The 55,646-nt window shown below is 74.5% G+C and carries 49 protein-coding genes (2 of these 49 cut by a window edge); 19 read left to right on the forward strand and 30 right to left on the reverse strand.

The window, feature by feature from the left end; translation table 11 throughout:
• Positions 1–407: the 3' end of a 3-oxosteroid 1-dehydrogenase gene (gene kstD, locus ACFWU6_RS00790; RefSeq protein WP_383977124.1), read on the forward strand. Its footprint begins 1,387 nt before the window's first position; 407 of the gene's 1,794 nt are visible here — the last part of the coding sequence; the start codon falls outside the window, past its left edge; it ends in the stop codon at positions 405–407.
• Between the two features lie 39 nt (positions 408–446).
• Here kstD and ACFWU6_RS00795 read toward each other — a convergent pair whose 3' ends face one another.
• The 7 genes from ACFWU6_RS00795 to ACFWU6_RS00825 all read right to left on the reverse strand — a co-directional run bounded on the left by ACFWU6_RS00795 (position 447) and on the right by ACFWU6_RS00825 (position 9,274).
• The gene (locus tag ACFWU6_RS00795) at positions 447–947 is read right to left on the reverse strand and encodes a hypothetical protein (protein WP_150520950.1); all 501 of its coding nucleotides are present in this window, start codon (positions 945–947) and stop codon (positions 447–449) included.
• 618 nt (positions 948–1,565) lie between these two features.
• Positions 1,566–4,418 (reverse strand): ATP-binding protein, encoded by a 2,853-nt coding sequence (locus ACFWU6_RS00800; RefSeq protein WP_383977127.1) that lies wholly within the window; start codon positions 4,416–4,418, stop codon positions 1,566–1,568.
• A gap of 255 nt (positions 4,419–4,673) precedes the next feature.
• Positions 4,674–4,901, reverse strand: coding sequence for a DUF397 domain-containing protein (locus ACFWU6_RS00805; protein WP_383811652.1), 228 nt, complete (start codon positions 4,899–4,901; stop codon positions 4,674–4,676).
• A gap of 133 nt (positions 4,902–5,034) precedes the next feature.
• Positions 5,035–6,210 carry a thiolase domain-containing protein gene (locus ACFWU6_RS00810; protein WP_383977130.1) on the reverse strand — a complete coding sequence of 392 codons (1,176 nt, stop codon included), beginning with the start codon at positions 6,208–6,210 and terminating at the stop codon, positions 5,035–5,037.
• Entirely contained in the window at positions 6,207–7,274 is a 1,068-nt protein-coding gene (locus ACFWU6_RS00815) for a thiolase domain-containing protein (protein WP_383811649.1), read from the reverse strand. The genes ACFWU6_RS00810 and ACFWU6_RS00815 overlap by 4 nt, the downstream gene beginning before the upstream one ends.
• Positions 7,274–8,248 (reverse strand): OB-fold domain-containing protein, encoded by a 975-nt coding sequence (locus tag ACFWU6_RS00820; protein WP_383977263.1) that lies wholly within the window; start codon positions 8,246–8,248, stop codon positions 7,274–7,276. Before ACFWU6_RS00820 ends, ACFWU6_RS00815 begins: the two co-directional genes overlap by 1 nt.
• Before the next feature lie 225 nt (positions 8,249–8,473).
• On the reverse strand, positions 8,474–9,274 hold the full coding sequence (locus ACFWU6_RS00825) for a crotonase/enoyl-CoA hydratase family protein (protein ID WP_383977132.1): 801 nt from the start codon (positions 9,272–9,274) through the stop codon (positions 8,474–8,476).
• 187 nt (positions 9,275–9,461) lie between these two features.
• Here ACFWU6_RS00825 and ACFWU6_RS00830 point away from each other — a divergent pair, with 187 nt between their 5' ends.
• The 4 genes from ACFWU6_RS00830 (at position 9,462) to ACFWU6_RS00845 (ending at position 14,241) form a co-directional block, all read left to right on the forward strand.
• A complete protein-coding gene (locus ACFWU6_RS00830) occupies positions 9,462–11,096 on the forward strand; it encodes an acyl-CoA synthetase (RefSeq protein WP_383977135.1) in 1,635 nt (544 codons plus the stop codon).
• Positions 11,097–11,224: 128 nt separating this feature from the next.
• Positions 11,225–11,731 (forward strand): DinB family protein, encoded by a 507-nt coding sequence (locus ACFWU6_RS00835; RefSeq protein WP_383977137.1) that lies wholly within the window; start codon positions 11,225–11,227, stop codon positions 11,729–11,731.
• A gap of 198 nt (positions 11,732–11,929) precedes the next feature.
• Complete coding sequence (gene paaK, locus ACFWU6_RS00840; protein WP_383977140.1) at positions 11,930–13,261, forward strand: phenylacetate--CoA ligase PaaK; 1,332 nt, start codon at positions 11,930–11,932, stop codon at positions 13,259–13,261.
• Between the two features lie 116 nt (positions 13,262–13,377).
• A complete protein-coding gene (locus tag ACFWU6_RS00845) occupies positions 13,378–14,241 on the forward strand; it encodes a YhjD/YihY/BrkB family envelope integrity protein (RefSeq protein WP_383977142.1) in 864 nt (287 codons plus the stop codon).
• A gap of 130 nt (positions 14,242–14,371) precedes the next feature.
• Here ACFWU6_RS00845 and ACFWU6_RS00850 read toward each other — a convergent pair whose 3' ends face one another.
• Entirely contained in the window at positions 14,372–15,904 is a 1,533-nt protein-coding gene (locus ACFWU6_RS00850; protein WP_383977145.1) for a fatty acyl-CoA synthetase, read from the reverse strand.
• A gap of 168 nt (positions 15,905–16,072) precedes the next feature.
• On the opposite strand from ACFWU6_RS00850, the gene ACFWU6_RS00855 reads away from it, so the two are divergent.
• On the forward strand, positions 16,073–18,544 hold the full coding sequence (locus tag ACFWU6_RS00855; protein ID WP_383977147.1) for a penicillin acylase family protein: 2,472 nt from the start codon (positions 16,073–16,075) through the stop codon (positions 18,542–18,544).
• 67 nt (positions 18,545–18,611) lie between these two features.
• Here ACFWU6_RS00855 and ACFWU6_RS00860 read toward each other — a convergent pair whose 3' ends face one another.
• The 3 genes from ACFWU6_RS00860 to ACFWU6_RS00870 all read right to left on the reverse strand — a co-directional run bounded on the left by ACFWU6_RS00860 (position 18,612) and on the right by ACFWU6_RS00870 (position 22,763).
• Positions 18,612–19,751: a calcium:proton antiporter gene (locus ACFWU6_RS00860; RefSeq protein WP_383977150.1), complete on the reverse strand. Its 1,140-nt coding sequence runs from the start codon at positions 19,749–19,751 to the stop codon at positions 18,612–18,614.
• 312 nt (positions 19,752–20,063) lie between these two features.
• A complete protein-coding gene (locus ACFWU6_RS00865; protein ID WP_383977153.1) occupies positions 20,064–21,620 on the reverse strand; it encodes an acyl-CoA synthetase in 1,557 nt (518 codons plus the stop codon).
• Positions 21,621–21,656: 36 nt separating this feature from the next.
• Positions 21,657–22,763, reverse strand: a complete 1,107-nt coding sequence (locus ACFWU6_RS00870; protein ID WP_383977156.1) for a nitronate monooxygenase — start codon at positions 22,761–22,763, stop codon at positions 21,657–21,659.
• 592 nt (positions 22,764–23,355) lie between these two features.
• Between ACFWU6_RS00870 and ACFWU6_RS00875 the strand changes: the two genes are divergently transcribed.
• Positions 23,356–25,323, forward strand: a complete 1,968-nt coding sequence (locus ACFWU6_RS00875) for a serine hydrolase (protein WP_383977159.1) — start codon at positions 23,356–23,358, stop codon at positions 25,321–25,323.
• Between the two features lie 190 nt (positions 25,324–25,513).
• On the opposite strand, the gene ACFWU6_RS00880 is transcribed toward ACFWU6_RS00875, so the two are convergent.
• Positions 25,514–26,119 carry a TetR/AcrR family transcriptional regulator gene (locus ACFWU6_RS00880; protein ID WP_383977162.1) on the reverse strand — a complete coding sequence of 202 codons (606 nt, stop codon included), beginning with the start codon at positions 26,117–26,119 and terminating at the stop codon, positions 25,514–25,516.
• A gap of 86 nt (positions 26,120–26,205) precedes the next feature.
• Here ACFWU6_RS00880 and ACFWU6_RS00885 point away from each other — a divergent pair, with 86 nt between their 5' ends.
• Both ACFWU6_RS00885 and ACFWU6_RS00890 read left to right on the forward strand, forming a co-directional pair.
• Entirely contained in the window at positions 26,206–27,471 is a 1,266-nt protein-coding gene (locus ACFWU6_RS00885) for an FAD-dependent monooxygenase (protein ID WP_383977165.1), read from the forward strand.
• 118 nt (positions 27,472–27,589) lie between these two features.
• Complete coding sequence (locus tag ACFWU6_RS00890) at positions 27,590–28,039, forward strand: nitroreductase family deazaflavin-dependent oxidoreductase (protein ID WP_383977168.1); 450 nt, start codon at positions 27,590–27,592, stop codon at positions 28,037–28,039.
• Between the two features lie 128 nt (positions 28,040–28,167).
• Here the strand turns inward: ACFWU6_RS00890 and ACFWU6_RS00895 are convergent, their stop codons facing one another.
• From ACFWU6_RS00895 to ACFWU6_RS00920, 6 genes are all read right to left on the reverse strand, one after another.
• Positions 28,168–29,784, reverse strand: coding sequence for a phytoene desaturase family protein (locus ACFWU6_RS00895; RefSeq protein WP_383977171.1), 1,617 nt, complete (start codon positions 29,782–29,784; stop codon positions 28,168–28,170).
• Complete coding sequence (locus ACFWU6_RS00900) at positions 29,781–32,312, reverse strand: tetratricopeptide repeat protein (protein WP_383977174.1); 2,532 nt, start codon at positions 32,310–32,312, stop codon at positions 29,781–29,783. Before ACFWU6_RS00900 ends, ACFWU6_RS00895 begins: the two co-directional genes overlap by 4 nt.
• Complete coding sequence (locus ACFWU6_RS00905; protein WP_383977177.1) at positions 32,294–33,235, reverse strand: oxygenase MpaB family protein; 942 nt, start codon at positions 33,233–33,235, stop codon at positions 32,294–32,296. The genes ACFWU6_RS00900 and ACFWU6_RS00905 overlap by 19 nt, the downstream gene beginning before the upstream one ends.
• Positions 33,236–33,444: 209 nt before the next feature.
• Complete coding sequence (locus ACFWU6_RS00910; RefSeq protein WP_383977179.1) at positions 33,445–34,332, reverse strand: anti-sigma factor; 888 nt, start codon at positions 34,330–34,332, stop codon at positions 33,445–33,447.
• On the reverse strand, positions 34,329–34,979 hold the full coding sequence (sigK, locus tag ACFWU6_RS00915; RefSeq protein WP_383977182.1) for an ECF RNA polymerase sigma factor SigK: 651 nt from the start codon (positions 34,977–34,979) through the stop codon (positions 34,329–34,331). Before sigK ends, ACFWU6_RS00910 begins: the two co-directional genes overlap by 4 nt.
• Positions 34,980–35,129: 150 nt before the next feature.
• Positions 35,130–35,594, reverse strand: coding sequence for a hypothetical protein (locus tag ACFWU6_RS00920; RefSeq protein WP_383977185.1), 465 nt, complete (start codon positions 35,592–35,594; stop codon positions 35,130–35,132).
• A 241-nt stretch (positions 35,595–35,835) separates the two neighbouring features.
• On the opposite strand from ACFWU6_RS00920, the gene ACFWU6_RS00925 reads away from it, so the two are divergent.
• The gene (locus ACFWU6_RS00925) at positions 35,836–36,183 is read left to right on the forward strand and encodes a hypothetical protein (RefSeq protein ID WP_383977188.1); all 348 of its coding nucleotides are present in this window, start codon (positions 35,836–35,838) and stop codon (positions 36,181–36,183) included.
• A 55-nt stretch (positions 36,184–36,238) separates the two neighbouring features.
• Here ACFWU6_RS00925 and ACFWU6_RS00930 read toward each other — a convergent pair whose 3' ends face one another.
• The gene (locus ACFWU6_RS00930) at positions 36,239–36,658 is read right to left on the reverse strand and encodes an arsenate reductase ArsC (protein ID WP_383803362.1); all 420 of its coding nucleotides are present in this window, start codon (positions 36,656–36,658) and stop codon (positions 36,239–36,241) included.
• A gap of 231 nt (positions 36,659–36,889) precedes the next feature.
• Here ACFWU6_RS00930 and ACFWU6_RS00935 point away from each other — a divergent pair, with 231 nt between their 5' ends.
• The 3 genes from ACFWU6_RS00935 (at position 36,890) to ACFWU6_RS00945 (ending at position 39,004) form a co-directional block, all read left to right on the forward strand.
• On the forward strand, positions 36,890–37,204 hold the full coding sequence (locus ACFWU6_RS00935) for an ArsR/SmtB family transcription factor (RefSeq protein WP_383803364.1): 315 nt from the start codon (positions 36,890–36,892) through the stop codon (positions 37,202–37,204).
• Positions 37,205–37,304: 100 nt separating this feature from the next.
• Entirely contained in the window at positions 37,305–38,141 is an 837-nt protein-coding gene (locus ACFWU6_RS00940; protein WP_383977191.1) for an aquaporin, read from the forward strand.
• Positions 38,138–39,004 carry a sulfite exporter TauE/SafE family protein gene (locus tag ACFWU6_RS00945; protein ID WP_383803367.1) on the forward strand — a complete coding sequence of 289 codons (867 nt, stop codon included), beginning with the start codon at positions 38,138–38,140 and terminating at the stop codon, positions 39,002–39,004. The genes ACFWU6_RS00940 and ACFWU6_RS00945 overlap by 4 nt, the downstream gene beginning before the upstream one ends.
• 32 nt (positions 39,005–39,036) lie before the next feature.
• Here the strand turns inward: ACFWU6_RS00945 and ACFWU6_RS00950 are convergent, their stop codons facing one another.
• Together ACFWU6_RS00950 and ACFWU6_RS00955 are read right to left on the reverse strand one after the other, a co-directional pair.
• Positions 39,037–39,189 carry a hypothetical protein gene (locus ACFWU6_RS00950; protein ID WP_383803369.1) on the reverse strand — a complete coding sequence of 51 codons (153 nt, stop codon included), beginning with the start codon at positions 39,187–39,189 and terminating at the stop codon, positions 39,037–39,039.
• The gene (locus tag ACFWU6_RS00955; RefSeq protein ID WP_383977194.1) at positions 39,186–39,557 is read right to left on the reverse strand and encodes an ArsR/SmtB family transcription factor; all 372 of its coding nucleotides are present in this window, start codon (positions 39,555–39,557) and stop codon (positions 39,186–39,188) included. Before ACFWU6_RS00955 ends, ACFWU6_RS00950 begins: the two co-directional genes overlap by 4 nt.
• Before the next feature lie 135 nt (positions 39,558–39,692).
• On the opposite strand from ACFWU6_RS00955, the gene ACFWU6_RS00960 reads away from it, so the two are divergent.
• On the forward strand, positions 39,693–41,060 hold the full coding sequence (locus ACFWU6_RS00960) for an NAD(P)-binding domain-containing protein (RefSeq protein WP_383977197.1): 1,368 nt from the start codon (positions 39,693–39,695) through the stop codon (positions 41,058–41,060).
• 123 nt (positions 41,061–41,183) lie between these two features.
• Here the strand turns inward: ACFWU6_RS00960 and ACFWU6_RS00965 are convergent, their stop codons facing one another.
• Positions 41,184–42,374, reverse strand: a complete 1,191-nt coding sequence (locus tag ACFWU6_RS00965) for an acyl-CoA dehydrogenase family protein (RefSeq protein ID WP_383977200.1) — start codon at positions 42,372–42,374, stop codon at positions 41,184–41,186.
• A gap of 149 nt (positions 42,375–42,523) precedes the next feature.
• Positions 42,524–42,979: an NUDIX domain-containing protein gene (locus tag ACFWU6_RS00970; protein ID WP_383803377.1), complete on the reverse strand. Its 456-nt coding sequence runs from the start codon at positions 42,977–42,979 to the stop codon at positions 42,524–42,526.
• A gap of 260 nt (positions 42,980–43,239) precedes the next feature.
• Between ACFWU6_RS00970 and ACFWU6_RS00975 the strand changes: the two genes are divergently transcribed.
• Together ACFWU6_RS00975 and ACFWU6_RS00980 are read left to right on the forward strand one after the other, a co-directional pair.
• Positions 43,240–43,740 (forward strand): STAS domain-containing protein, encoded by a 501-nt coding sequence (locus tag ACFWU6_RS00975; RefSeq protein ID WP_383977203.1) that lies wholly within the window; start codon positions 43,240–43,242, stop codon positions 43,738–43,740.
• 167 nt (positions 43,741–43,907) lie between these two features.
• Complete coding sequence (locus ACFWU6_RS00980; protein ID WP_383977206.1) at positions 43,908–44,486, forward strand: YrhB domain-containing protein; 579 nt, start codon at positions 43,908–43,910, stop codon at positions 44,484–44,486.
• A gap of 65 nt (positions 44,487–44,551) precedes the next feature.
• Here ACFWU6_RS00980 and ACFWU6_RS00985 read toward each other — a convergent pair whose 3' ends face one another.
• From ACFWU6_RS00985 to ACFWU6_RS00995, 3 genes are read right to left on the reverse strand one after another with little or no spacing between them, the layout of a single operon-like run.
• On the reverse strand, positions 44,552–45,088 hold the full coding sequence (locus ACFWU6_RS00985) for a hypothetical protein (protein ID WP_383977209.1): 537 nt from the start codon (positions 45,086–45,088) through the stop codon (positions 44,552–44,554).
• A gap of 17 nt (positions 45,089–45,105) precedes the next feature.
• Complete coding sequence (locus ACFWU6_RS00990) at positions 45,106–45,942, reverse strand: class II fructose-bisphosphate aldolase (protein WP_383803384.1); 837 nt, start codon at positions 45,940–45,942, stop codon at positions 45,106–45,108.
• The gene (locus ACFWU6_RS00995; protein ID WP_383977211.1) at positions 45,939–46,841 is read right to left on the reverse strand and encodes an SIS domain-containing protein; all 903 of its coding nucleotides are present in this window, start codon (positions 46,839–46,841) and stop codon (positions 45,939–45,941) included. The genes ACFWU6_RS00990 and ACFWU6_RS00995 overlap by 4 nt, the downstream gene beginning before the upstream one ends.
• 156 nt (positions 46,842–46,997) lie before the next feature.
• On the opposite strand from ACFWU6_RS00995, the gene ACFWU6_RS01000 reads away from it, so the two are divergent.
• Positions 46,998–47,777, forward strand: a complete 780-nt coding sequence (locus tag ACFWU6_RS01000) for a DeoR/GlpR family DNA-binding transcription regulator (RefSeq protein ID WP_383803387.1) — start codon at positions 46,998–47,000, stop codon at positions 47,775–47,777.
• A gap of 190 nt (positions 47,778–47,967) precedes the next feature.
• On the opposite strand, the gene ACFWU6_RS01005 is transcribed toward ACFWU6_RS01000, so the two are convergent.
• The 3 genes from ACFWU6_RS01005 to tdh all read right to left on the reverse strand — a co-directional run bounded on the left by ACFWU6_RS01005 (position 47,968) and on the right by tdh (position 51,436).
• Positions 47,968–48,882 (reverse strand): LysR substrate-binding domain-containing protein, encoded by a 915-nt coding sequence (locus ACFWU6_RS01005; RefSeq protein ID WP_383803388.1) that lies wholly within the window; start codon positions 48,880–48,882, stop codon positions 47,968–47,970.
• 12 nt (positions 48,883–48,894) lie between these two features.
• Positions 48,895–50,097, reverse strand: a complete 1,203-nt coding sequence (locus ACFWU6_RS01010; RefSeq protein WP_383803390.1) for a glycine C-acetyltransferase — start codon at positions 50,095–50,097, stop codon at positions 48,895–48,897.
• A gap of 310 nt (positions 50,098–50,407) precedes the next feature.
• A complete protein-coding gene (gene tdh, locus ACFWU6_RS01015) occupies positions 50,408–51,436 on the reverse strand; it encodes an L-threonine 3-dehydrogenase (RefSeq protein WP_383803392.1) in 1,029 nt (342 codons plus the stop codon).
• A gap of 200 nt (positions 51,437–51,636) precedes the next feature.
• On the opposite strand from tdh, the gene ACFWU6_RS01020 reads away from it, so the two are divergent.
• Positions 51,637–52,557 carry an alpha/beta hydrolase fold domain-containing protein gene (locus ACFWU6_RS01020; protein ID WP_383803394.1) on the forward strand — a complete coding sequence of 307 codons (921 nt, stop codon included), beginning with the start codon at positions 51,637–51,639 and terminating at the stop codon, positions 52,555–52,557.
• 120 nt (positions 52,558–52,677) lie between these two features.
• On the opposite strand, the gene ACFWU6_RS01025 is transcribed toward ACFWU6_RS01020, so the two are convergent.
• A complete protein-coding gene (locus tag ACFWU6_RS01025) occupies positions 52,678–53,415 on the reverse strand; it encodes a class I SAM-dependent methyltransferase (RefSeq protein WP_383803397.1) in 738 nt (245 codons plus the stop codon).
• A gap of 303 nt (positions 53,416–53,718) precedes the next feature.
• Here ACFWU6_RS01025 and ACFWU6_RS01030 point away from each other — a divergent pair, with 303 nt between their 5' ends.
• Positions 53,719–55,646, forward strand: partial view of a SpoIIE family protein phosphatase gene (locus ACFWU6_RS01030; protein WP_383977266.1) — the 5' portion only. The gene runs 124 nt beyond the window's last position; 1,928 of the gene's 2,052 nt are visible here — the first part of the coding sequence; it begins with the start codon at positions 53,719–53,721; its stop codon lies beyond the right edge, outside the window.

Here is a 55,646-nt window from a genome sequence, read left to right on the forward strand (position 1 = left end):
TCGCGGGCCAGATCGGGGTCCCGGCGGGTGCCCTGCGGGCGACGCTCAACCGCTTCAACGCGCAGGCGTGGACGGGGACCGACGCGGACTTCCACCGCGGGGACACGGCGTACGACCACTACTACACGGACCCGAACGTGCAGCCGAACTCGTGCCTGGCACCGGTCTGGGCGCCGCCGTTCCACGCGTTCAAGATCGTGCCGGGGGACCTGGGCACCAAGGGCGGCATCGTGACGGACGCGCGGGCCCGGGCGCTGCGCGCGGACGGCTCGGTGATCCGGGGCCTGTACGCGGCGGGCAACGCGAGTGCGGCGGTGATGGGCCACAGCTATGCGGGGGCCGGCTCGACGATCGGTCCCGCGATGACGTTCGGCTACGTGGCGGCGAACGACATCGCGGACGCCTGACGTGGTGACCCGGTGGCCCTGCGTCCCCCGGGTGACGGCCTAACCCTGCTGGAAGAGCTCGGCGGGGAGGGGCTTCAGGAGGGCGTAGAGGTCGTCGGTGATCGGGCGGTCCCAGCTGGCGATGGTGACCAGGACGTTGTCGCTGCGGTCGAACTGGACGCAGGAGATGCGCGACTCCGACAGCTTGATCTTCCGGACGATGAGCAGGTTGTCGCCCTGCATGACGGGGCAGTCCTCGGCACCGGTGACCTCGACGTCCTCGTCGTTCTCCAGTGCGTCGAGGAGCTGCGCCACCTCGAAGGGGACCTGGCCCTCGGAGAGGTCGCGGGCGGGCGATCCCTCGGGGAGGTTGCCGATGATCATCGCGGGGCCGCGTCCGCCGAACAGGTCGTAGCGGAGGAAGACACCCTGGCAGCTGCCGTCGGGCGCGGGCAGCAGCCCGGCCCCGAGATTGCCCGGCCAGTCCCCCGGGTCCATGGCCAGGACGTCGAAGTCCGGGCCGGCGGGTGTGGCGGCGCGGTGGCGGCGGAGGAAGGACATGCCGCCATGGTACGTGGCCGGAGGAGTTTTCCGGCCCCGGCCCCGGCCCCCGCATCCCGCCCGCCCGCAGCCCGTGCCGCGCCGGGTCCTCCGCCGCGGGGCGGCCGCTGCCCGCCGGGCGGTACCGGGCGGCGCGACGCGGGGGCGGACCGGATCGGCACACCGCAGCCGTCCCGGCAACCGGAACGCCCGCTCGGGCCGGTGGGAGCCGGGCACCGGCGGCCCCGCCCGCCCGCACCCCGGTTCAGCGGCCCGGTCTTTCCCGACGGCGACCGCGGCACGATCGGCGAAGGAGGCGAGGTGCGGTCGGCGAGCGAGCCCGCCGGCGCGGTCTCGTCCGGGCCGAGGTGGGGCGGATGCGCCGGCCCGTGACGTACAGCCGGTGCGCGGCCGGACGGGGGGCCCGGCTCGGCCGCGGCGCGGGGTAGCCCGGGGCGGCGGCGCGCGGTCAAGCGCGGGGTCGCCGCACGCGGTCAAGCGCGGGCGACGGTGCGCGGTCGGGCCGGGGCCGCGGCATGCGGTCAGGCCCTGAGCCGCCGCGCGCGGTCAAGCACACGCGACGGTGCGCGGTCGAGCCAGGACCGGGGTGCGCGGTCAGGCCAGAGCCGCGGTGCGCCGTCAGGCCGGGGCCGCGGTGCGCGCCCGGAGTGCGGAGCGCAGTCCGGGGCGGTCCGTGCCCAGCTTGCGGCAGGCCGCCGACAGCTCCGGGCCGGGCACCGGGGCCCGCTCCGGGCCGGGGGTCTCGTCCTGGCGGGCCGCGTGCTCGGCGGCGAGGAGTTCCTCCTCGGTCAGCTCGTCCTGCCAGGACGAGCCGCACGGCAGGGCGCCCCCCAGCGCGAGCAGGTGCTCGGTGGCCCGGCCCGCGAGGCCGTCCGCGCCGCAGTCCCTGGCCGTCACCACGGCCTGGGTCAGCAGGTCCCGGTCCTGCAGCTCCGTGCCCGACGCGGCCAGTGCGCACGCCAGTTCGTACCCGGCGGGAGAAGCGGACAGCAGGGCCACGGACTCCCGCAGGAGGGCTTCGCGCTCGCCCCGGTCGGCGACCTCGGCCGCGACCCGCAGGGCCTGGCCGATGCCCGAGGGGGCCCCGAAGGCCCGTGCCCGGGCGACCGCGTCGGCGGCCAGCTCCCGCGCCCGCCCGGGGTCGTCGGCGGCCACCGCGCGGGCCAGGTGGAGCTGCCACGGGCACCAGGCCGGGTTCTGGATGCCGCGCGGGGTCAGCCTCCGGTCCACCGCCTCCAGCTCGACGACGGCCGCCTTCGCGTCCCCGCGGGCCAGGAGCAGTTCGGCGTAGACGGTCTGGGAGTCGGGGAAGACGACGGCCGCCGGGAAGGGCTTGCCGTAGTCGTGCTCCCGCGCGAGCTCCCAGGCCTCGTCGACGCGGCCGCGCGCGAGCAGGGTGGTGATGAGGATGGCGATGGCGTACCAGTGCACGGGCGTGCGGCGGCCCACGCGCTCGGCGAGGCGCAGCCCGGCCCGGGCCAGCTCCTCCGCCTCCACCAGCCGTCCGCGCCGGTAGCGGATGTATGCGCGGAGACTGTGGGCGAAGGACAGGTGCGCCCCGCGCCAACCTTGGCGTTCGAATTCGGCGGTGCCCGCGTCGAAGAGCTCCTCCGCCTTCCAGGGCCGGTCGGCGTACAGGTGGACCATGGCCGTGAGGACCGGTACCTCGAAGCCGTGGTCGGCGTACGCCCAGCTGAAGGGTTCCCGCAGGACCCGCCCGGCGTGGTGCAGGACCACGTCCACGGGCTCGCCGCGCAGGCAGGCGTCCCAGGTGCGCAGTCCGATGACGTACCGCTCGGTGAGGTCGCGGCCGGTGAGCCGGTCGGCGAGCTTCGCCAGCCGCCGGGAGCGGGTCGGCGAGTCGGGTTCGGCGGCGTTGAAGGCGTCCCACATGAACTGCTCGGACTGCAGGCGCAGCCGGGCACGCGGGTCCTGGGTCCGCGGGATCTCCCGGGCGAGCAGGTCGGAGGCCTCGGAGAGGTGGTCGCTGTGGGACAGCACCTGGGCGAGGCGGATGACGATGCCCTGGCGCAGGGCGGTGTCGTCGACCGGCTCGGCGAGGGCGTCGCGCAGGTGGTTGACGGTGTTGGCCGGCTCCGTGAGCAGGGAGGCGCAGCCGAGTTCGTAGAGGACGGCGGCGCGCTCCCGGAAGCCCGGCGGTTCGAGGAGGGCGCGGGCGAGTTGGCGGCGGGCGGCTTCGGGGGCGCCCGCCCGGAGGTTCTCGGCGGCGGCCTCGCGCAGGGTGCGTACCACCCAGGGGTCGTTCTCGGGGCGGGTCTCCAGGAGGTGGCGGGCCGCGGCGGGGGCTCCCAGCCCGGCGTCGACGACGGCTGCGGCGGTCCTGCCGTGCAGGGCGACCCGCAGCGCGTCGGGGATGGACCGGTAGATGGCGGTGGCGATCAGGGGGTGGACGAACTCCAGTCCCGCGTCGGGCTCTTCGCCGGCGCCGGACAGGATGCGGGCGTCGCGGAGCCTGCCCGTGGCGTCGACGGCCTCCTCGGCGCCGAGGGAGGCGACGCGGGCGGCGAGCTCCCGGGGGATGGCGGTGCCGAGGACGGCGCAGGCCCAGGCGAAGCGGACGGTGGAGGGGCCGAGCCGCTCCAGCCGGGCGATGAGGCCGCTGCCGCGCTGGGCGGCGGCCAGGTCGCGCAGCAGCGGGGCGCTGGCCCCGACCGGGGGAAGGCCCTTCTCCCGGATCTTGGCCGTGAGTTCGACGGCTTCGAAGGGGTTCCCGGTGGTGACGGTCCAGGCCTCCTGGCAGAAGGCGTCGTCGGCGTGGTCGCCGAGCGACCCGCGGACGAGGGCGGCGACGGCGGCCGGGGTCAGCGGGGCCAGGGGCAGGGGGCGCTGTCCGGCGCGTCCGGGCAGCGTACGGAAGGCCTCGGCGTGCGCGGGCAGCTCGTCGGGGCGGTACGCGACGACGAGGAGGAGCGGGAGGTGTTCGGCGCGCGGGGCGAAGGCGGCGAGCCAGCCGAGGGACTCGGGGTCGGCCCAGTGGGCGTCGTCGAGGACGAGGACGACGGGGGCCCGCCGGACGACGAGGTGGGTCAGGACCCAGTCGAGGCCGTCGCGCAGGCCCTGGGGGTCGGGCGGGGCGCCCTGTTCGGGGGCGCAGAGCCCGAGGGCGGGGCCGACGATGGAGTACCAGCCGCCGAGGACGGCGCGGAGTTCGCCCTCGGGGGTGCCGGCCAGCTGGGGTTGGATGAGCTGGCGGGCGACGTGGAAGGGCTGGCTCTGCTCCCGCTCGCCGCCGCGGGCGGCGAGGACGGTGCAGGAGCGGGCTCGGGCACGGCGGCGCAGTTCGGCGAGGAGGGTGGTCTTGCCGAGGCCGGCGGGTCCCGAGAAGGCGAGCAGGGCGCCGCCCGCGTCCGGTCCGGTTCCGGTGAGCCGGTCCAGGGCCGCGTCCACGGTGCCGAGTTCGGCCTCGCGTTCGATCAGGGCGCGCCGCACGCGGCTCCGGCGTTCCGTCATGGCTGGTACCTCTCAGGCCTGTTCGGAGCACCAGCGTACGCCCGCGCGCGCGGGGTGGGAGGGCGCTGCGGGAAAGTACCCGATCTTCCTGCCGGGGCTCCGGCCCGGGGTGTAAAGGACCTTGGCTCGGCTGTCGTTTCAGCCCGCCCGCGGAGCGCGCGGCGAGGGCTTCCAGGACGGTCACGGGCTCGGCGGCCGGCGGGCGGGCCACCGGGGCGGCGGCTCCGCGCCCGGTGGTGCCCCGCGTGCGTCCGGTTACGTCAGGTCGAACTCGCCGCCCCGCGCGCCCAGGACGAACTTGCGCCACTCGTCCGGCGCGAAGATCAGCGAAGGGCTTTCGGGGCGCTCGCTGTTGCGCAGCGCGATGAACCCCTCGACGAAGGCGATCTGGACGTCACCCGCTCCCCGGCTCGTCGACTGCCACTGCGCCTCGGTGAGATCGAGGTCCGGCTTCCCCCATCCAGCGAGGGGCTGTGAAGTCATGCTCTCGGCCACGTGCGTGCTCCTCCCGGTACGTCGTCCGGGAGCAAGGTTATCCACCGCGGCGGGTGCCGCACAGGCCACGGTGAGTCACCCGCGACCGGTCCGGCACCCGGCTCGCACGCCCCGGCCGCGCTCAGCCGACCGGTTCCTCCGCTCCCACCAGCCACATCGCGAAGAACTGTGCGCCGCCTCCGTACGCGTGTCCCACCGCCCGCCGCGCGTCGGGGACCTGGTGCTCGCCGGCCTGGCCGCGGACCTGGAGGGCGGCCTCGGCGAAGCGGATCATGCCGGAAGCGCCGATCGGGTTGGTGGACAGGACCCCGCCCGACGGGTTCACGGGGAGGTCGCCGTCGAGTTCGGTCACCCCCGCCTCGGTGAGCTTCCAGCCCTCGCCCTCGTCCGCGAAGCCGAGGTTCTCCAGCCACATGGGCTCGTACCAGGAGAACGGCACGTACATCTCGACCGCGTCGATCTCGCGGCGCGGGTCGGTGATCCCCGCCTGCCGGTAGACGTCCGCCGCGCAGTCCTTGCCCGCCTGCGGGGAGACGAAGTCCTTCCCGGCGAAGAGGGTGGGCTCACTGCGCATCGCGCCGCCGTGCACCCACGCCGGCGGTCGCGGCGAACGGGCGGCGCCCGCCCGGTCGGTGAGGACCATCGCGCAGGCCCCGTCCGAGGAGGGGCAGGTCTCGGAGTACCGGATCGGGTCCCACAGCATCGGCGAGGCCTGGACCTTCTCCAGGGTGATGTCGTGCTCGTGCAGGTGCGCGTACGGGTTCTTGAGCGCGTTGCGGCGGTCCTTGTAGGCCACCAGCGAGCCGACGGTGTCGGGCGCGCCCGTGCGCCGCATGTACGCGCGCACGTGCGGGGCGAAGAAGCCGCCGGCTCCGGCCAGCAGGGGCTGCTGGAAGGGGACGGGCAGCGACAGGCCCCACATGGCGTTGGATTCGGACTGCTTCTCGAAGGCGAGGGTCAGGACCGTCCGGTGGACGCGGGCCGCGACGAGGTTGGAGGCCACCAGGGCGGTGGAGCCGCCGACCGAACCGGCCGTGTGCACGCGGAGCATGGGTTTGCCGACCGCGCCGAGGGCGTCGGCCAGGTACAGCTCCGGCATCATCACGCCCTCGAAGAAGTCGGGGGCCTTTCCGATGACGACGGCGTCGATCTCCGCCCAGGTCAGCTCGGCGTCCGCGAGGGCCCGGGCGGCGGCCTCCCTGACCAGTCCGGCGATGGAGACGTCGTGGCGGGCCGCGACGTGCTTGGTCTGGCCGATGCCGACGACGGCGACCGGCTCCTTGCCCGATGTGCTCATGCTCGGTCCCCTTCCAGGACGGCGACCAGGTTCTGCTGGAGGCAGGGGCCGGAGGTGGCGTGGGCGACGGCCCGGTCGGACGCGCCGCGGTGGATGCGGGCGGCGGCCTCGCCGATCCGGATCAGACCGGCGGCCATCATCGGGTTGGCGGCGAGGGCCCCGCCCGACGGATTGACGGCGACGCCCGCGCCGAGCCCGAGGGCCTTGCGGAGCACGACCTCCTGGGAGGAGAAGGGTGCGTGCAGCTCCGCCGTGTCCACCGGGGCCTCGAAGAAGCCGGCCTGCTCGGCGGCGGTCCGCGTGGACGGGGAGTCGGTGAGGTCGCGCAGCCCCAGGCCGTGGGCCTCGATGCGGTGGTCGATGCCGGTGATCCAGGCCGGCCGCGCACACAGCCGGCGCGCCACGTCCGCGGCGGCGAGGACCACGGCCGCCGCTCCGTCGCCCACGGGCGGGCAGTCGCCGGTCCGCAGCGGCGCCACCTGGTAGTCGCCCTGCGGGACGGCCCCGGTGAGCTGGGCGTGCGGATTGGCCGCGGCGTCGGCCCGGCTGCGGGCGCCGATGGCGGCCAGGGCGCCCTCGTCGGTGTCGCCCGCGTCGATGAGGGCCCGGGCCTGGAGGGCGGCGAGGGCCACCGAGTCGGGCCAGAGCGGGGCGACGTAGTACGGGTCGAGCTGGCGGGTCAGGACGTCGCGCACCGAGCCCGGCGAGGACTTCCCGTAGGCGTAGACGAGGGCCGTGTCGGCCTCACCGGTCTGGATCTTGACCCACGCCTCGTACAGGGCCCAGGCGCCGTCCATCTCGACATGCGACTCCGAGATCGGCGGCCAGGCGCCGACCCCGTCGAGGGTCATGGTGAAGGAGAAGGCCCGGCCGGCGAGGTAGTCGCTGGAGCCGGAGCAGGTGAAGCCGATCTCGCCGGCCTTCAGGCCGGTCTGCCCCAGCACCTGGTGGAGCACCGGCATGACCATCTCGACTTCGCTGAGCTCGTCGGTGCGGCGCAGGTGGTCGCTCTGGGCGAAGGCGACGACGGCGACCTCCCGTGCGTGCCTGCTCGTCCTGGCCATCAGATGAGCTCCTTGTACGCGTCGTAGTCGGCGTCCGGCTCGCCGGTCGGACGGTAGTGGTCGGGGTGACCGCCGTCGTCGCTCCACACCGGCTCGACGCGCAGGCCCATGCGGACCTGGTCGTACGGGATGCCGCCGATCCGGCCGTGGAGGGCGAGGCCGGCGCCGTCGAGGGCGATGTGCGCGTAGACGTAGGGGACTTCGATGTCGAGGTTCTTCGCCTTGATGTTGACGATGCAGAAGGTGGTGACGGTACCGGCCGGCCCCACCTCCACCCGGTCGGTGGTCGCGACCCCGCAGGTGGGGCAGGCACCCCGGGGCGGGACGTACACCTTGTGGCAGGAGGGGCAGCGCTCGCCGATGGTCTTGCGCTCGGCGAGGCCGCCGATGTAGGCGGTCTGGGCGCGGCCGGGGCTGTACGTGTAGTCCAGGCGGGCCTCGGCGACGATGCCGGTGACGGCGTCGGCGAACACCCCGTCGTGCGGGACGGCTCCGGCGGCGTCCCCGGTGGGGGCGGCGCCGTCGTGGGGTTCGAAGCAGGCGATGTCGGTGATCGCCCCGATGCGGTCGGCGGCCCAGCGCACCCGCACCCGCATGCCGGTGCGGACCGCTTCGGGGCCGGGGGCGTCGAGGGCGTGCAGGATCGCGGTGTCCGCGCCGTCGAGGGTGACCAGGACCCAGGCGAAGGGGGTGTCCAGCGGCTGGTTCGGGCGGGGGGCCGGATTCCAGGCCCAGGTGGTGACGGTGCCGGTGGCGGCGACCTCGACGAGGTCGCGGATCTCCTCGGCGGTGACGGGGTCGTACTCCACGGGCGGGACCACCACCGCGCCGCCGGCGGTCCGCACGCCGAGCACCACGCCCTCGCGCAGGCCGGTGAGGAAGGCGCTCTGGACGGGCCCGAGGGACCGGGTGAAGGGGAACTCGACGACGAGGGGCGCGCGGAGCACGTCCGGTGGGGAGGAGGGGGCTGTCATGGCTGGCATCTCCGATACGGTTGCTTCCGGTACGGGCACGAACAGAACGCCGACTCCCCCGAACCCCCAAGTCCCGGACCCCAGGGCCACATCCGGCCCCGCGGGCCACATCCAGCCCCGCCGGCGATTGAGGCGCGGGGCCCGGGGCGGAGCCCGGCGGCCCAGGGGCGGAGCCCGAACGGGTCCGGTCGGAGCCCGGCCGGGGTCCGGGCGGCGGCGGCCCGGCTACTCGCGCCGATACACCGCGGCCCGCCCCTCCGCAAAGGCCCGCGCCCCCTCCCTCGCATCGGCGGTGTCGAACACCGGCCACCCCCGCAGCAGTTCCGCCGCCAACCCCTCCCGCTCGGTCAGTTCGGCGGTCTCGTACACGGAGGCCTTCACCGCCTCCACCGCCAGCGGCCCGCACGCGTTGATCCGCTCGGCGGTCTCCAGGGCCGCCTCCAGCGCCGTGCCGTCCGGCACCACCCGCCCGACCAGGCCGATCCGCGCGGCCTCCGCGGCCGAGTACGGCCGCCCCGTCAGCAGCATCTCCAGGGCGTGCGTGCGCGGGACCTGCCGCGGCAGCCGCACCGTGGAGCCGCCGATCGGGAAGAGCCCCCGCTTGACCTCGAAGAGGCCGAAGGTCGCTCCTTCACCCGCCACCCGGATGTCGGTGCCCTGCAGGATCTCGGTCCCGCCGGCCACGCAGTAGCCCTCCACCGCCGCGATGACCGGCTTGCGCGGCCGGTGGTGGCGGAGCATCGCCTTCCAGTGCAGGTCGGGGTCGGCCTTGAGGCGGTCCCGGTACTCGTCCCCGGCCATGCCCTTCCCGGCGAGCGCCTTGAGGTCCATTCCGGCGCAGAAGTCACCGCCGGCGCCGGTGAGCACCACCGAGCGGATGCCGTCGTCGGCGTCCGCCTCCAGCCACCCGTCGTACAGACCCACCAGCAGCGGCAGCGAGAGCGCGTTCTTCGCCTCGGGCCTGTTCATGGTGAGCACCAGCGTGGCGCCGTGGCGTTCCACGGTCAGGTGTTCCGTCCCACCCATTGCCGTCCTCCCGTCTCAAGACCTAGAACAGGTTGCAGTAGGGGCGGGTGCAGTTCAATAGTTTTCTGACACCCAGTCAGATTTCCTCGGCGGCTCCCTTCCCACTTGCGGTCCGCGGCGCTCTAATGACCGCCGGAGCAGCCGGCCACGCGCCCGGCGACGGGCACTTCGAGGGTCAGGAGGAACGGTGGAGTACAACCTTGCCGACCTGTTCGAGTCGGTCGTGGACGTGGTTCCGGACCGCGAGGCCCTGGTGTACGTGGACCACCCCGGGACCGGCGCCGAGCGCCGCCTCACGTACGCGGAGCTGGACGCGGCCGCGAACCGCATCGCGCACCACCTGCTGGACAGCGGGCTGCGGGCCGGCGAGCACCTGGGGCTGCACCTCTACAACGGGGTCGAGTACCTCCAGACCGTACTGGCCTGCCTCAAGGCGCGGCTGGTGCCGGTGAACGTCAACTACCGCTACGTGGAAGAGGAGTTGGTCTACCTCTACAACGACGCCGACCTGGCCGCCCTCGTCTTCGAGGGCGAGTTCACCGGCCGGGTGGCGGCCGCGCTCCCGCAGACGCCGCGACTGCGCCACCTCGTCCGGGTCGGGGCGGCCCCCCAGGGCGCTCCGGAGCCCCCGATCGCGCCGGTCGCGTACGAGGACGCCGAGGCGGCGGGCTCCCCCGAGCGCGGCTTCCCGGCGCGCAGCGCCGACGACCTGTTCATCATCTACACGGGTGGCACCACGGGGATGCCCAAGGGCGTGATGTGGCGCGCCGAGGACCTCTTCTTCGCGGGACTGTTCGGCGGCGAGCCGGCGGGCGAGCCGGTGAAGCGGCCGGAGGAGCTGGCCGAGCGGGTCGCCGCGCGCGGCGCCAGCCTGACCTTCTTCCCCGCGCCGCCGCTGATGCACGGGACCTCGACGCTGACCTCGTTCATCGCCTTCAACTACGGCCAGCGGGTGGTCATCCACCGCAAGTACGCGCCGGAGGAGGTGCTGCGCACGATAGAGAAGGAGAAGGTCTCCAGTGTGTCGCTGGTGGGCGACGCGATGCTCAGGCCCCTGATCGACGCCCTGAACGGCCCGCTGAAGGGGACGGACCTGTCCTCGCTGTTCAGCGTCTCCTCATCCGGCGCGATCATGTCGGAGACGGTGCGCGCCGAGTTCCAGCGGCTGGTCCCGAACGTGGTCCTGCTGAACAACTTCGGCTCGTCCGAGTCCGGTTCCAACGGCCGGGCGACCGACGACTCCGGCCCGGAGAAGGGCTTCCGCCTCCAGGTCAACGAGCGCACACAGGTGGTCGATCCGGTGACGCACGAGCCGGTGGCGGTGGGCGAGCCGGGGCGCCTGGCGCAGCGCGGCCACGTGCCGCTGGGCTACTACAACGACGCGGCTAAGACCGCCGAGACCTTCTTCCGGAAGGGCGCCGAGCGCTGGGTGCTCCTCGGCGACATGGCGACGGTCGACGAGGCGGGCATCGTGACCGTGCTCGGGCGGGGCTCGCAGTGCATCAACACCGGTGGGGAGAAGGTCTATCCGGAGGAGGTGGAGCAGGCGCTGAAGTCGCATCCCGACGTGTACGACGCCTTGGTCGCCGGAGTCGCCGACCCGACGTGGGGCAGCCACGTCGCCGCGGTCGTCCAGGTCCGGGCAGGTGCGCCGGAGCCCACCTTGGACGAGATCCAGAGCCACTGCCGCACGCGGCTCGCCGGGTACAAGATCCCGCGCCAGCTGGTCATCGCGCCGGCCATCCAGCGCTCGCCGAGCGGCAAGGCGGACTACCGGTGGGCGAAGACGGTGGCGACGGAGGCCGGTTCCGCGCCTGCGTAGAGAGCCCGGGACGACCGCTGGACCGGCCGGCGTGCCGCTCCCGGCCCCCTGCACGGCGTCCCTGGAGAAGACCGGGCCGCCGGTAAACCCCTCGACACCGGTCGCGGTCATCGGGGACGCTTCGCGCGATGACCAGAATCGACGACACACCTCCCGCGTGGGACGAGCGCACCCAGCTCACCACCTTTCTCGACTACACACGCGAGACCGCCCGCGCCAAGTGCGTCGGCGTCTCGGCGGAGAACGCCCGCAAGGCCCTCCTGCCGGGCTCACCGCTGATGACCATGAGCGGAGTGATCAACCACCTCCGCTGGGTCGAGTACTACTGGTTCCAGGTGGTCTTCCTCGGCGAGGAGGACCAAGGCCCCTGGACCGAGGAGGACCCCGACCGCGAGATGCGCATCGCCGTCGACTTCCCGCTCGCCCAGTTGCTCGACGAGTACGCCCACCAGAGCGCCCGCTACCGCGAACTGGTCGCCGGGACCGGCCTGGACACCCGGGCCGGACGGGCTGTCCGCGACGGCCTCCACGTCGACCTGCGCTGGATCCTCCTCCACCTCACCGAGGAGACAGCCCGCCACAACGGCCACCTGGACATCCTGCGCGAGATGCTCGACGGCACGACCGGCGACTAGGGCGTCCACGGATCTCCGACTCAGATCACCGCAGGCCGGCTCTCGGTTCGGCGGCCAGGGAGCGGCACCGGTCCGCCAGTTCACGGCGGTCCGCGCCCCGACTCAGCACGTCGGTCACTCGTTCGAGTCATTGCTTTACCCTGCCAGGTCCGGCAATCTACCGAATGATCGGTCGGTTGTTTCGGACGGGGTGACGACATGACGGCGTACGCGAATCTCCACGACGAGGGCGAGCGGCTCGGCCGCGACGAGCTGGCCGCCCTCCAGCTGAAGCGGCTGCGCGCCGTCCTTCGCCGGGCCTACGACCGGGTGCCCTTCTACCGGCAGGCCTTCGACAAGGCGGGGGTGCACCCGGAGGACTGCCGCTCTCTCGCGGACCTCGCCCTGTTCCCGTTCACCGCCAAGGCCGACCTGCGCGACCAGTACCCCTTCGGGATGTTCGCCGTCCCCCGCTCCGAGGTGCGGCGGATCCACGCCTCCAGCGGCACCACCGGGCGCCCCACCGTGGTGGGCTACACCGACGGGGACCTGTCCACCTGGGCCGATGTCGTCGCCCGGTCCATACGCGCGGCGGGCGGCCGTCCCGGCCAGATCGTCCACGTCTCCTACGGGTACGGGCTGTTCACCGGAGGTCTCGGCGCGCACTACGGCGCCGAACGCCTGGGCTGCACGGTCGTGCCGGCCTCGGGCGGGATGACGGACCGCCAGGTCAGGCTGATCCAGGACTTCCGGCCGGAGGTGATCATGGTGACCCCCTCGTACATGCTCACCCTGCTGGACGAGATGGAGCGCCAGGGAGTCGACCCCCGTTCCACCTCCCTCAGGACGGGCATCTTCGGGGCGGAGCCGTGGACGGAGGAGATGCGCCGGGAGATCGAGGAGCGGCTCGACATCGACGCCCTGGACATCTACGGCCTCTCCGAGGTGATGGGCCCGGGAGTGGCGCAGGAGTGCGTGGAGACCAAGGACGGACTCCACGTCTGGGAGGACCACTTCTATCCGGAGGTGGTCGATCCGCTGACCGGGGCGGTCTTGCCCAAGGGGGAGCCCGGCGAGCTGGTGTTCACCTCCCTCACCAAGGAGGCCATGCCCGTCGTCCGCTACCGCACCCGGGACCTGACACGGCTGCTGCCCGGCACCGCCCGGCCGGCCTTCCGGCGGATGGAGAAGGTGACGGGCCGCACCGACGACATGATCATCCTGCGCGGGGTGAACATGTATCCGACGCAGATCGAGGAGGTCCTGCTCCGGACGCCCGCGCTGGCCCCCCACTTCCAGCTCCGGCTGACCCGGGAGGGCCGGATGGACGCCCTGACCGTACGGGTGGAGGCGCGCCGGGAGGCGGAGGCGGGTCAGCGCCGGGCCGCGGCCGACGCCGTCGTCCGGGCGGTCAAGGAGGGCATCGGCGTCTCCGTCCGGGTGGAGGTGGTCGATCCCGAGACCCTCGAGCGCTCGGTCGGGAAGATCAAGCGATTGATGGACCTCCGCGGGGACCCGAACGGGGCCCCGCCGGAGCAGGCCGGGCCGTAGTACCGACCCGGCGAGGCCGGCGGCAATCGACGTGCCGGGGGGCGAAACCACCCCTTCGGGCCCATTTCGTGGCGGCCCCCGGGAGCCGACGGGTCCTCGCGGGTAGTGCATGAGGCGTGACCTCGATCCTCCGGCGGCTCCACGACCGGCTCCAGGGCTCCCCTGCCGGTCTGGCCTGGAGCCGCGGCCGGGAGATGGAGCTGATGCACCGGGCGATGGGCTTCGCGGCCCTCGGGTTCCTCACGCTGGTGCCGCTGCTGGTCGTCGTGGCGGCCGCGGCGCCCGGCAGCGGCTCGGGCTTCGGCCGCTGGCTCGGCCAGGCCCTCGGAGTGGCGGAGTCCTCGCGGATCCGGGTCGAGATGCTCTTCGGCGCGGCCGACCTCGCGCTGGAGCGGACCACTGCCTTCGGTCTGGCCGCGCTCGCCGTCTTCGGCCTGACCTTCGGATCGGCCGTGCAGACGGGCTACGAGAAGGTCTGGGACCTGCCGACCGCCCGGTGGCACACCATGTGGCGGCACGTCGTCTGGCTCGCCCTGCTGGTCTGCTACCTCGCCCTGCTGGTGGTGATCCCGGCCCCCTCGGACGACGCGGTCGGCACCGTACTGGGCACCCTGGGCGACCTCTTCGGGACCTGCCTGTTCTTCGTGGTCTCGCAGCGGCTGCTGCTCGGGGGCCGGGTCCGCTGGCGCGCCCTGGTGCCGGGGGCGGTGGCGACGAGCGTCGGCCTGCTGGGCCTGCGGCTCTTCTCGCAGTTGGTGTTCTCCCCGCTGATCGCCTCGAACGCGGTGATCTACGGCCCGTTCGGCACCCTGCTGGTCGTCCAGTCCTGGCTGGTCGGCGTCGGCTTCGTGGTCTACGGAGGGTCACTCGTCGGCCGCCTCCTCCATGAGCACCTCACCCTGCGCCGGCTGAGGCTCGAAGGAGTCCTCCCCGGCGCGGACCCGTCGACCAGGGCCCGGGACGCAGGCCGACCGACCTGACCGGACGAAGCCCGCCCGCAACGGCGCCCGGACCGACCCGGGGCCCAGTCGGGCGCACGGGCCGGTCCGGCCGGTCGGGCCCGGACCGGACCGGGCCGGGTGGACCGGGCCGGGCCGGGTGGACCGGGCCTCAGTCCGCCGCGGCCGGGGGCTCCGCGAAGCGGGCCCGCAGTTCCCGCTTGAGGATCTTGCCGCTGGCGTTGCGCGGAAGGCAGTCCACGAAGAGCACCCGCTTGGGCGCCTTGAAATGGGCCAGTTCCTCGCGCGCGTACGCCATCAGCTCCGCCTCCGTCACCTCCCCGCGCGGGACCACCACTGCCGTGACCGCCTCGACACACCGCTCGTCGGGCAGCCCGACCACCGCCGCCTCGGCCACGCCCGGGTGGGCGTAGAGCACGTCCTCCACCTGCCGCGAGGCGACCAGTACGCCGCCCGAGTTGATGACGTCCTTCACCCGGTCCACGACCGTGAAGTAGCCCTCCGCGTCCCGCACAGCGAGGTCCCCCGAGCGGAACCACCCGTCCCGGAAGGCCCTGGCCGTGGCCTGCGGGTCGTGCCAGTACCCGAGGCACAGCTGCGGCGAGCGGTACACCACCTCGCCCGCCGTCCCCGCCGGGACGTCCTTCCCGTCCTCGTCGACCACCCGCGCCTCGACGTGCCGCACGACCCGTCCGCAGGAGTCCGTCCGCCCCTCGTGCTCGTCGGGCCCCAGCACCGTGGCCAGCGGCCCGATCTCGCTCTGCCCGAAGCAGTTGTAGAAGCCGAGCCCCGGCAGCCGGGCGCGCAGCCGCTCCAGGACCGGCACGGGCATGATCGAGGCCCCGTAGTAGGCCTTGCGCAGGCCGCCCAGCTCGCGCCGCGCGAAGTCGGGGTGGCCGGCCAGCGCGATCCACACCGTCGGCGGGGCGAAGAGGCTGTCGGCCCGCCCCGCCTCCACCAAGTCGAAGACCTGCTCCGCGACCGGCGCGTCGAGGATCGTGTTCCGCGCGCCCACCGCCAGGTACGGCAGCAGGAAGACGTGCATCTGAGCCGAGTGGTAGAGCGGCAGCGAGTGGACCGGCCGGTCCTCCTCGGTCAGGTCCAGGGCCTCGATCGCGCTCTCGTAGGCGTGCACGAGGGCCCGGTGCGTCATCATCGCGCCCTTGGGCAGCGCGGTGGTCCCGGAGGTGTAGAGCAGCTGCACCACCCCGTGCTGGTCGCGGTCGGGCTCGAAGGACAGCGGCTCGGCCAGTTCCGCCAGGAAGGAGCCGGGGCCGTCGCGCAGCGGCCGGACCCGGTGTCCGCCGGGAATCCGGCCCGCCAGGCCGGGGTCGGCGAGGACCAGGGCGCTCGTGCAGTCGTCCAGGACGTGCGCCAGGTCCCCGCCGGTGAGGTGCTGGTTGACGGGGACGTGGGTGAGGCCGGCGCGGGCGCAGGCGAGGAAGGCGATGAGGTAGGCGTCCGAGTTGTGGGCGTAGGCGGCGACCCGGTCGCCCTCCTCCAGCCCGTACCGCTCCCGCAGGACGGCGGCGCCGGTGGTGACCGCCGCGTCGAGCTCGGCGTAGGTCCAGGTCCGCTCGCGGTAGCGCAGGGCCTCCCGGTCCGGCACCCGGCGGGCGCTGTCGCGCACGAGCCCGTCGACCGTGTTCCGCCGAACCGGTCGCGCTGTTCCCCGTGGCGTCATGACGCGATCCTTCCCGCTCCCCGGGGCACGGTCAACCACCGGCACCCCCAACGGGATACCAAACGGGATGTTGACAGACCACCGGCTGCCTGCATGAGTGTGGGGGCACCGAAGCACCGCCTGTCCCACGGGCAAGTTCGCCCGCCCACAGGCTACTTGGGAGGTACGTTGCATTTCCGCACCCGCCCGCTCCTGCGTCGCGTCGCCCTCACCGGCGCCGCGATGCTCGCCGCCACGGCCGTGATGCCGCAGGCCGCCGCGTCGGCCGGCCCGGACCACGGCCCGTCCGGCGGCGGCCTGTCCGCCGTCATCCGCTACACCGAGAACGGCATACCGCACATATGGGCCCGGGACTACGCCCATCTCGGCTTCGGGACCGGCTGGGCCCAGGCCGCCGACCAGGTGTGCGTGCTCGCCGACGGGTTCGTGACCGTCGCCGGGGAGCGCTCGCGCTGGTTCGGACCGAACGCGGCGCCCGACGGGTCGCTCTCCTCCGCGGCCGGGAACCTCTCCAGCGACCTGTACTTCAAGGGCGTACGGGAATCCGGCGCCGTGGAGAAGCTGCTGGCCGCGCCCGCCCCGGCCGGCCCCAGCGGGGACCTGAAGGAGCTGATGCGCGGCTGGGCCGCCGGCTACAACGCCTGGCTCGCGCAGAACGAGGTCACGGACCCCGCGTGCAAGGGCGCCGGATGGGTCCGGCCGGTCGGCGCCGTCGACGTGGCCGCCCGCGGCTTCGCCGTCTCGGTCCTCGGCGGGCAGGGGCGCGCCGTGGACGGCATCACGGCGGCGCAGCCGCCCGCGCCGGCCTCCGGGACCGGCTCCACGGCGCCGCCGGGGCAGGGGCCGGGCGCGCGGGGCCCGCAGGGTGAGCGGACCGGTCCGGCGGCCGCCGCCGAGGCGGCCCGCGAGTTCTTCGACACCACCCGCTACGACATGGGCTCCAACGCGGTGGCCTTCGCCGGCTCCACCACGAAGAGCGGCAGCGGTCTGCTGCTCGGCAATCCGCACTACCCGTGGCAGGGCGGGCGCCGCTTCTGGCAGTCGCAGCAGACCATCCCGGGTGAGCTGAACGTCTCGGGCGGCTCGCTGCTGGGCACCACGGTGGTCAACATCGGCTTCAACGAGAGGGTGGCCTGGAGCCACACGGTCGCCACCGGCACTCCGGTCAACCTGCACCAGCTCGTCCTCGATCCGTCCGACCCGACCGCCTACCTGGTCGACGGGAAGCCGGAGAGGATGAGCCGGCGGACCGTCACCGTCCCGGTCGCGGGCGGCGATCCGGTCACCCGCACCCAGTGGTGGACCCGCTTCGGCCCGGTGCTCTCGAACCTCGGCCCCGGCCTGCCGCTGCCGTGGACGGCCGGGACCGCGTACGCGCTGAACGATCCGAACGCGCAGAACCTGCGCGGATCCGACACCGCCCTCGCCATGGGCAGGGCCCGGTCGGTTGCCGGGATCCAGGACGCGCTGCGCCGCACCCAGGGCCTGCCCTGGGTGAACACCGTGGCCGCGGACTCCGCGGGCGGCACCCTCTTCACCCAGTCCCAGGTGCTCCCCCGCATCACCGACGAACTCGCCGCCCGCTGCTCCACCCCGCTCGGGAAGGCCACGTACCCGTCCTCGGGGCTGGCGGTGCTGGACGGTTCACGGGGCGACTGCGCGCTCGGTTCCGACCCGGACGCGGTTCAGCCGGGCGTGTTCGGCCCGGGCAGGGCTCCGACGCTGCGCGACGCCCCGTACGCCGAGAACTCCAACGACAGCGCGTGGCTGGCCAATGCCGACCGGCCGCTGACCGGTTACGAGCGCGTGTGGGGAACGGTCGACACCCCGCGCTCGCTGCGCACGCGGGGCGCGGTCGAGGACGTGTCGGCGATGGCCGCGAAGGGTCGGCTGACGGTGGCCGACCTGCAGAAGCAGCAGTACGCGAACCGGGTGCCGGCCGGTGACCTGGCGGCCGCCGACGCGGCCGCGGCCTGCGCGGCGTTGCCCGGCGGCACGGCGACGGGCAGCAACGGCTCCGCGGTGGACGTGTCGGCGGCCTGCCCGGTGCTGGCGCGCTGGGACCGTACGGCGGACAGCTCCAGCCGGGGCGCACTGCTCTTCGACCGGTTCTGGCGCAAGCTGACGGCGACGACGGCGGCCAGGGACCTGTGGCTGGTGCCGTTCTCGGCGGCCGATCCGGTACGCACGCCGCGTACGCTCAACCGTGCCGCTCCCGGGGTCGCGCGGGCCCTCGCGGACGCGGTCACGGAGCTGAGGGCGGCCGGAACGGCGCTGGACGCCCCGCTCGGCGAGCACCAGTTCGTGGTCCGCTCCGGACAGAAGCTGCCGGTCGGCGGCGGCACGGAGGCGCTCGGCGTCTGGAACAAGATCGAGGCGCCGTGGAACGCGGCGGTCGGCGGCTATCCGGAGGTCGCGCACGGCTCCAGCCACATCCAGGCCGTCGGCTGGGACGGCGGCCGCTGCCCGGTGGCCCGCACCCTGCTGACATACGGCCAGTCGTCGAACCCGAACTCGCCGTACTACGCGGACCAGACGCGGCTGTTCTCGCAGGAGCGCTGGGTGACCTCGCGGTTCTGCGAGCGGGACATCCTCACCTCGCCACGGCTGAAGGTGGTGTGGCCGCGCGAGCGGCGCTGACCCGCGAGCGCCCCCGACCGCGCGAACGCCGCCCGAACCCCGCGACCGGGCCCGGCACGGCACGGCACTAGGGACTGACCGCGAGGAAGAGGAAGGCCGCGAAGACCACGAGGTGGACGCCGCCCTGGAGCAGGGTGGCGCGCCCCGGGGCGATGGTGAGGGCGCTGACCACGATCGTCAGGGCGAGCAGCACCATGTGGATCGGGTCGAGGCCGAGCAGCAGCGGGCCGGAGAGCCAGACCGAGGCCAGCGCGATGGCCGGGATGGTCAGGCCGATGCTGGCGATGGCCGAGCCGTACGCGAGGTTGAGGCTGGTCTGGACGCGGTCGCGGCGGGCTGCGCGGACGGCGGCCAGGGTCTCGGGGAGCAGCACGAGCAGGGCGATGATCACACCGACGACGGCATTGGGCAGTCCGGCGTCGGCGACGGCCGCCTCGATCGTCGGGGAGACCGCCTTGGCGTTGCCGACGACCGCGACGAGTGCGACCAGCAGCAGGCCGAGGCTGATCAACGCGGCGCGGGAGGTGGGGGGCGCGGCGTGGGTCTCGTCCTCGCCGGCGGCAGCGGCGGCTGCCGCCTGCGCCGCTTCCCTGCGGATGCGCTTGGTGTCCACGGGCAGGAAGTAGTCGCGGTGGCGGACCGTCTGGACCGCGACGAAGAGCCCGTAGAGGGCGAGCGAGGCGACGGCGGCGAAGGTCAGCTGGGCGGAGGAGAACTCGGGTCCGGGCTTGGTCGTGGTGAAGGTCGGCAGTACGAGGCTGAGCACCGCGAGGGTCGCGACGGTGGCGAGGGCGGCGCCGGATCCCTCGGCGTTGAAGACGGCGACGCGGTTGCGCAGGGCGCCGACGAGCAGGGACATGCCGACGATGCCGTTGCACGTGATCATGACGGCGGCGAAGACGGTGTCCCGGGCGAGGGAGGCGGTCTTGGGTCCGCCGTCGGCCATCAGGGTGACGATCAGCGCCACTTCGATGACGGTGACGGCGACGGCCAGGACGAGGGAGCCGAAGGGTTCGCCGACCCGGTGCGCGACGACTTCGGCGTGGTGGACGGCCGCCAGCACCGCGCCGGCGAGGCAGAGGGAGACCAGGACCACCGCGAGCGAGGGCAGATCGCGACCCCAGCTGAAGACGAGCGCGACGAGCGCCACCACGGGGACCACGACGGTCCAGTCGGTCAGGGGGGATTTGTGCGTTGCCGTACTCATATGACTCAAGTTGCCAGAACCGATCCGCGCATGCGTCGCATGGCGCGATTCGGGGAGCCTGACGTGGGGATTCCTGCGGTGCGTCCGGGCGCGGCGGGACCGCGGCCGCCCGGTCCGGGCCCGCGCGGACCGACGCCCTCCGGCTGGCGTCCGGGCGTCCGGACGCCCGCCGCCCGACATCCGGCGTCCGGGGTCCGGGGTCCGGGGTCCGGCTCCGGGGTCCGGGGTCCGGCTCCGGGGCCCCGCGTACGAGCCGGGCCCCGGAGAGTGGCGTACGGGCCGTCACATCGCCCGGTCACGGCCGGGTGTCCGTCACATCGCCCGGTCGTGGCCCTCCCAGTACGGATCGCGCAGGCGGCGCTTGTAGAGCTTGCCGTTGGGGTCGCGCGGCATGTTCTCGATGAAGTCGACCGTCCTGGGGCGCTTGTACCCGGCCAGTCGGCGCTCGCAGTGGTGCAGGATCTCCGCGGCGAGGGCGTCGCCCGCCGCGAACCCGTCGGCCGGTTCGATGACGGCCTTGACCTCCTCGCCCCAGTCGGCGTGGGGGATGCCGAAGGCCGCGGCGTCGGCGACGGCCGGGTGGGTGAGGAGCGCCGACTCGATCTCGGCCGGGTAGATGTTGACCCCGCCCGAGATGATCATGTCGATCTTGCGGTCGCGGAGGAAGAGGTAGCCCTCCTCGTCCATCAGCCCGAGGTCGCCCACCGTGAAGAAGTCGCCGATGCGGTTCTTCTTCGTCTTGCCCTCGTCCTTGTGGTAGCTGAAGCCGCCGGTGTTCATCTTGATGTAGACAGTGCCCAGTTCACCGGGCGGGAGCCGGACGCCGTCGTCGTCGAAGACGGCGAGTTCGCTGATGGGCCAGGCCCTGCCGACGGTGCCCGGCCTCTTGAGCCAGTCCTCGGCCGTCGCGAAGGCGCCGCCGCCCTCGCTCGCCGCGTAGTACTCCTCGACGCACCGGCCCCACCAGTCGATCATCGCCCGCTTGACGTGGTCGGGGCAGGGCGCGGCCCCGTGGATGGCGTGCCGCATGGAGGAGACGTCGTACGCGTCCTTCGTCTCCTGCGGGAGCGCGAGGAGCCGGTGGAACTGCGTCGGGACCATGTGGGTGTGGGTGCAGGCGTGGTGGTCGATCAGGCGCAGCATCTCCTGCGGGGTCCACCGGTCCATCAGGACCAGGGGGTGCCCGATGTGGAGGGCGGCGCCCGCGAACTGCAGGACCGCCGTGTGGTAGAGCGGCGAGCACACCAGGTGGACGTTGCCGTCGAAGGGGTGGATGCCGAAGATGCCGAGGAACCCGCCCAGGTACGTCTCCTCCGGGAGCTTGCCGGGCAGCGGGCGGCGGATGCCGCGGGGGCGGCCGGTGGTGCCGGAGGTGTAGTTCATGACCCAGCCGAGGGTGCGCTCCCCGGGGGGCGTTCCGGGCCGGCCGTCGAGGAGTTCGGCGTACGGCCGGAAGCCGGGGACGGCGCCGACGGCGAAGCGGTGGCTCGCGGGGAGGGCCGCCTCGTCGGCCGCGGCGGTGGCGGCGTCCGCGAAGCGCTGGTGGGCGATGAGCACCTTGGCACCGGAGTCGGAGACGATCCAGGCGATCTCCGGGCCGACCAGGTGGTGGTTGACGGGGACGAGGTAGAAGCCGGCCTGGGACGCGGCGAGGTAGGCGGTGAGGAACTCGACGCCGTTGGGCAGGACGACGGCGAAGGCGTCGCCCCGCTCCAGTCCGGCGGCGCGCAGGCCGTGGACCAGGCGGTTGACGGCTGCGTGCAGCCGGCCGGCGGACCATTCCCCGCCTTCGGGGGTCACCAGGACGGTGCGCTCCGGGTCGGCGGCGGCTTGGGCCCAGAAGCCGTTGGGGGGCTGCTTGTCGGTCATGCTGCTGCTCGCTCCTCTCGATCCGGTACCGCCCGCTCAGGCTCGGCCGGCGATGCGGGTGATGCGGTCGACGGCCTTCTCGAATCCGCGGGTGAGGTCGTCGAAGACGGCCTGGACGCTGCGTTCCGCGTTCATCCGGCCGACGATCTGGCCGACGGGGGTGCCCAGCAGCGGCTGGACCTCGTACTTCTGGATGCGCGACACGGCCTCGGCGACGAGCAGGCCCTGCAGCGGCATGGGCAGCGCGCCGGGCCCCTGCGGGTCGTCCCAGGCGTCGGTCCACGCGGTGCGCAGTTGGCGGGCGGGTTTTCCGGTGAGGGCGCGGGAGCGCACGGTGTCCCCGGAGCCGGCGGCGAGGAGCTTCTCGGTGAGGGCCCGGGAGTGGAGGTCGGCTTCGGTGGTGGTGAGCCAGAGGGAGCCGAGCCAGGCGCCCTGGGCGCCGAGGGCGAGTCCGGCGGCGATCTGCTCGCCGCTGCCGATGCCGCCGGCGGCGAGGACGGGCAGCGGGGCAACGGCGTCGACGACCTCGGGGACCAGGACCATGGTGGCGATGTCGCCGGTGTGCCCGCCGGCTTCGTACCCCTGGGCGACGACGATGTCGATGCCGGCCTCGGCGTGGCGGCGGGCGTGTTTGGCGCTGCCGGCGAGGGCGGCGACGAGGACCCCGTGGTCGTGGGCGCGCGCGATGACGTCCGCGGGTGGGGAACCGAGCGCGTTGGCGAGGAGTTTGATGGGGTAGTCGAAGGCGACGTCGAGCTGGTTGCGGGCGACCTGCTCCATCCAGCCGGTGATCCGCCAGCCGGAGGCCTCGCCCTCGGCGAGTTCGGGTACGTGGTGCTTGGCGAGGGTGTCGCGGACGAACTGCCGGTGCCCGGACGGGATCATCGCCTCGATGTCGGCTTCGCTGATGCCGTCGACGGCCTTCTTGGCGGGCATGACGACATCGAGGCCGTAGGGCCTGCCGTCGGTGTGCGCCTGCATCCAGTCGAGGTCGCGCTTGAGGTCGTCGGGCGCGGTGTAGCGGACCGCGCCGAGGACGCCGAAGCCGCCCGCGCGGGTGAGGGCGGCGGCCACGGCCGGGAAGGGCGTGAAGCCGAAGATGGCGTGCTCGACTCCCAGTTTCTTGCTCAGCTCCGTCTCCATGGGCGGCAGGATGCCGCAGCCCGGCAGCCGAGGGAAGGGGTTTTCTGATGCGGCGTCAGATTCTTTGCGGGCCGGTCGGCGCGGAGGTTGGGCGGCGGGTGGGCAGATACCCATGAGCGTGCGGAGCAGCGAGGAATGGGAGGGCCGGGACATGAGCGGTACGGGGGACGGTACGACACGGGGGGCGGGGCGGGGGCGGCCCCGGGGGCGGGGCCTGGGACCGGGGTCGGGACCGGGGCAGGGGCCGGGTCACGGGCCGGAGTCGGGGCCGGGTCACGGCGCGACGGCAGGGCCCGGGGTGGGGGCCGGGGCCGACGCCGCGGCGGCGCTCGGGGCCGCACGCGCGGCCGCCTGCGCGCGCGAGGCAGGCGACGCGGCGCGGTACGTGCACGGAGCCGGAAGCGGACCCCGGGGCACGGCCGGAGCGGACGAGACGGGCCGGGGCCGACTGCCGGGCGCGGCCGGGTCAGGCGAGGCGGGTGGCAGCCGGCTGCCGGGCGGGGGCGGGACGGACGAGGCGAATGGCAGCCGGCTGCCGGGTACGGCGGGGACGGACGAGGCGGGCGGCGGCCGGACCCCGGGTACAGCCGGGATGGATGAGGCGGGCGGCGACCGGCTGCTGGGCACGGCCGGGACGGGCCAGCCGGGCCGCGACCAGCCCCCGGGCACGGCCGGAGCGGACAAGACTGGCCGCGACCAGCCCCCGGGTACGGCCGGGACGGAGGCGGGCGGCGGGCGGCCCCCGGGCGGGGGCGGGGCGGGCGGGGGCGGTGGGTTGAGTCGGCGGTGGCTCGGGGCTCGGCTGCTCGCCCTCGGCGGGGTGCTCGTCCTGCACGCGGCGCTGCCCGGAGCGGCCGGTGCCGCCGGGGCGTCCGGCGGCGCGGCCGAGCGGCGCGCACTCCAGGGGCTGCGGCTGCGGTACGGGTCGGCGCGTCAGGCCGGGCTGCTGGAGGCACATCTGGAGGGGGTCGCGGCCGAGGCCCGGCGGTACCTCGGCCCCTCCCCCGAACGCCCCCACTACGCGGGCGCGGTGGTCCTCGCCGGCCGGGGCCGGACCGTCGCCCTGCACCGCGCCATGGGCGACGCCGTCCGGTACGCCGACTACGACGGCCACACCGACCGGGCCCGGGAGTTCCCGGCGGCCGAGCGGATCGCGATGGCCGAGGACACCGTCTTCGACCTGGCCTCGCTGACGAAGCTGTTCACCTCGATCCTGGCCGTGCAGCAGATGGAACGGGGCCGGCTGGAGCTGGAGGCGCCGGTGCGGCGCCACCTGCCGGAGTTCACGGGCGGCGGAAAGGAGCTGATCACGGTGCGCCAGCTGCTGACGCACACCTCGGGGCTGCGCTCGTGGGCGCCGTTCTACAAGGAGGCCACGCGCGAGGGACAGTTGCGGCTGCTGTGGTCGGTGCGACCGCAGGAGACGCCGGGGACCGTGTACCGGTACTCCGACCTGAACCTCATCACGCTCCAGCTGCTCTTGGAACGGATCACCGGTCGCACTTTGGACGTCCTGCTCCACGACGAGATCACTGCTCCGCTCGGGATGCACCGCACTCGTTACAACCCGCCGCTCTCCTGGCGCCGGGTGACCGCCGCCACCGAGGTGCAGCGCCCCCCGTGGTCCGGCCTGGACCGCGGCCTGGTCTGGGGTGAGGTCCACGACGAGAACGCCCACGCCCTGGGCGGCGTCGCGGGCCACGCCGGCGCCTTCGGGACCGCCTGGGACCTGGCCGTCCTGGCCCGCACCCTGCTCGACGGCGGGGCCTACGCCGGCCGGCGCATCCTGCGCCCCGCCTCCGTCGAGCTGCTCTTCACCGACTACAACACCGCTTTCCCCGGCGACGACCACGGCCTGGGCTTCGAGCTCTACCAGCACTGGTACATGGGCGCGATGGCCACCCCGCACTCGGCTGGCCACACCGGTTTCACCGGCACCTCACTCGTCCTGGACCCCTCCACCGACTCCTTCCTCATCCTCCTCGGCAACTCCGTCCACCCCGTCCGCACCTGGCGCGCGGGCAGTGCGCCGCGGGTGGCCGTCGGAAACCGCTTCGCCCGCGCCGTCCCGGTCCGCACGCGGCACGGCGGCGCGGCCTGGTTCTCCGGCACCGAGCCCGGCGGCTCGGGGACGCTCACCCTGCCGCCGCTCACCCCGGCCACGGCCGGCGCCCGTCTGCGCTGCGCCGTGTGGTGGGACACCGTGCCCGGCGCGGGGGCCTTCCACGTGGAGGTGTCGCCCGACGGGGAGGCCTGGCAGCCGCTGCCGTTCAGCACCGTCCGGTCCACGGGCGGAGCCGCCGAGGAGTGGCCGCACGGTTCCGCAGGCGGCTGGTCCGGCCGCGTCTGGCACCGCCTCGAAGCCCCGCTGACGGCGGCATGGGCCGGCCGGGAGGTACGGCTGCGCTTCCGGCACGCGGCCTCCGGCCGGTACGTCGGGCGGGGGGTCTACGTGGACGTCGTCCGCGTGGCGGAACCGGCCCGCCTCCTCTTCACGGAGGACCGTCCTTCCGACGCGGCCCGCCTGGAGCCCGTCGGCTGGACCCGCTCGGCGGACTGACCGGCGGACCGACCGGCGGACCGACCCGCGGGGCTCCCGAGAGACGGCCCCCTCCGCCGGTTCCCCCGAGCAGCGGCCCCCTACCCGGTCTCCCCCAGGAGCGGGCTCCCACCCGGCCCCCCGAGCAGCGGCCCCCTACCCGGCCTCCTCCGAGACGCGGGCCCTGCCCGACCCCTGAGAGACGCGGAAGCTACCCGGGCCCGTCGAGGACCGCGTCGAGCATCCGGCGTACGACGGAGGCCAGTTCGGCCGGGTCCGGGGTCGGGCGGGAGCGGGCGAGGGCTCCGGCCAGGCGGTCGTAGAGCAGCCCGTCCGTCCAGGCCGCCAGGAGTTCGGCCGCCTCGGCGGGCCGCTGCGAGCCGAGGGCGGCGAGGAGGTCCGCCGCGCGGGACCGCGCGCCCTGCCCCGCCCGGTGGAGCTCCGGCTCCAGCTCCGGGCTCCGGGCGGCCTCCAGGCTGAGCTCGAAGCGGGCCAGTTGGCGCTCGCGCCCCGTCGTGAGCCAGCGGTGCAGCAGTCCCGCGAGCGCCGCCACGGCCGCCTCGCGGTCCGGCGGCGCCGCCGGGTGGGGGTCTCCCCCGTCGAAGTCGGCGAGGTCGAGCTCGGCCAGCCGCCGGTAGCAGGCGCCGATCAGCGCCGTCCTCGTACGGAAGTAGTACGAGGTGCTGCCCGCCGGGAGCCCGGCCGCGCCGTCGACGGCCCGGTGCGTGAGGCCCCGGAGTCCGGCGGCGGCGACGAGGCCGATCGCCGTGTCGGCGATCAGGGTCCGGCGGTCGGCGGGGTGGGAAGGGGTGGACATACCGTCACTCTACAACTGTAGAGTAAGCACATCGGCCTCTACGCTTGTAGAGGATTCGGCAGGCAAGCAGGCACGAGGAGCGGGTCATGACACAGGTGCGACGTCACGCGGTCGTGGCGGGTGCGGGGATCGGCGGTCTCACGGCGGCTCTCGCCCTGCACCACAGCGGCTGGCGGGTCACGGTCTGCGAGCGGGCTCCCGGCCCCGCGGCGGCGGGCGCCGGCATCGTCCTGGCTCCCAACGCCCTGCGCGCCCTCGACACGATCGGCTTCGACGCCGCGCGCGCCGCGGGCCGGGCGGCGCCGGCCGCCATGGGCCTGCGCCGCCCGGACGGCCGCTGGCTGAGCCGGGCCGACACCGCCGCACTGGCGGCCCGGTACGGCCGGCCCCCGCTCGCCGTGCACCGTGCCGCACTCGTGGCCGCCCTGACCGCGGCCCTGCCCGAGGGCGCGGTCCGGTACGCCACTCCCGTCACGGCCGTGGACCACGCCGACACCCGCCCGGTGGTCCGCACCCCGGCCGGCGACCTCCCCGCGGATCTCGTCGTGGCCGCCGACGGCATCCACAGCCCGCTGCGCCACCGGCACTTCCCGGACCACCCCGGCCTGCGCTACAGCGGGGAGACCGCCTGGCGCACGGTCCTGCCCGCGGACGGTGCCGCCGCGGCCCCGGCGGCCGGGACCGCCGGGACCGGCGCCGGGGCCACCGCCGCCGCCTCCGCCGGCGTCCTCGCCGGAGCCGCCACCGCGACCGCCGCCGAGACCTGGGGCCGGGGCCGGCGCTTCGGCGTGGTGCCGCTCGCCGACGGCCGGACCTACGTCTACGCCACGGCCGTCGTCCCCGAGGGCCACCGGCCGGCCGACGTCCGGGCCGAACTCCTGCGCCGCTTCGGCAGCTGGCACGACCCGATCCCGGCACTGCTGGAGCGGATCGACCCGGCGGCCCTGCTCCAGCACGACCTCCACGACCTGGCGGCTCCGCTCCCCCGCTTCCACCGGGGCCGTCTCGCCTGGCTCGGCGACGCGGCCCACGCCATGACCCCCAACCTCGGCCAGGGCGGCTGCCAGGCCGTGGAGGACGCCGCGGTCCTCGCCCACCTGCTGGCCGGAGCCGACGACGCGGACGTACCGGCAGCCCTGGCCGCCTACAGCACGGCCCGCTGTGCGCGCACGGACGCCATCCGGGTCCGGGCCCGCCGCGCCGGCCGGATCGCCGCCCTCACCCACCCCCTGGCGGTGGCCGCCCGCGACCTCGCCGTCCGGGCGACACCGCCCCGGGCCGCACGGCGGGCGCTGGACGAACTCTTCGACGGGTTCACCCTCCCGGGCGTTCCGGCGGAGCGCACGGCATAAACGACGTGACCGGGGGCGTTGGCACTCGTTGGTGAGCTTCGTTGACCGTCCAACACGAAGGCGTTCAACACGAAGGCGTTCAACGAAGTCCCTTCAACACGAAGGCAGGCGGAACCGCATGACGAGCGACATCGACTGGGACCACCCGAACGACCCCCCGGAGGGCACCTGGCAGCGGGACCACGTGAAGTTGTACGCGGGCTCGAACGGAGCGGAGGGCCAGTACTGGAACGGCACCCAGACCCTCCTGCTCACCACCGTCGGCCGGGTCTCCGGCGCGCCCGTGCGGACGCCGCTCATCTACGGCGAGCACGACGGCCGGCACCTGGTCGTCGCGTCCAAGGGCGGCGACCCCGCGCACCCGCTCTGGTACCGGAACCTGACCGAGCACCCCGAAGTCCGCATCCAGGTCGGCCCGAGAATCCTCCAGGGCACGGCCCGGACCGCCACCCCCGAAGAGCGGGCCGTGTACTGGCCGATCATGGTGGGGCACTGGCCGGCGTACGACGAATACCAGGCCAAGACGGACCGCGAGATCCCGATCGTGGTCATCGAAGCGCTCGCGTAGGCCGCCCGGAGGTCCGGGACGGGCGCGGCCGGCCATCGGCCGGGCCCCCCGGTACGCGGCCGCCACACCGGACCGACCGGCCGGCCTCCCGGCCGTCGGCCCCCGGCCGAGCGCACCGACAGTGCCGCTCAGCGGCCGAGCACCGCCATCGCCGCGTTGTGTCCGGGGATTCCGCTGACGCCGCCGCCGCGCACCGCGCCCGCCCCGCACAGCAGCACGTTGGGATGGGCGGTCCCGACGCCCCACCGGGCCCCCGCGCCCCCGCCGGCGGCGCCGCCCTCCGCGTACGGCCAGGACAGGTCCCGGTGGAAGATGTGGCCGCCGGGGAGCCGCAGTTCGCGCTCCAGGTCCAGCGGGGTCTTCGCCTCGATGCAGGGCCGTCCGTCCGCGTCGAAGGCGAGGCAGTCGGTCAGCGGCTCGGCCAGATGGCGGTCCAGCTGCGCGAGGGTGGCGGTGAGCAGGACCTCGCCGGCCTGCCGGTTGTCCTTCCGGAACAGCCGGGCGGGGGTGTGCAGCCCGAAGAGGGTGAGCGTCTGGTAGCCCTGCTCCACCAGCTCGGGGCCGAGGATCGTCGGATCGGTGAGCGAGTGGCAGTAGATCTCGGAGGGCGGTACGGACGGCAGCCTCCCGGCGGCCGCCTCCGCGTGGGCGCGCGCCAGCTCGGCGTACCCCTCGGCGATGTGGAAGGTACCGCCGAAGGCCTCGCGCGGGTCCACGCCGGAGTCCTTGAGCCGGGGCAGCCGACGCAGCAGCATGTTGACCTTGAGCTGGGCCCCCTCCGGGGCCGCACCCTGCCCCGGAGGTTCGCCCAGGAGTGCGGCGAGGGCCTGCGGTGAGGCGTTGACCAGCACGGTGCCTGCGGTGACCCGGCCCTCCCCCGCCGCCGTACGGAACACGACCTCGGCCGGGCCGGCGCCGTCCGTGTCGATGCGCAGTGCCTCGTGGCCGGTGGCGATCTCGGCCCCGGCGCCCCGCGCGGCGTCGGCGAGCGCGTCCGTGAGGGCGCCCATTCCGCCCACGGGCACGTCCCAGTCACCGGTCCCGCCGCCGATGACGTGGTAGAGGAAGCAGCGGTTCTGTGCGAGCGAGGGGTCGTGGGCGTCGGCGAAGGTGCCGATCAGGCCGTCGGTGAGGACCACGCCGCGGACCAGGTCGTCGGCGAAGCTCCGCTCCACGGCCCGGCCCAGGGGCTCCTCGAAGAGCATTCGCCAGGCGGCCTCGTCGTCGATCCGGGCCCGCAGCTCCGCACGGCTGGGCAGCGGCTCGGTCAGGGTCGGGAAGACCTTCCCGGCGACCCGCCCGGTGGTCCCGTAGAAGGCGCGCCAGCTGTCGTACTCGCGGTCCGAGCCGGTCAGCTGCGCGAAGGACTCCCGGGTACGGGAGGGGTCCCCGCCGACGAGCAGCCCGCCGGGCCGCCCGTCGCGCAGGGTGGGCGTGTACGAGGAGACCGTGCGGCGGCGGACCGAGAACCGCAGGCCGAGGTCGCGCACGATCTTGGCCGGGAGCAGGGAGACGAGGTAGGAGTAGCGCGACAGCCGGGCGTCGACGCCCGCGAAGGGGCGGGTGGACACGGCGGCCCCGCCCGTGTGCCCGAGGCGCTCCAGCAGCAGCACCGATCTTCCCGCCCCGGCCAGGTACGCGGCGGCCACCAGACCGTTGTGGCCGCCGCCCACGATCACCGCGTCGTACACGGCCCCGTCGAAGGCGATCCGGCCGGATACCCGGGAGCCGCTCGTGGCAGTCATGGCTCTTGGTAGCACACCTGGCCGAGCCGCTCCAGGCAGTGCGCCTCGTCGGCGTGGGCCAGAACCGTGTCGGGGTGCGCGTCGCCCAGGGCGCGCTCGCGGATGCCCGCGAGGTCCCGGTAGACGGGCAGCGCCTCCTCCCAGCGGCCCAGCCGCCCCAGGCCCGCGGCGAGTTCGCGGCGGCTGACCAGCGTGTCGGGGTGCTCGACGCCGAGGACGCCGGCCCGCAGAGCGCCGACTTGGCGGGCCTCGGCGACCGCCTCCTCCCAGCGGTCCAGACGGCCCAGGTTGACGCCGAGGACGTGTCGGGCCCGGAGGGTCTCGGGGTCCGTGGCTCCGTAGGCGCGGGTGCGGTCCCGGACCAGGGCGCGGAAGAGGTCGAGGGCCTGGGCGCTCTTCCCGGTGCGCCCGAGCGCGACGCCGATCTCGTAGCGCGCGGCCAGGGTGTCGGGGTGGTCGCGGCCCAGCACCCGCTCCCGTACGGCGGCGACCTCGCGGAAGACGGCGAGGGCCTCCCGCCAGCGCTCCAGGCGGCCCAGCGCGTACGCCACCTCGTAGCGGGTCAGCAGGGTGTCCGCGTGCTCCGCGCCCAGAACGGTGGCCCGGTCCGCGGCGGTCTCCGCGGCGGCCCGGTGGGCCTCGGCGAACCGGCCGAGGGCTCCCAGCGCGCAGGCCAGGTTGTGGCGGCAGCGCAGGGTGTCGGGGTGGCGCGGGCCCGTGGTCCGCTCGCGGGCGGCGAGCACGGTGCGGTAGACGCCGTACGCCTCGGCGTGGCGGCCGAGGCGGCCCAGTTCGTACGCGCTCTCCTGGCGGGCGGCGAGCGTGTCGGCGTGGTCCGGGCCGAGCACCCGGGCGCGCCCGTCGGCCACGGCCTGGTAGACGGCGAGCGCCGCCTCGGGCCGGCCGGCCCGGCTGAGGGCGAAGGCGCGGGCGTGGCCGGCGGCGAGGGCGTCGACTCCGGTCTCGCGCGCGCCGAACGGGCGCGGGAGGCCGTACTCCGCGGTGAGGCGCGGATCCTCGGCGGGGGCGGGCCGGACGATCCGCCGCGGCCCGCCGGGGGCCGCCGGGGCCGAACCCCCGGGCACGTCGCCGGCACCCGGGCGGGGACCGGGACCGGCACCGGGACCCACGACAGGAACGGGACCGGGGCCGGGACCCGGGACGGGACCGACAGCCGGACCGGAGACGGCCCCGGGGGCCGGACCCGGGACGGAAGCCGGACCAGGACCGGAAGCCGTACCGGCACCGGCGGCCAGACCCGAAACGGGACCGGGACCCGAGGCAGGAAACGGACCCGGGACGGACCCGGCAGCCGGACCGGAGACGGGACCGGGACCGGCAGCCGGACCGGAGGCGGGACCGAGACCCGAAGCAGGAAACGGGCCCGGGACGGGGGCAGGACTGGCACCGACGGCCGGAGCGGAGACGGGACGGGCACTCGAGGCGGGAAGCGGAACCGGGGCGGGACCGGCCCCCACGACAGGACCGGCAGCCGGGCCGGAGACGGGAACGGGCCGGTCGGCGCCGGGGCGTACGGCCGTCCACGCGCCGGTCAGCACGGCCCACTCCCCGCTCGCGGGACGGGCGTCGAGGCCGGCCTTGCGGCCGGCGGTCATCCCCCGGGCCCACCCCGGCAGCGGGGCCGGGGCGCCGGGGAGCCCCGCCGGGCCGGTCCGCGCCTCGACGAGCCGGCGGTGCACGTGGCGGGCGTCGCCCGGACGGTCCTCGGGGCGCTTGGCGAGCAGGTCCAGGACCACCCGCTCGAAGTAGTCGGGCAGTTCCGGGCGGTGCGCGCGCGGCGGCACGGGCGCGGTGTCCCGGTGGCCGACCAGCACCGACCAGGAGTCCCCGAGGTCGAAGGGCGGGGCACCGGTGGCGATCTCGTAGAGCACGCAGCCGAGGGAGTAGAGGTCGCTGCGGTGGTCGACCTCGCCGCCCGCGATCTGCTCGGGCGACATGTAGTGCGGGGTGCCCATCGCCATGCCGCCGCCGGTGAGCTTGGCGGTGAAGCCGATGTCGTGGGCGAGACGGGCGATGCCGAAGTCGCAGATCTTCACCGTGCCGTCGGTGAGCCGCATGATGTTGGCCGGCTTCAGATCGCGGTGGACCACGCCCTGGTCGTGGGTGTAGCCGAGGGCCGCGGCCATCTGCTCGGCGACGTCCACGACCACGTCCACCGGCAGCGGGCGCGTCCCGTTGTCCTCCAGCAGCTGGCTGAGGTTGCGCCCCTCGAGGAGCTCCATGACGAGGTAGAGGCAGCCTCCGGCGGCGCTGTCGTCGCCGAAGTCGTGCACGACGGTGACACCGCGGTGCTGGAGCGCGGCCGCCACGCGCGCCTCGCGCCGGAACCGCTCGCGCAGCACCTGCGTGAAGTGGGCGTCCTGTTCGGCGCCGATCGGTTTGAGGCACTTCACCGCGACGTGCCGGCCCAGCGACTCGTCGCGGGCCCGCCACACCTCGCCCATGCCTCCGCGCCCGATCAGATCGAGCGACCGGTACCGGCCTTGGATCAGTCTGGACTCCGCCATGTTGTGAAGCCGCCCCCGTCGTCGTGCCTCGCCCTCCCCGGCCCGTCCAGTATGGCCGCCGATGTACGCAGTGTGTACGGCGAGGGGCGGCTCCCGGGGCCCATGCGACGCATCGCTTTCAAGATGTGACCTGGTGGCAGCTGCCAGCGCAGAGCTGCGGGAATGGTGCGCAGAGCGTGACCGGTGAGGCGCAGGCGCCGGGTGGTATCGCGGGGGGCCGGTGCGGGGCGTCCGTACATCCGGTGCGCCCAGTCGGGGAGCGTCGCGTACGCGAGCCTGGCGATCGGTCGCCACAGCAGGTTCCGGCCCGGCACGAGGAGGGGGTGGGTCGGGGGGCTGCGCAGGAAGGCGTCCACGGCGCGGGCGTCGGGACCGGCGGTGAGCTGGGAGCGGACCGTCTCGAAGTAGCCGGCCAGTTGCGCGGTGTCGGCGGGGACGTCCCGCGGGTCGAGGCCGACGAGGCGGGCGCCCGTCCGGTTCTCGTCGACGTAGCGGTCGGCCTGGTCGCGGGTGAGGGGGACGCCGGAGCGGCGCAGGACGTGCAGGAAGCTGTCGATCTGCGCGCAGTGGATCCAGAGCAGCAGCGCCGGATCGTCCACGGGGAACCGCTCGCCCGTGTCGGGGTCGGTCGCGGAGAGCGTGCGGTGGATGGCGCGGACGCGGGCTCCGGCGCGCTCGGCGGCCTCGGTGGTGCCGTAGGTGAGGGTGCCGACGAAGTCGGCCGTGCGCAGCAGCCGCCCCCAGGCGTCGGAGCGGAAGTCCGAGTTCTCCATGACCCCGCGGACGGCCCGGGGGTGCAGGGCCTGCAGGTAGAGGGCGCGGACTCCGGCGATCCACATCACCGGCTCGCCGTGGCACTGCCAGGTGACGGAGGCGGGGCCGTAGAGTCCCGGATCCGCTCCCCCGTACGGAGCTCCGCTCATCCGCTGGCCTCCTCCGGCCCGGCTGTCCGGACCGCTCCGGCTTCCCGTCCGCCGCCTCGGCCGCGCCGCCGTACGGTGTGGCTCCGCCGCCTCGGCAGCTCCCCGCCGTACGGCCGGCTCCGTCCGCTCGGGCTTTCCCCCATCCTGCCCGGCCCGGGGCGGGGCTACCCGTCCGGCGGGCCAGCTCCGCCACTCTCGTACCGCGGGGGTCAGGCCGGGATGTCGATCAGCCCCACGGGGGGTCCGGTGGGCTTGGCGGAGCCTCCGGCGGGCTCGACCGTGATGCCGAGGGCGGTGGCCCGGTCGACGTCACCGTCCAGCAGTTTGATGTGCCAGTTGCCCCGGCCGGTCAGGGTGCCGGCCGAGCGGGCCCGGCCGGAGTCGTCGTACCAGAGCTCGTACACCTGGTCCGAGGTCAGTTGCGGCAGGCCGGAGGCCATGAAGGCGCCCCGCCTCTCGGCGCGGGAGACGATGACGGACCCGGTGGCGCCGTCGCCGAGGTCGGCCGTGCCGATCGCCGCATCGGGAGCGGCCAGCACATCGGCCAGCCGCACCGCGGGGCCGGCCCGGTGGAGCTCGGTACGGGCCCGCTCGGCCTCCTGGTGCTGCCAGACCGCGATCCCGCCGAAGGCGGCCGCGGCGGCCAGGGACGCGGCCAGTGCCCAGTGCAGCGGCGACCGGAGTCCGGCCCGTCCGGGCGGCCGTTTCGCGGGTGCCCCGCGTCCGGGGGGCGGATGGGGGGTACCGCCGGCCGCGCGCGCACGAGCACGCGGACCGGCTGGTTTCGGGAGGGCGTGCGGCGGGGCGGCCGCCTCCGGTACGGGCCGGGCGGCCGCCTCTCCGGTGGAGACGACCGCACCGCGCGGCTCCTGCGGGGTGAGAGCGATCTGCTCCAGTACGCGGGCGCGCAGCTCGGGCGCAGGCGCCGCCGCCTCGGTGGCGCACAGCCGCACCAGCACCGGCACGAGGGCGGCCAGCTCGCGCCGGCAGTCCGCGCAGCCGGCCAGGTGCTCCTCGAACGCGCTCTCCTCGTCGGGCGGCAGTGCGTGCAGGAGGTACGCGCCGAGGGGTGCGTGCGGTTCGGGCGTGGTGCTCATCGGGACGCCTCCAAGCACTCGCGCAGCCGTTGCAGCCCGTCGCGCAGCCGCGACTTGACCGTGCCCTCCGGCGACGACAGCGACCGCGCCACCTCCCGGTAGGTCATCCCCTCGTAGAAGGCCAGCAGGACCGACTCCCGCTGGGCCCGGCTCAGTGCTCCCAGGCAGCGCCGCACCCGGGCGTGTTCGTCGCGCTCCTCGACGACCGCGGCGACCTCGTCGAAGGGGGTCCTGCGGTCGAGCAGCGCGGCCTTTTCCTCCCGCTCGCCGCGGGCCCGTACGGAACGCACGCGGTCGACCGCCCGCCGGTGGGCCAGCACCAGCACCCACGCCTTGGCGCTGCCCAGCTCGGGCCGGAAGCGGCCCGCCGTACGCCACACCTCGACCATCACGTCCTGGGTCACCTCCGCCGCCTGGTCGGCGTCCCGCAGGACGCGGCAGACCAGGCCCGTTACGGGGACGGTCAGTGCGTCGTAGACCCGGGCGAAGGCGTCGCGGTCGCCGTCGGCGGCCCGGACGAGCTGCGCGTCGAGACTACGGTCCTCCTCGTCGGACCCCGACCGGTCGGACCCGTCGGCCCGGTCGGACCTGTCGGGCCTGTCGGACCGGTCGGCCGGTTCCGCGCTTTCGGTTCCCCTGTGGGCCATCAGACATCCAGTGATCTCCCGAGTGCAGCACCGGATACCGATCCCACCATCATTCGCGGGGCGCCGCATCCGGGGGCCACCGGCGCAGCGAGGGCCCGCGGGGGCGGGCCCTCGTGGACCATCCGTCGGCGGCAGCCGCCACGGGAGCCGTCAGCGGTGCTTGTTCCAGCAGTCCCAGTGGCCCTGGACCCAGTGCTTGTCCCACTGTCCGGGGACGTACACCCACTTCCAGTGGCCGTTGCCGCCCCGCCAGTCGCCCTTGTGGCCGTCGTACCGGTTGTCGCCCTTGTGGTCGCCGTACCGGTTGTCACCCTTGCGGTTGTCGCCCTTGTGGTCGCCGTAGCGGTCGTCGCCCCTGTGGTCGCGGTCGCGGTCACGGTCGTGGCTCTTGACCCACTTCTTCTCCCAGTGGCCCTTGACCCACTTCTTCTCCCAGTGGCCCTTCTTCCAGTGGCACTGCTTGTTGTGGTCGCGATCGCCGGTGGCCACGGTGGAGACGGACGCGGCCGGGGCTGCTACGGCGGGCGCCGCGGCGCCGAGCGCCGCACCACCGACCAGCATCCCGGTCGCGGCGGCGGCCACGGCCACGCGCCTGATCCGGACGGGAACGCTCATGGATCCCACCTCCTCGCCCCCGCTGAAGCGAGAGCCGTAAGTGCTGTGACACAAGTAATTCGGAGCCGATCGCACCCTGGATGGATAAATTCTCCCGATTTGTCCCCTGGCCGCCAGAAGGCAGCCCCCTCGGGCGCTACCAGTCGGTTCGGAGAGGCCGCCGCGAGTACGCCCGCCCGTAGACGAGGCCGGGACGGGGTGCGGATCTTCGCGGCTTCCGCCAAGTACGCCGGCCTGCCGGGTGGGGGGAGACTGCCCGGCAGGGGCCGCGGCACATCCCTGGCGACGGGGGCGGACCGCGGCCGGGGACACGACGAGGCAGTACGGCTTCCTGTGCGAGCGGACCGGCGAGGAGGCCGAGACCGGACCGCGCGTCCGGATCACGGCGCTGCTCGACCGGCCGATCTCATTCGTCACCACCTGCCCGCGCCGCGAGGTCTACGAGAAGTGCCTGCGGGCGGCCGGGTTCAGCGAGTTGACGTGGGTCCCGCTGGAGGTGTCCGACGCCGGAGTGCGCGCGTTGGGTGCGGACTTCTGGGCGGACCTCCTGGCCGATCCCCCGCTGGCGATGCTGCGCTGCCGGGCGTGACGGCCGCGGTGATCGGCGCGCCTGCCGTCGTCGGCAGGTGCGCCGGTCGTCGCGGTCACGCCTGCCGCTTGGCGTCGATCTCGGCGATCAGGCCCTCGACGAGGCCCTTGATCTCGTCGCGGATGGGGCGAACGGCCTCGACGCCCTGCCCGGCCGGGTCCTCCAGCTGCCAGTCGAGGTACGTCTTGCCGGGGAAGTACGGACAGGCGTCACCACAGCCCATGGTGATGATGTAGTCGGACGCCCGGGCGGCCTCGGGGGTGAGGACCTTCGGCCGCTGGTCGGAGATGTCGATGCCCAGCTCTGCCATGGCGGCGACGGCGGAGGGGTTGATCCGCTCGCCGGGCACGGAACCGGCGGACCGGACCTCGACGCGGTCGCCCGCGAGGTGGCGCAGGAACCCGGCCGCCATCTGGGAGCGGCCCGCGTTGTGGATGCAGACGAACAGGACGGACGCGGCAGGAGCGGAGGACATCTGTTCTTCCTTGAGTGGGGTGACGGCGGTGGGCGACGGCGGTGGGCAACAGCGGTAAACGGTGCGGGCGCGGCCGGCACGGTCCGAGGGAGACGACCCGGGCGCCGGTCCGGCAGCGGTGCGGGGGGGGCGTGGGCCGGGTACGCCTCCCGAGGCAGGGCGATCCCGCTCGACGGAACCCCAGGTCGACTTCGATGGCGTCAGCCTCGACTGATGTGACAGTATCAGCCCATGATGACGTCAGTCGACACTGATCTGATCCGGGTTCTGGCCGATCCGCTGAGGCTCCGGATCGTGACCCTCCTCGCCGGGGAGACGCTGTGCACCACCCACCTCGTGGAGGAGACGGGAGCCAGGCAGACCAACCTCTCCAACCACCTCAAGGTGTTGCGCGAGGCCGGGGTCGTGGACACGGAGCCGTGCGGGCGGTTCACCTACTACCGTCTGCGCCCGGAAGTCATCGGCGCCCTCGCCGGTCAGTTCGCGGACCTGGCCCGGACCGCGCGCGCCACCGCCGAGGCGAACCGCAAGCGGTCCTGCCCGTAGCCCCAGCGCCAGCCCTCCACACTGCGCCTGCGCCCGCGCCTGCGCCTATGCCTATGCCTTTGCCTATGCCTGCGCCTCACCTTGCCCGAGGAGACCCGCCTTGACCGCCACCGAGCCCGTCGGCACCGCCCCCGGAGCGGACACCGCCGCAGCCGCCGACCCGCCCCGGCCCGTACCCGCCGACGCGATCCGGCCCGCACCCGGCGCGACCCCGCCCCGCGTTCCCCTGGTCGCCCGCGCCGCCGCCGAGCTGGTCGGTACCGCCGCCCTCGTCGCCGTCGTGGTCGGCTCCGGCATCCAGGCCGCCGGCCTCACCGACGACGCGGCCCTCCAGCTGCTGGCCAACTCCACCGCCACGGTCTTCGGGCTCGGCGTGCTCATCACGCTCCTCGGACCGGTCTCCGGCGCCCACTTCAACCCGGCCGTCACGCTCGCCGAGTGGTGGACCGCCCGCCGCGGCGGCGCGGGAGTCGACGCGCGTGAGCTTGCCGTGTACGTGCCGTCCCAGATCGCGGGCGCCATCGCCGGGGCGGTCCTGGCGGACGCCATGTTCGGCGAACCGCTGGTGAAATGGTCCACCCACGACCGCTCCGCCCCGAACCTGCTCCTCGGCGAGGTCGTCGCCACCGCCGGCCTGGTCCTGCTGATCTTCGGCCTGGCCAGAAGCGACCGGCTCCGCTTCGCGCCGGTCGCCGTCGCCTCGTACATCGGCGCCGCGTACTGGTTCACCTCCTCCACCTCCTTCGCCAATCCGGCCGTCACCATCGGCCGCGCGTTCACCGACACCTTCGCGGGCATAGCCCCCGCCTCCGTGCCCGCCTTCATCGGCGCACAGGTGGCGGGTGCCGCGGTGGGCCTGGCCCTGGTGGCGGTCATCTTCCGTGCCGAACCGCACGGGCATGGCGGTGCGCGCCGGGCGTACGGGGGAAGGGCATGATCGACGCGGCTGACGAGGCTTCGGAGAAGGCGCCGGCGAGAGCGGCGCGGCTGCGCTCGGCACCGTTGGTGTTCGGGGCCGGTGCGACGGTCGGCGTGCTGGGCGGGATGATCGGCCTGGGCGGTGCGGAGTTCCGGCTGCCGCTGCTGATCGGGATGTTCGGATTCGCGGCGCTGTCGGCCGTCATCCTCAACAAGGCCTTGAGCCTGGTCGTCGTGATCACCGCCCTGCCCGCCCGCCTGGCCGTCGTCTCCTTCGGCGAACTCGGCTCCCACTGGACCGTCGCGGTCAACCTGCTGGCGGGCAGCCTCCTCGGAGCGTGGGCGGGAGCCTCATGGGCGGTGCGGATGCGGTCCGCCACCCTGCACAAGGTCCTCGCGATCCTGATGGTCGGCATGGCCGGCGCCCTCGCCCTCACGCACACCACCGCCGGGTGGTCGCCCTCCCTGCCGACCGCGGTTCAGGTGGCGGCCGGCGTGGCCGCCGGCTTCGGCATCGGCGTCGTCGCAGCGATCATGGGCGTTGCCGGCGGTGAACTGCTGATCCCCGCGATCGTGTTGCTGTACGGCGTCGACATCAAGCCGGCGGGCAGCCTGTCCCTGCTGGTGTCCCTGCCCACCATGCTCGTCGCGTTCGCGCGCTACAGCCGCGACGGCAGCTTCGCCGTCCTCGGCGCCAACCTCCGCTTCACCGCGCTCATGGCCGCGGGCTCGGTCTTCGGCGCGCTCCTCGGCGGGCTCCTGCTCGGGGTGGTCCCCGACCCGGTCCTCATTCCCGCACTTGCGACCATCCTGTTGATCTCGGCGGTCAAGGTCGCCCGGCACGACCCGTCCGGGGTCCCCGGCACCGCCCCCCGCACCTGACCGTCGACCCGCCCGCTCGGTCGACGGCCCTGCTACGGCGCTCCGGCCGCACCACGTCGAACCAGGCGCCCGCGGTGGCGGCCGACGCGTTCGCGGGTGTCGACGTCGCCGAACCCGGCCCGGTGGATCGCCGGCGTCGCGCCGGCGTGCCGGGGGAGCAGCGCGGTGATCCGCGCGCCGGTCACGCCGTCTTCGCCGCGCCGGCCAGGAGGGCGCTCATGGCAGCGAGCACGGAGGGCTCGACGCGGTAGTACACCCAGGTCCCACGGCGCTCCGAGGTCAGCAGGCCGGCCTCCTTCAGCTTCTTGAGGTGATGGGAGACGGTGGGCTGGGAGACACCGACGTCGGAGATGTCGCACACGCACGCCTCCCCGCCCTCGTGCGAGGCGACGGAGGAGAACAGGCGCAGGCGGACCGGGTCGCCCAGGGCCTTGAACATCTTCGCCGCCGCTTCGGCCTCGTCCGCGGACATGGGGCGCTCGTTCAGCGGGGGGCAGCACGGCGCGGCGGCCTGGTCGGCTTCCAGGAGCGGCAGAACCTCGGCATTCGACATACGCCTATGTTGACACATGTCGAAACAGAGCGACGGTGCCTGATTAGATGCACATCTATGTTGACGCTCATCGAAGCAGGTGTCATTCTGGTCGGGCAAGCCATCGACAGATGTCGAAACAACGAGGAGCCCGCCGTGACCGCCTCCGCCCGTACCGATCTGCCCGTCATCGTCATCGGAGCCGGCCCCGCCGGCCTCGCGGCCGCGGCCCACCTGGTCGACCGCGGCATCGAACCCCTCGTCCTGGAGGCCGGGCCCGCCGCCGGCACGGCCGTCCGCGCGTGGTCGCACGTACGCCTCTTCTCCCGATGGGGTGAAATCGTCGACCCGGCGGCCGAGAAGCTCCTCGCACCCACCGGCTGGGCACGGCCCGACCCCGCCGCCTACCCCTCCGGTGGCGACTGGGTCGAGCGCTACCTCCAGCCCCTGGCCGATGTCCTGGGCGAGCGGGTCCGCTACGACGCGACCGTCACCGGGGTCTCCCGGACCGGCCGCGACCGCCTCGTCGACGCCGACCGCGAGGCGCAGCCCTTCGTCGTCCACTTCGCCGCGGCCGACGGCAGCGAGGCACGCGTCTTCGCCCGCGCCGTCATCGACGCCTCCGGCACCTGGTCCACCCCCGGCCCGGCGGGCGGCAGCGGTCTCGCCGCGCTCGGCGAGAGGGGTGCGGCCGACCGCATCACCTACCGCGTCCCGGACCTCGCGGACCCGGCCGTCCGAGCCCGGTACGCCGACAAGCGCACCGCCGTGATCGGCTCCGGCGCCTCCGCCTTCACCGCCCTCGCCCACCTCGCCGACCTCGCGAGGGACGAGCCGGGCACCCGCGCACTGTGGATCCTGCGGCGCGGCATCTCCGGCTCCACCTTCGGCGGGGGCGATGCCGACCAGCTCCCCGCCCGGGGCGCCCTCGGCCTCGCCGCGAAGGCCGCCGTCGACGGCGGGTACGCCGACGCGGTCACCGGCTTCCGCACCGACACCATCGAACGCGACGGCGACGGCCGCCTCGTCCTGATCGGCGAGGACGGCCGCCGCCTGGATCCGGTCGACGAGGTCATCGTCCTCACCGGGCTGCGCCCCGACCTCTCCTTCCTCAACGAGCTCCGCCTCGGCCTGGACGAACGCCTGGAGGCTCCGACCGCGCTCGCACCGCTGATCGACCCCAACCAGCACTCCTGCGGCACCGTCTACCCGCACGGCGTGAAGGAGCTCTCCCATCCGGAGAAGGACGTCTACCTCGTCGGCATGAAGTCCTACGGCCGCGCCCCCACCTTCCTCGCCCTGACCGGATACGAGCAGGTCCGCTCCATCGCCGCCCACCTCGCCGGGGACCGGGAGGCGGCCGAGCGCGTCGAACTCACCCTCCCCGAAACCGGAGTCTGCGGCGGCGCGGGCCTCTTCGACCGGCCCGAGGCCACCGAGGAGACCGGCGGCGGCTGCTGCGCAGCCCCGGCCGTGCTGCCCGTCGGCGCCCCGGCCCCAGCCCGCGCCTCGGGCGGCTGCTGACCGAGGCGGCTGCTGCCCGAGGCCCGGCGTCGGGCAGCCGTGGCGGCGACCGGCACGGGGTTCGATCGAGGACTCGGCCGTCGCCTGCTCACGTGCCGGCCGAAGCCCTTGTCAGGTGCCGCCTCAGCGTCGCACCCTCGGCATGCCCAGGCCGATCCAGGAGATGATCTCGCGCTGGATCTCGTTGTTGCCGCCGCCGAAGGTGAAGATGACGGCGCTGCGGTAGCCGCGTTCGAGTTCGCCGTGCAGGACCGCGCCGGCCGAGCCGTCCTTGAGGGAGCCGGCCGCGCCGACGACCTCCATGAGCCAGGCGTAGGCGTCCCGGCGGGCCTCGGAGCCGTACACCTTGACCGCGGAGGCGTCCTGCGGGGTGAGGGTCCCGGCCTGGACCGCGTTGACCATCTGCCAGTTGAGGAGCTTCATGGCGTCGAGCCGGACGTGGGTCCGGGCCAGCCGCCCGCGCACCCACGGGAGGTCAATGACGCGGCGGCCGTCGGCGAGCTTGGTCTCGGCGGCCCAGCGCTGGACGTCGTGGAGGGCTCGGATGGCCATCGTGCCGTGGGCGGCGAGGGTGACGCGCTCGTGGTTGAGCTGGTTGGTGATCAGGCGCCAGCCCTTGTTCTCCCGGCCGACCCGGCGGCTCGCCGGGACGCGGATGTTCTCGTAGTAGCTCGCGGTGGTGTCGTGCGAGGCGAGCGTGTTGATGAGGGTGCACGAGTACCCGGGGTCCGAGGTCGGCACGAGGAGCATGGTGATGCCCTTGTGCGCGGGCGCGTCCGGATCGGTGCGCACGGCGAGCCAGACCCAGTCGGCGGTGTCGCCGTTGGTGGTCCAGATCTTCTGCCCGTCGACCACGTACGTGCCGGTCTCCTCGTCTCCCTCACGGACCGCCCGGCACCTGAGGGCGGCGAGGTCGGTGCCGGCGTCGGGTTCGCTGTACCCGATGGCGAAGTCGATCTCGCCGGCCAGGATCTTCGGCAGGAAGTACGCCTTCTGCTCGTCGGTGCCGAACTGCATGATGGTCGGCCCGACGGTGTGGAGGGCCATCAGCGGCAGCGGCACGACGGCCTGCGCGGCCTCGTCGAAGAAGATGAACTGGTCCATCGGGGACATGCCCCGGCCGCCGTACTCCTTCGGCCAGCCGACCCCGAGCCAGCCGTCGGCGCCCAGGCGGCGGATGGTCTCCCGGTAGAAGCGCTTCTGGGCGGCGGGATCCTCGTAGCGGGCGTAGACGTCATCCGGGACCAGCTCGGCGAAGTAGGCGCGCAGCTCGGTGCGCAACTGCTGCTGCTCAGGCGTGTATTCGAGGTGCACGGCCCCTCCGGGAGTCTCGCGGTCCAGCCGGCCGCCACTGCGGCGGCGGGGGCAGAGTAGAACCTGTTCCAAGAATCCGGAAGGGTCGGCGCCCGGCCGATCCGCTCACCCGGCGGGCGGGGCGGGACCGGCGCCCCGGCGGGCAGCGGCTACAGGGCGAGTTCGAGGTAGGCGGCCCGCTTCTCCTCGCGCGCCACGAGGACCCTTCGCCAGATGGCGAGGGCGAAGGGCGGGACCATGTCGGGCGAGATGTCCTCCGGCAGGCAGAACCGGAACTCGTCGATCTCCGATTCCTGGAGGCGGATGGCCTGCTGCTGCTCCGGACTCAGCAGCGGCCCGTCGAAGACGTGGAAGACGTGCGACCCCTCGCCGCGGGTGACCCATGCGGTCACCAGGAGGTCTCCGATCTCCAGGTCGAGGCCGAGCTCCTCGCGGAGTTCGCGCCGCAGGGCGGCGGTGGGGAGCTCATTCTCCTCGATGTGGCCACCCGGCAGGTTCCACCGCTCCCTGTGGACCTGATTGACGATGAGCACCCGGCCGCGCTCGTCCCGGATGACGGCGGCGGCGGAGGCGGTGGCCCGCGCGTGGCCGGCGGAGGGGGTCATGGGGCGCTCCTGGGGAATGGCGGGACGGATCGGCGTCCGGGTGCCCGCTCGGACTCATGATCGAAATCCTAGGCCAACGGGCGGCGACAACGGGCTGGGCCGCCGGGGCCCACGGGCGGGGCCGGCGGGCTCCGGCCCGGATGCGGCGCTCCGCCGGACGAGGGACCAGGACCGCTCCCCCGGTGGATCGCACACGCACCCGCGGGTGAAGCCCCCCGAGGCAGCGAAACCCGTCGCGGACTCGGCCGGTTGGTGCGGGCATGAACACCCCGATACAGCCCACCCTCCCCACCAGCACCAGCACCAGCACCACTGCTCGCGCCGCCGGCACCCCACGGCACCGCGTCCCCGAAACGACGCCCGCCATCGAGCTGGACGGCATCGACGAGGCGGACGGACCCGGCGGCAGCGTCCGCGTCCTTCCCGGGGACCGGCCGGACACCGTCGTCCTCGTCCCGGAGGGCGAGTTCGACCACTACACCGCCCGGCCGCTGGACGCGGCGCTCGCCCGGGCCGCCGCCGACGGCCGCACGCGCCTGCTCATCGACGCGAGCGCGCTCACGTTCTGCGACTCCGCGCTCCTGCGCGTCCTCGACCACTGGAGCGGAGACGGTCGGCGGTGGGAGATCGGCGTCTCCTCCCGGGCCCTCGCCCACCTGTTCGAGGTCGCGAGCCGCGTTCCCGGCGCCAGGTCGCGCCGTCTGCCGGCTGCGCCCACTCGTCCACGGCCGGACGCGGGGGCGCGGTACGGGGGGGTGTGAGCGCAGCCTCGCACCCGGACCCGGCGGGCCCGTGGGGGCCGCGTCCGCAGGTGTATGCCGGACGGGCTCGACCGGCTCGGTCCGCCCGGTCCGCCCGGTCCGCGCCGCGCCTCCCGGCGAGGGGAAACGCCGGGCAGGAGCCCCCTCCGCCCTCGTAGGGTGGCGGCATGACGTCGCGTGAGTGGGCCATCGAACTCGTGGAGCGGCAGCTGCTCGCCGCGGAGGCCGCCCGGTCCTGGCCGGCGATGGTGGTCATCGGTGCCGAGCGGCACGCGCTGGGGTGGCTGATCAGCTGCCAGTCGCCCGAGTACGCGCGGACCGGCCTCTCCCGCGACGCCCTGACCGGACACGGGCCCTTCCTCGTCGACGCCTTGGACGGGAGCCTCCACATGGTGCACGCGCAGTTCTGCGACGGCGACCGGGAATGGGAGGATCAGTACCGGCAGAAGGTGCGGGGCGATCTCCCGCCCCGGGAACTCGACGCGCGGGTGCGGCAGCTCACCGACCTGGGGCGTCGCGGGGACGCCTTCCGGGCCGTGCGCCGCGCACCGGGCGGGCTGAGCCCCGCCGACGCCCTGCGGTTCGTCGACGCGATCGCTTCCGGGTCCGCACCCCCGGCCGACCTGGTGTACCGGCTCCCCCAGCCGGACACGCGGTACCCGGCCATCAGCACCTACAGCGGCCCCAACCCCGAACCGGCCGACTGGTGGCCTGCGCGGCAGGCGTCCCGACCGCCGGGCGCCTGACCACCCACCACCTGGCTGTCCATCACTCGATCTCCGGGCGCCGGGATCAGGCCCCGGACGGCCCGTCAGGTCAGGACGTAGAGGACGTCGAAGCAGACGAGGTCGCGGACCGCGTCGAAGAGGTACGTGCCCGAGCGGTGGCCCTCGGGACCGAATCCGGCGGCGCCGGCGTCGAACTCCGCACTGTGCTGCCAGAGCGCGCCCTCGGGCAGGTGCGGCCGCAGTTCGGCGGGGAGGTCGGACGGCACGGCGGGGGCGAAGGTCCGGCCGGGACCGCGGACCACGGCTGCCCCGCCGCCGGGCGGCAGGTGGGCGACGCCGGCCAGGCGGATTCGGGAGTCCGGGCTCGGGACGCTCCGGTCGCCGGGGGCCTCGTCGACGTCGTAGCCCACCCAGTGGGCGGCGCTCAGCTCGCCCAGGTACGACCTGAACCGCCGGTTCAGGGGTTCCAGGTCGGTGCGGACGCGCAGCGGCTCCCGCTGCCGCTCCGGGGGCCGGAGGGCCGTCGCCACCGCGGCGCCCGCACCGGCGACGGCGAACAGGGGCAGGCCGAGGGCCAGCAGGAAGCGCCGCCGGCCGCCGTTGCCCCGCTGCGCGTCCATGATCCCCCCGGTGGGCCTCAGTTCAGGGCGCTGATCATAGCCTCGGCCGTCGCCGCCATCGCCGTACGGGCCGCTGTCAGATAGGGCCTGGGGTCCGCCGGGGTGAGGTGGGCGCGGATGGCCCCCGTCATGGCCACGTTCAGCGCGGTGCCGATGTTGACCTTGCGGATGCCGCCGGCGACCGCCGCCGCGAGCTCGCCGTCCGGCAGGCCCGACGAACCGTGCAGGACGAGCGGCACGTCCACCGCCTTGGCCAGCCGGGCCAGCAGCGCGTGGTCCAGCGCGGCGGTCCGGCTGGTCATGGCATGGCTGCTGCCGATGGCGACGGCCAGCGCGTCGACCCGGGAGTCGGCGACGAAGCGGCGTGCCTCGTCGGGGTCGGTGCGCGCGCCCGGCGCGTGCGGGTCCAGCGGGGCGGCGCCGTCCTTGCCGCCGACCTCGCCCAGCTCTGCCTCGATCCACAGCCCGTTGGCGTGCGCCCAGTCGGCGGCCGAGCGGGTGGCCTCCAAGTTCTCGGCGTACGGGAGGTGCGCGGCGTCGAACATGACCGAGCTGTACCCCGCGTCGCAGGCCTGGCGCAGCAGTTCGGAGCTCTTGACGTGGTCGAGGTGCAGGCCCACGGGGACGGCCGCCTCCTCGGCGCAGGCCGCGGCCGCCCGGGAGATGGGCAGCAGCCGACCGCCGCGGAACTTCACCGCGTTCTCGCTGAGCTGGAGGATGACCGGCAGCCCGGCCGCCTCGGCGCCCGCCACGACGGCTTCGGCGTGCTCCAGGGTGATGATGTTGAAGGCGGCGACGGCGCGGCCGGCCGCGGCCGCCTCCAGGACGAGCGGACCCGCGGGGACGAGGCTCATCGGACCGCCTCCTCGTCGGCGGTGAGGATCACCGAACGGGTCAGGTGGCGCGGCGCGTCCGGGTCCAACTGCTGGTGGGCGGCGACGGCGAGGGCGAGACGGTGTACCCGGACCAGCTCGGCGAGCGGGTCGAGCCGCCCGGCGACCCACTGCGACCCGGTGGCGCGCACCTGTTCGGCGAGGCCCGCGGGGGCCTCGCCGAGCGACCATGTGGCCGTGCCGGGCCCGGAGACGCTGATCGGCCCGTGCCGGTACTCCATCGCGGGATAGGACTCGGCCCAGGAGAGCGAGGCCTCGCGCATTTTGAGCGCGGCCTCGTTCGCGAGGCCGACGCTCCAGCCCCGGCCGAGGAAGGTGAACTGGCCGCGGCTCTCCAGCTCTGCGGGAAGGGGCTCGGCGAGGGCGGTACGGGCGTCCGCGACCACGGACGGGGTGTGCTGCCCGACGTGGGCGCGCAGCAGGGTGAGGGCGGTGGTCGCGAACCGGGTCTGTACGACGGACTGCTCGTCGGCGAAGTCGAGGACCACGAGCTCGTCGGCGAGGGTCGTCACCGGGGTGGCCGGGTCGCCGATCACCGCGGTGGTGGGCACGCCCGCGTCCCGCAACCCGGCCAGCAGGTCCAGCACTTCGGTGGTGGTGCCGGAACGGGTCAGGGCGAGCACCCGGTCGTAGCGGCGGTGGTACGGGAATTCGGACGCGGGGAAGGCGTCCGTCTCGCCCTGCCCGGCTTCCTCGCGCAACACGGCGGCGGCCTGGGCCATGTAGTACGAGGTCCCGCACCCGACGATCGCGGTACGCTCCCCCGGCCGCGGCAACACCGCCCGTCGCGCCGGGGCCAGTTCGGCGGCCCGCTCCCAGCATTCGGGCTGTGTGCCCAACTCGTACGCCACGTGGCTCATGCAGGCTCCTTCCTACGACAAGCGACTCTGGATGCGTATTTCTGCAAGCTACCGCGCCCTTTCGCGCAACTTCAAGCATCGCGGGGGTGATCGGCTGGGTTATGGTCGGCGGATGGGCCAATGGAGAACGCGGGAGCGCAGCGAAGGGGGCGGCCGATGACCCGCACGGAGCGGTGGCAGATGCTGCTGGACCTGCTGGTGGAGCGGGGCGGGCTGGAGGTCGAGCCGGCCGCGGAGGTGCTGGGGGTGTCGGCCGCGACCGTCCGCCGCGACCTCGACCAGCTCGCCGAGCAGCAGCTGCTGGTCCGCACCCGGGGCGGGGCGGTCCCGCACGGGGTCTCGTACGAGCTGCCGCTGCGCTACCGCACCTCGCGGCGCGCCGCCGAGAAGGGCCGCATCAGCGAGGCGGTGGCGGCCCTGATCGCGCCGGGCGAGGTGGTCGGACTGACCGGCGGCACGACGACCACCGAGGTGGCGCGCGCCCTGGCCGTCCGCGCCGACCTGGCCACGGGCTCACCGGCGCTGACGGTGGTCACGAACGCGCTGAACATCGCGGGCGAGCTGGTGATCCGGCCGCAGTTCAAGATCGTGCTGACCGGCGGGGTCGCCCGTCCCCAGTCGTACGAGCTGACCGGCCCGCTGGCCGAGCAGGTGCTCGGGCAGCTGGCGGTGGACACCGCGGTGGTCGGTGTGGACGGCTTCGACCCCGTGGACGGCGCGGCGACCCGCCACGAGGACGAGGCGTCGGTCAACCGCCTGCTGTGCGAGCGCGCCCGCCGGGTGGTGATCGCGGCCGACTCCAGCAAGCTGGGCGTGCGCGCCTTCGCCCGCATCTGCCCGACCTCCGCGGTGGACGTGCTGGTCACGGACACGGGCCTCCCGCCGGAGGTCACCGGGGCCTTCGAGGCGGCCGGCGTCGAAGTGCTCCGGGTCTGACCGGCCCGCGGAGGCGGGGCCGCGGACCGGCCGAACGGGCTCCGGACCGGCCGAACGGGTGGCCGCCGCCCGGGTGGGGCGGCTGGCGGTCACGCACGTGGGACGCGCCGTGGGCCCGGCCGCCGCCGTGGCGCGCCCCGCCTCGCGGTTCGCGGGACCGGTCGGTCGGCCGGCCCCGGGCACGGTCCGGTCAGTGGGTCGGCAGCCGCTCCGACTCCCGTACCAGGGCCGCCAGGACCGGCGCGATCAGCGGGTGGGACTCGGCGCCGCGACGGGTGGCGGCGAAGACCCGGCGGGTGGCCGCCGGACCGGCGACGGGACGCACCCGGACCTCCTTGAGGTCCATGCCGCGCAGCGCCGAGCGCGGCACGAGCGCCACCCCGGCGCCCGCGCCCACCAGTGCCGTCACGGCCCGGAAGTCGTCGGAGGAGTGTGCGAACCGGGGCTGGAAGCCTGCCAGTTCGCACGCCAGGAGGGTCACGTCGTGGCAGGGGTTTCCGGGGTACTGACCCACCCAGTCCGAGTCGGCGAGCTCGGCGAGGGACACCTCGGGCAGGTCGGCGAGGGGGTGCCCGGAGGGCAGCACGGCGTCGAAGGGCTCCGCGTAGAGCGGGACGACGGACAGCCGCCTGTCGTCCGCGTCCGGACCGCCCCGGTACTCGACCGCGAGCGCGACGTCGGCCTCACCGTCCAGCAGCAGCGGCAGGCTCTGGTCCCCCTCGGCGTCCCGTACGCGCAGCCGGATGCCCGGGTGTTCCAGGGCGAGGCGGGAGAGCGCCGGGGCGAGCACCTCGGCGATGCCCGTCGCGAAGGCGGCCACGGTCACCTCGCCCGCCGAGCCGCCCGCGTACGCCGCCAGTTCGGCCTCGGCCCGCTCCAGCTGGGCCACCACCTCGTGGGCGTGTCCGAGCAGGATCTCACCGGCCGCGGTGAGGCGTACGCCCCGGCCGCTGCGGGTCAGCAGGACGTGGCCCGTCTCCTGTTCCAGGGCCGCGAGCTGCTGGGAGACGGCCGACGGGGTGAGGTACAGGGCTGCGGCCGCGGCGGTCACCGTACGGTGGTCCGCCACGGCGCGCAGGATGCGCAGCCTGCGGGGGTCGATCACCCCTCCATTGTCTCAGCCGGCCGACGTGCCCAGCGCCGCGCGGGCGTCGATGAAGGCGGCCACCGCGCGCTCCACGTCGGCGGTCGAGTGGGCCGCGGACAGCTGGACGCGGATGCGCGCCGCGCCGAGCGGGACCACGGGGTACGAGAAGCCGATCACGTACACCCCGCGCTCCAGCAGCAGCTCGGCCATCTTCGCCGCCTCCGCCGCGTCACCGATCATCACGGGCGCGATGGCGTGGTCGCCGGGCAGGATCTCGAAGCCGGCCTTGGTCATCTCCGTGCGGAAGAGGGCGGTGTTGGCGGCGAGCTGCTCGCGCAGGTCGCCGGCCGACTCCAGCAGGTCGAGGACCTTGAGGGAGGCCGCCGCGATGACCGGGGCGAGGGAGTTGGAGAAGAGGTACGGGCGCGAGCGCTGGCGCAGCAGCTCGACGATCTCGGTGCGCGCCGCGACGTAGCCGCCGGAGGCGCCGCCGAGGGCCTTGCCGAGCGTGCCGGTGATGATGTCGACGCGGTCCATGACCCCGTGCAGTTCGGGGGTGCCGCGGCCGCCGGGGCCGACGAAGCCGACGGCGTGCGAGTCGTCGACCATGACCATGGCGTCGTAGCGGTCCGCCAGGTCGCAGATCTCGGCGAGCGGGGCGACGTAGCCGTCCATGGAGAAGACGCCGTCGGTGACGATCAGGCGGCGGCGGGCGTCCTGCGACTCCTTGAGCCGGGTTTCGAGCTCGGCGAGGTCGCGGTTGGCGTAGCGCAGGCGGCGGGCCTTGGAGAGGCGGATGCCGTCGATGATCGACGCGTGGTTGAGGGCGTCGGAGATCACCGCGTCCTCGGCGCCGAGCAGGGTTTCGAAGACGCCGCCGTTGGCGTCGAAGCAGGAGGAGTAGAGGATGGTGTCCTCCTGGCCGAGGAACGCCGACAGGCGCGCCTCCAGTTCCTTGTGCACCTCCTGGGTACCGCAGATGAAGCGGACCGAGGCCATGCCGTAGCCCCAGCGGTCCAGTGCGTCCTTCGCGGCGGCGACGACCTCGGGGTGGTCGGCCAGCCCCAGGTAGTTGTTGGCGCAGAAGTTGAGGACCTCTCCCGCGGCGCCGCCCGAGGTGACGGCGACGGCCGCGTTCTGCGGGGTGCCGATGACGCGCTCCGGCTTGTGCAGGCCGGCGGCGCGGATCTCGTCGAGGGTGGTGCGGAGGTCCTCGCGGACGGACTCGAACATGCTGCGGTTCTCCTTGTGCTGCGGAGTCGGACGGGCGGACAGGCGGACGGGAGAGGGGGCCGGGCCCCGCGGAGGGGGGAGGGTGGGCGGGGCCCGGCCGGAGGGAGGTGGTCTGTGGCGGCGAGGAGGGACGACGGGGCGGGCGGCCTCCGGTCGGCCCGGCCGGGGCGCGCCGGGACGGGCCGGGGCCGGGGGGACGTGCCGGCCCGGACGGGTCCGGGGCGCCGGCCCGGGCAGCGCGCACGGCGCGGCGTGCGGGCCGCGGCGGGTCCGGGGTGGACCCGAGCCGCCCCCGCGGGGCGCCGCGCTGCTACGCCGTCCAGTCCAGGATGATCTTGCCGCTCCGGGCGGTCGACGCCTCGTCGAAGGCGGCCTCGAAGTCGCGGTGCGAGTAGCGGCCGGTGATGACCGGGCTGAGGTCCAGCCCGCCCTCCAGCAGCACCGTCATCGCGTACCAGGTCTCGAACATCTCGCGGCCGTAGATGCCCTTGATGGTGATCATCGAGGTGACCACCTTCGCCCAGTCCACCGGGAACTCCTGCGCGGGCAGGCCCAGCATGGCGATCCTGCCGCCGTGCGTCATGTTGTCGATCATGTCGCGCATGGCCTCGGCGCGGCCGGACATCTCCAGGCCGATGTCGAAGCCCTCGCGCAGGCCGAGGGAGCGCTGCGCATCGGCGATGGAGGTCTCCGCGACGTTCACCGCGAGGGTGGCGCCCGCCTTGCGGGCGATCTCCAGCCGCTCGGGGCTGACGTCGGTGATGACCACGCTGCGCGCGCCCGCGTGCCGGGCCACGGCCGCGGCCATGATCCCGATCGGGCCCGCACCGGTGATCAGCACGTCCTCGCCGACCAACGGGAAGGACAGCGCGGTGTGCACGGCGTTGCCGAACGGGTCGAAGATCGCCGCGACGTCGAGGTCCACCGCGGTCCGGTGCACCCAGACGTTCTGCGCGGGCAGGACCACGTACTCGGCGAAGGCGCCGTCGCGTCCGACGCCGAGCCCGACGGTGCTGCGGCACAGGTGGCGGCGGCCGGCCAGGCAGTTGCGGCACTTCCCGCACACCAGGTGCCCCTCGCCGCTGACGAGGGCGCCGATCTCGATGTCCCGGACGTCCGCGCCGAGCGCGGCGACCTCGCCGACGAACTCGTGGCCCAGGACCAGCGGGGTCGTGACGGCGCCCTGCGCCCAGCCGTCCCACGCACGGATGTGCAGGTCGGTTCCGCAGATGCCGGTGCGCAGCACCTTGATCAGCACGTCGCCGGGGCCGTACTCCGGCTCGGGAACGTCCATGAGCCACAGACCGGGCTCGGCCTTGTGCTTGACGAGTGCCTTCATGGGGGTGGCTCCAGGCATGCGGAAGGGGGCGCCGGGGCCGCGGGGGCGCGGGTGGCGTCGGTGACGGGACCAATCTGCCGAGCGGCGTGGTGATCAGTCCATCGAGACTTTCTTAAGCGGGCCTCCAGCGCAGCTTCACGCCTATGCTCCTCCCGGGGTCCGTGCCGGGTGGGCGCGGGGGAAAGAGGGAGGTGGGGGGCGTGCCGAGTCTGCGCAGCAGGGCGTTTTCGGCGGCGCTGACCGCGGTGGGGCGGCGAAGACGGTACGCGAGCGCGGAGGCCGTGCTCGCCCGGGTGGCGGAGTCCGCCCGGCGGCCCGCCTCGCATCTGCCGCCCCGCTCGCTGGGCCGGATCGCGGAGGTGTCGCGGACCTTCGTCGGGGCCTGGCCGGTGTACGACGTGTGCCCGCACGGGGCCGAGCCGGACGCCCGCGTGCTGTACGTGCACGGCGGCGGCCACGTGGACGGACTGCGCCGAGCGCATTGGGCGCTGGTCCGGACGCTGGTCACGCAGGCCCGCGCCCGGGTCGTCGTACCGGCGTACGCCCTCGCTCCGCGCGGGAGCGCCGACCGGACCGTGCCGGTCGCCGCCGATCTGCTCGCCGGTCTGATCGCGAGCGGGGGCGCCGCGGGCGGGACGGTGCTCATCGGGGATTCCTCGGGGGCGGGGTCGGCACTGGCCGCCGCCCAGCGGCTGCGCGCACGCACCGGGGCGCAGCCCTCCCGGATCGTGCTGGTGTCCCCCTGGCTGGACCTGACCGTGAGCCATCCGGACCAGGCGGCGATCGAGGCGGTCGATCCGCTGCTGGCCCGTGCGGGCCTGCGGGAGGCCGGGCGGCTGTACGCCGGGACCCTCGCCGCCGAGGACCCCCTGGTGAGCCCGTTGTACGGGACGCTCGCGGGGCTGGCGCCGATCACGGTGTTCACCGGGACGCGGGACCTGCTGGTGACCGACAGCCGGGAGCTGCTGCGCCGGGCCCGGGCGGCCGGGACCGGGGTGGAGGTCCACGAAGAGGCGGGGATGCCGCACGGGTACCCGCTGCTGCCGCTGCCGGAGGGCCGGGTGGCGCGCGATCGGATCGTCGAGCTGGTCCGCGCGGCCCGGGCGGCGGCGGACGGGTGACGGCGTCGGGGCGCCCGCGAGCGGAGCGCGGGCCGGGCCGCACGGCTCGGCCTGCGGCGTCCGGGATGACGGCGTCCGGAATGACGGCGTCCGGGCGTGCCCCGACATCCGCGGGCCCCCTCAGGCCGTGCAGGTCATCAGCGAGCTGATCGGCCAGGCGCGGTACGCCGTCCAGTAGGCCTCGTCGCGCACGGAGTCGGGGGGCGGCGTCCGGTTGGGCTGCCACCCGACGGTGGTGAAGCCCGCCTCGACCGCCGCCACGGCGAGGTCGGCGTGCGCCCACTCGCGGAACTCGAAGGGCACCGGCGGGTCGGTGAGGAAGTGCGCCTTCAGCAGGGGTGCGTCGCCCTCCGGGACCCGGTCCAGGATGCGCACCCCGTACGGGGACCAGTCCACGCGCGGGAACGCGCCCGCGTTGGGCACGATGGCCAGCAGCCGCCCGCCGGGCCGCAGGTTGGTGCGTACGGAGCGGAGCACGGCGCGCAGCGTTCCGCGGTCGGTCGCGTGGTTGAAGGGGTAGGCCGCGGTGGCCAGGTCGAAGGGGCCGAGGTCCGGGAGGCCGATGGCGTCGGCGACGTGGTACTCGACGTTCGGCCGGTCCTTCGTCGCCCTGTGGGCGCGGGCCCGCGCGATCCGCTCCGCGCAGGGGTCCACGCCGACGGTCCGCCGGGCGCCGCCACCGGCCAGGAGCCGGGTGTTGTAGCCGTATCCACAGCCCAGGTCGAGGGTGTCGAGGCCGCGCACCCCGCCGAGGGCGTCGAGGGCGCCGTGCAGGGTGTGGGTGTCGGCGGCCGAGTAGGCCGCCGCGGCCGTGCACTCGGCGTAGCGCTCGCCGATGGTGTCGTACTGGAACCGCATGCTCTGCCTTCCGGGGACTGCCGGGGGGTGGGACGCGTGCGTATCGTGCCCGTGCCGCGCCCGCGGGGGCGGCACGGGCACCCGTACGTCCCCCGGACGGGGAAGCGGTCGGCCTATCCCGGGCGGTCGACCGGGGGCCGCCTCGGCGCCGGGGTGCGGCCGACGCCGTCGAGGGCGCATCCTGGCGGTGTGACGGCGAGACCGGACGATCCCGGCCGCGGCCCCGGCCCGGGCCGTGGCCCCCGCCCCGCCCCCGACCACGACGGCACCGCCCGGGCCCTCGCCCGGGCCGCCTTCGACGCGGTGGCGGCCGTCGGCGGGTACGCGGGGGGCGTCTACCTGCGCTCGGGCACGGAGGGACTGCTGCGCATGGCCGTCCTCACCGGCCTCCCCGGCCCGCTGTTCCGGCCGTGGTGGCGGATGCACGTGAACCGCCCGTACCCGGTGGCCGAGGCGTACCGCTCGGGGCAGGCCGTCCACCTGGCCGACGCGGACTCGGCCATGCGCCGCTTCCCCCAGCTGATGGCCGGGCTGCCCTTCCCCTTCGCCTCGCTGTACGAGCCGGTGACCGCGGACGGACGACGGTTCGGCGTCCTGCTGGCCCTGCGCACGGCCACCCCGGGGGTGCCCGTCGGGGCCGCGGACCGGGAGCGGCTGCGGGAGGCCGCGGACCGGCTGGCGCAGGAGCTGGCCGCCTTGGAGGCGGCGGGGGACCCGGTGGTGTGGGACGGCGACCCGGTCTCGGTCCGCCCTCCTCCGGCCGGGCACGAGGAGCCCCGCAAGGCCGTGGACCGGCTGCCGCAGGCGCTGATCTCCGTGGACCGGGAGGGCAGGATCGACTTCGTCAACTCCGCCGCGGAGGACCTCCTGGGCCGGGGCGCCCCGCAGGTACTGGGGCAGGTCGCGTGGGAGGCCCTGCCGTGGCTCGGGCATCCGGCGTACGAGGACCACCTCCGGGCGGTCTTCATGTCCACCGAACCGGTGCACTTCGCGGCCCGGCGCGGCTGGAACCCGCCCGGGGACTGGCTGTCCGTGGGCCTGTACCCCGGACCGGACGGGGTGACCCTGACGATCGGCGCCGCCGAGAAGCCGGCCTACGCGCCCGCGTCGATGGTCCGGCCGGGGGCGGGCCTCGGCTCCCCCGCCGACCGGGCCTCCGCCCTGTACCGGCCCGTCGCGCTCGCCATCGCACTGACCGAGGCCGTCACGGCCCGCCAGGTGTCGGCCGTGGTGACCGAGGAGCTGCTGCCGGCCTTCGGCGGCCGCCAGCTGGCGATCTACCTGCTGAACGAGCGGCACCTGCACCTGGCCTGGGAGACCGGCTTCCCCGCGGGCTTCCTCACCCGTTTCGACGGAGTGGGGCTCGATGCCAGGCTGCCGGGCGTGGAGACCCTGACCTCGGGCCGCCCGTTGTTCTTCGAGTCGATGCAGCACCTGGCGGCGGCCTATCCGGGGATTCCGCTGGACGCCGACGTCGGAGCGCGGGCCTTCCTGCCGCTGATCGCCTCGGGCCGCCCGGTCGGTTCGTGCATCCTCGGCTTCGACGCGCCCCGCGGCTTCAGCCCGGAGGAGCGTACGGTGCTCACCGCCCTGGCCGGGCTGATCGCGCAGGCCCTGGAGCGGGCCCGGCGCTACGACAGCGAGGCGGCGCTCGCCCGCGGACTGCAGGCGGCCCTGCTGCCGCACCGGCTGCCGGTGCTCGACCACGTGGAGACCGTGGGCCGCTACCTGCCCGGCACCCAGGGCATGGACGTCGGCGGCGACTGGTACGACGTCATCGAGACGGGAGCGGGGCTGCTCGCCCTCGTCATCGGCGACGTCCAGGGCCACGGGGTGGCGGCGGCCGCGACCATGGGTCAACTGCGCAGCGCGGTACGGGCCTTCGCGCTCAGCGGCAGCACGCCCGAGGAGGTCATGAGCGGCACCAACCAGCTGCTGATCGACCTGGACCCCGGCCAGTTCGCCAGCTGCTGCTACGTGCTCCTCGACCCGGTGACGGGCGGCGCCCGCGCGGTCCGGGCCGGGCACCCCCAGCCGCTGCTGCGGCATCCGGACGGACGGACCGAGGTGCTCGAGCTGGCGGGCGGGGTGGTGCTGGGCATCGACCCCGAGGCCTCCTACCCGGTGACGGAAATGCGGCTGGCGACCGGCTCGGTGCTCGCCCTCTACACGGACGGGCTGGTGGAGAAGCCCGGCACCGACATCGACGCCGGGGTGGAGGGGCTGCGGCT

Source organism: Streptomyces sp. NPDC058674, assembly GCF_042716505.1.
Classification (GTDB): domain Bacteria; phylum Actinomycetota; class Actinomycetes; order Streptomycetales; family Streptomycetaceae; genus Streptomyces.

Excerpts from the sequence above, each read along its gene's own strand:
- ACFWU6_RS00795 (WP_150520950.1), bottom strand. The coding sequence starts at position 947 with ATGTCCTTCCTCCGCCGCCACCGCGCCGCCACACCCGCCGGCCCGGAC.
- ACFWU6_RS00800 (WP_383977127.1), bottom strand. The coding sequence starts at position 4,418 with ATGACGGAACGCCGGAGCCGCGTGCGGCGCGCCCTGATCGAACGCGAG.
- ACFWU6_RS00805 (WP_383811652.1), bottom strand. The coding sequence starts at position 4,901 with ATGACTTCACAGCCCCTCGCTGGATGGGGGAAGCCGGACCTCGATCTC.
- ACFWU6_RS00810 (WP_383977130.1), bottom strand. The coding sequence starts at position 6,210 with ATGAGCACATCGGGCAAGGAGCCGGTCGCCGTCGTCGGCATCGGCCAG.
- ACFWU6_RS00815 (WP_383811649.1), bottom strand. The coding sequence starts at position 7,274 with ATGGCCAGGACGAGCAGGCACGCACGGGAGGTCGCCGTCGTCGCCTTC.
- ACFWU6_RS00820 (WP_383977263.1), bottom strand. The coding sequence starts at position 8,248 with ATGACAGCCCCCTCCTCCCCACCGGACGTGCTCCGCGCGCCCCTCGTC.
- ACFWU6_RS00825 (WP_383977132.1), bottom strand. The coding sequence starts at position 9,274 with ATGGGTGGGACGGAACACCTGACCGTGGAACGCCACGGCGCCACGCTG.
- ACFWU6_RS00835 (WP_383977137.1), top strand. The coding sequence starts at position 11,225 with ATGACCAGAATCGACGACACACCTCCCGCGTGGGACGAGCGCACCCAG.
- paaK (WP_383977140.1), top strand. The coding sequence starts at position 11,930 with ATGACGGCGTACGCGAATCTCCACGACGAGGGCGAGCGGCTCGGCCGC.
- ACFWU6_RS00850 (WP_383977145.1), bottom strand. The coding sequence starts at position 15,904 with ATGACGCCACGGGGAACAGCGCGACCGGTTCGGCGGAACACGGTCGAC.
- ACFWU6_RS00860 (WP_383977150.1), bottom strand. The coding sequence starts at position 19,751 with ATGAGTACGGCAACGCACAAATCCCCCCTGACCGACTGGACCGTCGTG.
- ACFWU6_RS00865 (WP_383977153.1), bottom strand. The coding sequence starts at position 21,620 with ATGACCGACAAGCAGCCCCCCAACGGCTTCTGGGCCCAAGCCGCCGCC.
- ACFWU6_RS00870 (WP_383977156.1), bottom strand. The coding sequence starts at position 22,763 with ATGGAGACGGAGCTGAGCAAGAAACTGGGAGTCGAGCACGCCATCTTC.
- ACFWU6_RS00875 (WP_383977159.1), top strand. The coding sequence starts at position 23,356 with ATGGATGAGGCGGGCGGCGACCGGCTGCTGGGCACGGCCGGGACGGGC.
- ACFWU6_RS00880 (WP_383977162.1), bottom strand. The coding sequence starts at position 26,119 with ATGTCCACCCCTTCCCACCCCGCCGACCGCCGGACCCTGATCGCCGAC.
- ACFWU6_RS00885 (WP_383977165.1), top strand. The coding sequence starts at position 26,206 with ATGACACAGGTGCGACGTCACGCGGTCGTGGCGGGTGCGGGGATCGGC.
- ACFWU6_RS00890 (WP_383977168.1), top strand. The coding sequence starts at position 27,590 with ATGACGAGCGACATCGACTGGGACCACCCGAACGACCCCCCGGAGGGC.
- ACFWU6_RS00895 (WP_383977171.1), bottom strand. The coding sequence starts at position 29,784 with ATGACTGCCACGAGCGGCTCCCGGGTATCCGGCCGGATCGCCTTCGAC.
- ACFWU6_RS00900 (WP_383977174.1), bottom strand. The coding sequence starts at position 32,312 with ATGGCGGAGTCCAGACTGATCCAAGGCCGGTACCGGTCGCTCGATCTG.
- ACFWU6_RS00905 (WP_383977177.1), bottom strand. The coding sequence starts at position 33,235 with ATGAGCGGAGCTCCGTACGGGGGAGCGGATCCGGGACTCTACGGCCCC.
- ACFWU6_RS00910 (WP_383977179.1), bottom strand. The coding sequence starts at position 34,332 with ATGAGCACCACGCCCGAACCGCACGCACCCCTCGGCGCGTACCTCCTG.
- sigK (WP_383977182.1), bottom strand. The coding sequence starts at position 34,979 with ATGGCCCACAGGGGAACCGAAAGCGCGGAACCGGCCGACCGGTCCGAC.
- ACFWU6_RS00920 (WP_383977185.1), bottom strand. The coding sequence starts at position 35,594 with ATGAGCGTTCCCGTCCGGATCAGGCGCGTGGCCGTGGCCGCCGCCGCG.
- ACFWU6_RS00930 (WP_383803362.1), bottom strand. The coding sequence starts at position 36,658 with ATGTCCTCCGCTCCTGCCGCGTCCGTCCTGTTCGTCTGCATCCACAAC.
- ACFWU6_RS00935 (WP_383803364.1), top strand. The coding sequence starts at position 36,890 with ATGATGACGTCAGTCGACACTGATCTGATCCGGGTTCTGGCCGATCCG.
- ACFWU6_RS00945 (WP_383803367.1), top strand. The coding sequence starts at position 38,138 with ATGATCGACGCGGCTGACGAGGCTTCGGAGAAGGCGCCGGCGAGAGCG.
- ACFWU6_RS00955 (WP_383977194.1), bottom strand. The coding sequence starts at position 39,557 with ATGTCGAATGCCGAGGTTCTGCCGCTCCTGGAAGCCGACCAGGCCGCC.
- ACFWU6_RS00970 (WP_383803377.1), bottom strand. The coding sequence starts at position 42,979 with ATGACCCCCTCCGCCGGCCACGCGCGGGCCACCGCCTCCGCCGCCGCC.
- ACFWU6_RS00975 (WP_383977203.1), top strand. The coding sequence starts at position 43,240 with ATGAACACCCCGATACAGCCCACCCTCCCCACCAGCACCAGCACCAGC.
- ACFWU6_RS00980 (WP_383977206.1), top strand. The coding sequence starts at position 43,908 with ATGACGTCGCGTGAGTGGGCCATCGAACTCGTGGAGCGGCAGCTGCTC.
- ACFWU6_RS00985 (WP_383977209.1), bottom strand. The coding sequence starts at position 45,088 with ATGGACGCGCAGCGGGGCAACGGCGGCCGGCGGCGCTTCCTGCTGGCC.
- ACFWU6_RS00990 (WP_383803384.1), bottom strand. The coding sequence starts at position 45,942 with ATGAGCCTCGTCCCCGCGGGTCCGCTCGTCCTGGAGGCGGCCGCGGCC.
- ACFWU6_RS00995 (WP_383977211.1), bottom strand. The coding sequence starts at position 46,841 with ATGAGCCACGTGGCGTACGAGTTGGGCACACAGCCCGAATGCTGGGAG.
- ACFWU6_RS01000 (WP_383803387.1), top strand. The coding sequence starts at position 46,998 with ATGACCCGCACGGAGCGGTGGCAGATGCTGCTGGACCTGCTGGTGGAG.
- ACFWU6_RS01010 (WP_383803390.1), bottom strand. The coding sequence starts at position 50,097 with ATGTTCGAGTCCGTCCGCGAGGACCTCCGCACCACCCTCGACGAGATC.
- tdh (WP_383803392.1), bottom strand. The coding sequence starts at position 51,436 with ATGAAGGCACTCGTCAAGCACAAGGCCGAGCCCGGTCTGTGGCTCATG.
- ACFWU6_RS01025 (WP_383803397.1), bottom strand. The coding sequence starts at position 53,415 with ATGCGGTTCCAGTACGACACCATCGGCGAGCGCTACGCCGAGTGCACG.